The following is a 56,982-nucleotide window of genomic DNA, read 5'->3' on the forward strand; positions in this document are numbered from 1 at the left end:
GGCGCTGTGGTCCCACTCTGACCCATCCCGAACTCAGTCGTGAAACGCAGCTGCGGCGAAGATAGTGAGGGGGTTGCCCCTTGTCAAAATAGCTCGATGCCAGGTCTCTACTTAAGCCCTCAGCACTACTCTTAGGAGTAACGCTGGGGGTTTTGTATTGAGGGTATGTTGGGTAAGTTGAGTGTTATAAGTTAATGCGTGAGATTTTCTCCTTTGTTGTTGATCTGTCAGACTCTAGGGCAACTCATGATCTCGGTTATAAGCTAGGACAAAGTTGTCCTAGCGGAACAATATTGCTACTCTTTGGAGATTTAGGCAGCGGAAAGACAACATTGGTACAAGGGCTGGGGGCTGGTCTTGGAATTATTGAGCCGATTAGTAGTCCCACATTTACCCTGATCAACGAGTACTTGGAGGGGCGTGTTCCTCTTTACCATGTAGACCTATACCGGCTGGAAATGAGTCAAGTAGATTCGTTGGAACTGGAGGAGAGTTATTGTGGGGGGGAAGCGCTTCCTGGTGTACTAGCGGTTGAGTGGGCAGAGCGTATGGGTAAACGTCCTCAGTCGGCTATATCCCTTAGGCTTGAGCATGTTTCTACAGGTGGACGGCAAGCTACGCTGATGGCTTGTGGGGATGCCCAGGTGGCTCTATTAAAAAAGGTGATTGGTGATGGCTTACTGGTTGATGAAGTCTGAACCCAATGTTTATAGCATTGAAGATTTGGAGCGCGACGGCGCCGAGATTTGGGATGGGGTGCGAAACTATCAGGCTCGTAATTTTCTTGCCAGTATGGCTTTAGGCGATAGGGCTTTTTTCTATCATTCAAACACCAAGCCACCAGGAATCGTAGGCTTGATGGAAGTTGTGGAAATTAATGTAGTTGATCCTACCCAGTTTGATCTGGCAAGCAAGTATCATGATCCAAAATCGTCTAAAGAGAAACCACGCTGGCATACTGTGACGGTAGGTCATTTGGAAACGTTCAAAACTGCTATTTCCTTGGAGGAACTTCGGAAGATGTTTTCTCCTGAAGAACTGTGGGTGGTACGGCCAGGGAATCGTTTGTCTGTGATGTCAGTCGATGATACGGTGGCTGAAAAGTTATTATGTAAACTTCGATCTGCTTAGTTGTCTAAGCCGCTTATGCAGAAATAATTGCACTTTACTTAAAATTTTTCACTATGCATCTTCCTGAAGATTTAGAATCGCCTGTGCAGATTAACATCGTGCCGATGATTGATGTGGTTTTTGCGGTGTTGGCGTTCTTTATCCTCTCTAGTTTGTTTTTGAGCCGCAACGAGGGGTTGCCGGTGGTACTGCCGGGGGCAGAAACGGCGGAAACTCAAGACCAACGTCAAGTCGTGGTGTCTGTAAACGCGGCTGGTGAACTGTTTGTGGGCGATCGCATGGTAGCAAACGACCAGCTTTTGGAGGCTATTCAAACATTAGGTACGCTAACAGATGGCGGCCTTGTGGTGATTCGAGCAGACCAGTCAGTCAGTCATGGGCAGGTAGTGGCGGTAATGGATCAGCTACGGACTTTGCCTGGTGTACAGCTAGCGATCGCAACTGAAGGCAACCAGGCTCAGGAAGCTGAAGCGTCACAGCAATAGTTGACCCTTTTAGCGCTGGATTACAAAACAACTAGATTCAATAATTTGTGGATCGTGGTCAGCACTAGGCCTAAAATGTAGCTGAAGCTGAAGAAATGGATTTCGGGCTCTGAAAATGGTGCTACAACTTATGGCTCTGCCAGTGTGGTTGGTATCGCTAGTGCAGCTAGTGCTAGTTCCCTTCTGCTTTGTTGTGGCTTGGGCAATAGTAGGTCTCACCCTCTGGAATCTGGTGTTAACTGTGCGAGATGGGGTAAACCGGGCGACAGTAATGCATAAAATTCCTTGTGCAGAGTGCCGCTACTTTACCAACGATCATCGCCTGAAGTGCCCTATCCATCCCAAAATTGCTCTGTCAGAATCTGCTATTGACTGCACTGACTTTGAGGCTTCAGAGTGAGGTAGAACCCATGAAGGCTAATAAAAAAGCCAGCCCTATCGGCGAGTAACCGAGTTTAGGGCTGACGAGGGTGAATAGATATGGCTGCCCTGTAGTATGCCCGGCAGGTTATCTGTTCTCTGGTTAATCGGCTCGTCAAAACATAATTTTTAGATTTTCTTCAAAATTACCTTTGGGCTGTTGGCACGATGCGGGCAATCGCCTCTTTGATAAACGCTTTCATGACAGCATCACGCTGGTTGAGGCGAAACTGTTGCTCGACAACTGCACCCATGCCGTTGTCGCCCCAGCTTTGATTGTGGCGAAAGTACTCTATAAAGCTTTTGCCGGCAATGCGGGTCAGGTAGGCACCGCTGGCACCTTTAAGCGCTCGCCCGGCAACTACAGTGGCTAAATTGGTTTGCAATCCCAGGGCCAATAGGTCTACAGTCCCCTTGACTAGCCCTAGTCCGGTGAGTGTTTTAGCTACTGACAGGGCCAGAGCTTTGCCTTCCTCCAGGCTGACCTCGCAGCTGTAGACTTGGCTGAGTTCAACGACCATTTGGGCATTGATGGCGGCTGTAGCTAAAAAGTCAAGGCCGGGCAGGGGGGTAATAGCGATCGCCCCCGCCCCAATCCATTGGTAGCGGTCGACAATGGCCTCGGCCTGGATCTGTCGTTGGTCATTGATCATCTGCCGAGCTGTCTCTCCGAGCTGTTGGGTCTGTAGCAACAGGTTATCGGCAATCAGGGTCTCGCCTTCTTGACGGAGTAGGTCAGCGAGGCGTGTTTGTAGGGGTAAGAGGTTAGGCTGCATTTGGAGCCAACCCCCGCTGACTTGGGGTAAAGGTTGGGGTAAGGCTGCTACGGCAATGACATCATTGGAGCTAAGGGGTGGCACAACACGCGATCGCAGACGATCTAGCAGTGCTTCTAAGTCGGCTTCAACGTAGCGATCGGCTTTGTTGAGCACTACCAATACCCGCTTGCCTATATCTATCAGCGTTTTCAAGACGGTATATTCTGCTTGCCGCAGGTCGTCGTCAAGAACAAATATAACCAGATCGGCTTCGGCCGCAGTTTTGCGAGCTTCTGCTTCCCGCTCTGTGCCAGCGATGCCGACTTCTGCGATACCGGGTGTATCGATAATTTGAATGTTTCTAAAACTGTTGGGTATAGTCCAAGCATAGGCGTGCTGAACCTGTGTTGTGCCCATGGCCGCGCCTACTTCACCGACGGACTGCCCTAAAAGCCCGTTGATCAGCGCTGTTTTTCCCGCTGACCCCACGCCAAATACGGCAATGGTTAGGGGCCGGGTGTTTAGATGTGACTGTAGATTCAACGCTTTTTGCTGTAGTGCCTGGCGGGCTACATGGTCTTGAATTTGTTCAACCTGGCGCTGCACTGCAAGTAGGTTGACCGTTGCTGCCTCTTCAGCATGACGAGGCGCTTGAAGATGACGGCGGCGGCGAGGACGTAAAAAAGGCCACAGTCGGTAGATAACAGTTCCTAGCGACGCCAGGCCAAGAACTATAACTAGGCCCGGAGTTGCCTGAGCCAGTAGGGGTGATACCAGGGCTAACAAGGTGTAGAGGCGCAGCAACGAGTCGGCGAGCAACAGCAACGCGCCTAAGCCAACCAGTAGCCCCAGCGGAAAAAGTACCCATTGCCACCGTCCCATAGCTATCCTGTTCAACCAATGGCAGTGGATGAAGAATAGCGTAAAACCACAGTTTAAAGCCTCCTATGATAAGGACTTTAACGGCCTTACCATGCAGTCACCACCACTGTGCACAGAGCAACGTCAACCTGTGCTTGAGGCTTGGAAATATTGCTCTAGAGCGGGTTATGGGAGAACCGATTGCTACGGTTGGGGCGATCGCCACCATCGTTGTCGGTGCGAGGACGGGCCTTATTGACGCGCAGCTCACGACCCAGCCACTCGGCCCCATCTAGCTCGGAGATCGCCTGGTCTTCTTTGGCCTCGTCTGCCATGTCGACAAATGCAAAGCCGCGCTTTCGACCGGTTTCGCGATCGATAGGGAGACTAATGCGGGTGACCTCACCGTATTCGGCGAAAATACTTTTGATGTCGTCCTCAGAAGCCTGAAAGGACAAGTTCCCAATGTAGATAGTCACGAGTCTCTCCGAACCAAAATGCCAAGGTGGTAGGTATTGCACCAGTAGGCTAGGAAGCCAGACGCTTTATCCTTGGGCCTTAAGGCGCAATATTTTCTGCCATGATAGCCGATCAGTTGGTATAGAGCAGTAGCCCACCTCACACCTAGGTGGTTTCTTACAACTCGCCCCTAGAACAGTTCTTACTGCTCTAGGGGCGAGTGCCACTAGTCTTACCGGATGTCGCTGTATTATGGCCTGTGCCTGGTTTGGAGCGTTAGTGAGGACGCTGACTAAGAGTCAAAGTCAATCCTATCGGGCAAGACTGAATAGCGCTGGAGCACACAGGGCTTGGCAAAGCTTTAACTAACCTGCTGATCGCTAGGCACTAAGCTATGTCGAACAAAGTCTGCTGTTTCTAAGCAGAAATTCTTGGTTCCTCGAACAACATGTAACGCTGGTGACACTCCAGGGATGCGGTCTAATCTACCTGGGTTGAGGTTGCTGACACTGCTTAAGGGCCAACCCAAGTTTGGCGCAGCCGCCAGGGTAATTAAGTCTGGGTGACGGTAGCGAATCTCGTTCATGTACCCATCAAAATACATAGGGCCATAGTCGGGGTGATTCATCGGGCGATCGAAGGATGCCTCCATAAATTCTACGAGTTTGGGAATGGCGCGGCCTTGGCAGGTCCAAAAATGGGTTTCGCGAATGTTTTGTCGAACTTTAACTTTGGAAAAAAAGCGATCGGGCGTAGGGGTGAGGGTTGTCTTTTTGCCGTGAGCCATATCGTTGGAATAGGGCTGACAGCCAAAGTAGGCAAAATCCCAGCTGCGCTCGGTGAGTTCGTCTAAGATAGCTGACTCTTGTCGGATCAAGCGTTGACTAAGCACGCAGTCTTCTTGAAACAGTAGGAGCCGTTCAACATTGTCATCAGCAGCTTGACGAAGCAGTTCGTAGTTGCTCATGACGCAGCCCCTCACACTGGCCTTAGGAAACTGCCCCGCGTCATCGAACCTTAAGCCCTGGAACCACTGCACTTTGTCTTCTATGCCCAGTCGTTTGACCTGGCGCTGAATGCTTCTAAACCGTCGCTTTCGCTCCGGCAGATAAACGATCGCAATGCGGTCAAAATAATCAGTGAACTTCATGGACTTATTCTAATGAGACAACACAAATAAACGGCGATGGCACCCCAGGGTATTCATCTAGCTTTTATCAAAAGTAAGAACGGGTCTAGGGCGGTGTGCTCATTTCTAAAACCATGAGTGCATGCATCAAGTAGGAACATCCTACTTAAAGTGATACTACAGTCGTAATAAATAGATAGACACCTACCTTTGGGTTGAGATAATAGGTTCCGCAAAACAACCTTGTTGGCTGGCTTGAGTCGTTTTTTGCAATCATAAAATTGGCTTAGTGAAATACTAAACTTCAACTGCTTATGATGAGCTCTGAACACCCAAACAAGGTACTCAGTACTTAGAGAAAGATAAGAACTTGGGGAATAATATAGAGACTTAGAAAAAGTAAATCACTTAGCATGGCGACGCCTCAGGACGCGCGACTTGCTAGGAAATAGATTGCAGATAAAATGCATCTGAAAAAGACGTAAGCAGTGCTGATGTGATCGCTTGATCACAATGGCGAATTCAGAGGCTAGTAAGCTTGCATTGAGGCATACCCAATTTTTGTGTCTTAGCACAAAAACATGGTTAATTGAGTATTGTTAGGCACGAAAATTGTTGCTATGTCCAGTGATTTCAGCGGTTTCAGGTTGAGTCACTGGCTTTGTGAAATGCGTGCGTGTGCTTGAGGTTGAGACGGGCTTGAAGATAGGTTGTTCCCGTTGGGTGACGCCTGTAGGCAATAGATCAACTGGCACGAAAACGACTGAATCCCCAGACCGCAATTTGAGGATAGGCGTCTCAAATGCGGTTTGGGGATTCAGCTAATGCGCCAAAGCTGCCGTATGCTGCCCCTGGTTAGGCCGCTTGTCTGAGTACCCAGTGCACCAGAGTGCGAACCCCAAAGCCTGTGCCGCCAGGGTTGTTGTAGCCGCTTTCTTTCTCAGTCCAGACGGGGCCGGCTACGTCGAGGTGAACCCAAGGCGTGGAGGTGACAAACTGCTTAAGGAAGAGAGCGGCTGTGATCGATCCGCCGGGGCGGGGGCCGGTGTTTTTCATGTCGGCCACGATGGACTTAAGTCCGTCGAAGTATTTTTCTTCCATGGGCAGACGCCAGAACTTTTCGCCAGCGGCTTCGGCGGCAGCGGCGATCGCCCCCGCTAGCTCGTCATTTTCGCTAAACAGTCCGCCAATATCGTCGCCTAGGGCAATGATGCAGGCTCCGGTGAGGGTGGCCAAGTCAACGATCGCATCGACGCCCAGCTTTTCGGCAAACACCAGGGCATCGGCCAGGGTAAGGCGGCCTTCAGCGTCGGTGTTGTTGACTTCAATAGTTTTGCCGTTAGAGGCGGTGAGAATGTCGCCGGGGCGCATCGCTCGACCACTGATCATATTTTCGGCGGCGGCGCTGATGAAGTGGACTTCGGTGTTGGGCTTGAGCTGAGCGATCGCCTTGGCTGCCCCGAGCATAGCGGCAGCGCCGCCCATGTCAACTTTCATCATTTCGATGCCGCTGCCCGCACCCTTGATATTGAGACCGCCAGAGTCAAAGGTGAGGCCCTTGCCGACAATAGCCAGCTTGCGAGTCGGTGTACCGGCAGGTTTGTAGGTGAGGTGAATAAACTTGGCCGGTAGGTCGGAGGCCCTGGCTACCCCCAGATAGGCACCCATGCCCAGCGCTTCGCAGTCGGCTTGCTCTAGAATCTCTAGCTCTAGGCCATGGGCTGTGGCAATATCTTGGGCGGCTTGGGCTAAGGCTTCTGGGGTAACCACGTTAGCCGGAGCTGACACCAGTTCGCGGGCCAAAATAACGCCGTCACAAATCGCTTGAGCGGTTTGAAGACTACTTTCTTGCCCAGCTAAATCGAGCAGGTGAACCTGTTCAACAGGGGCTTTGCCGTTCTTTTTGCCGTTTTTATCCTCCGACTTGAAGCGGTTGTCTTGGTGCAGGGCTAGGCTGACGCCTTCGGCCAGGGCCTGGGCGGTGAGGGCCGGATCGTTCTGCACCATGGGCATGCTCAGGCCGAGGGAGACCGATTTTTCTTTTTTGGCGAGGCGGGCGGCGGCGGCGGCGGCGCGGCGCAACGTCTCGGCAGTCATAGCGTTGCTAGCCCCTAGACCAACTAGCCCTAGCTTGCGAAAACTGCCCCCACTGCCGACTCGGGTGATGGCCGTAGCGCCGTCTTTGCCGGTGAATTCGACGTCGTCGATGAGGTCTTGCAGTAGACCAGAGACGCGGCTGTTGAGTTTGGCCAGGGTGTCGGTTAGGGGCAGGGCGTCTTCGCTGAGGCCAATGATGAGGGCGTCGCCAGACCAGTCTAGAACGGGGGTGTTAGAGGCGTGAAATTTCATTCAACCTTGGGGCTAGTATGCTCTGTTTACTATAAACCTTAGGCCGCCTCTGGCGGGGACGGGGTGAGTGAAGTCATCAATCCTGGATTGGCTAGGTAAGATATAACGGCATGGGTCAGCCAGGGAGAGATTTTACTTCGGCTTTCCCGCTGCGCCACGGGCTAATTTTTCGACTACAACCCTTATCTAGAGTGCATGGGTGTGCCATGGTGAAACGGTTAAAGGCGAAGCTGCCCCTGGTGGCGATTGCGGGGCTTGGTGCCCTGTCTCTGGGGATGGCCACTGCCCTGGTGAATACGGTGTCATCAACGGGTGACTCCGCAACGATATTGGAAGAATCGCTGCTGCCGGGCCTAGGGCGATCGCCAGCTTTGGATACCGATGACCCAGTACTCGCTCTAGCCCTACAGCTTGCAGACCAACGCCAAGCGGCGCTGGTGGCCTTGACCGATGGGGGAGATTCGCTCAGCCAGAGTCGAGCCCGCTATCTGCTGGCGCTAGATTTGATCAATCAAGATCGCGGCGGCAGCGCGATTCCCCTGCTAGAGGGACTGGAGGCGAATTACCCGGCGATGGCCCCCTACGTGGCACTGGCGCTGGCTCAGGCCCAGCGGGCGGCAGGGCAGGCCGAGGCCGCCCAGCAAACCCAGCAGCGCCTGCTGCAAGAGTATGCAGAAAATGGCGCGATCGCCCCGTTGCTCTTTGAGCTGGGCCAGCAAGACCCGGCCTACTGGGACCGTTTGGTGCAGCAATTCCCCAACCACCCCAAGGCGGTGGAGGTGGCCCACCAGCGGCTGACCGCCGACCCCAACCGGGCCGACACCCTGCCGCTGCTGATGATTATGGCGCGAGCGGGGCTGCACCACCCTAGTGCGGGGGCGGCTCTGCTGCGGCTCAAGACAGAATTTGCTAGCCAGCTCAGCCCGGAAGATTGGCAGACCGTGGGCTTTGGCTTTTGGCGGATTGATAGCTATGGCGATGCGGCGGTAGCTTATGCCCAGGCCCCGCCGTCGCCCCGCAACCTGTACCGGGCGGCGCGGGGAGCCCAGGTGAGCGGCAAGCGCGATCGCGCGATCGCCCTTTACAACCGGCTCGATCAGCAGTTCCCCGACGCGTCTGAAACCGTCACAGGGTTGATGCGCCTAGCCCAGAGCGTGCCCGATGAAGCAGCACTCGGGGTGCTCGACCAGGTGGTCAACCGCTTCCCGGATCGGGCGGCGGAGGCGCTGCTGGAGCGGGCCAAAATTCTCGATAAGTTAAACAGTGTTGAATCGGCCCAGGGCACCCGCGAGCTAATTCTTAAGGAATACAGAGACTCCGATGCGGCGGCCAACATTCGCCTGCAAAATGCCCGCAATGCCGCCGAGCAGGGTGACCTGACCATGGCTCTCAGCTGGGGTAGCGACGTGCTCAAGTACAGCCCCGATAGCGACTTGGCTGCCGATGCCGGGTACTGGGTGGGTAAGTGGGGCCACCAGCTGGGCCAGAGCGATGTTGCCCAGAGTGCCCTAGAAAGCGTGATTGCCCGCCACCCTGAGTCGTACTATGCCTGGCGGTCGGCGGTGGCCTTAGGCTGGAACGTGGGAGACTTTCAATCGGTGCGATCGCAGACTCCAGCGGTGGCTCCGCCCGCTCACCGTACGCCATTGCCCACGGGCTCTGACACGCTGCAAGAGCTTTACCTGCTAGGGCAAGACCAGCGAGCCTGGGAGCAGTGGCAGATGGAGTTCGCCAACTACCAAGACCCAACGCCGGAAGAACAGTTTGTCGATGGGCTGATGCGCCTTGGAACTAACGACAACATCAACGGCATTTACCAGGTATCGAGCCTTAGCCTGGCCGAAGATCCTAAAGAAATTGAGGTGGTGCACGATCTCAAGCAGCGCCCCGACTTTTGGCATGGCGTTTATCCGATGCCTTACAAAGGTTTGATTACTACCTGGGCGGCAGAGCGTCAGCTAAATCCTTTGCTGGTGGCCGCACTCATGCGCCAGGAATCGCGGTTTGAGGCCAAAATTCGCTCGGGGGTCGGGGCGGCGGGCCTGATGCAGGTGATGCCTGCCACCGCCGAATGGATCAAGGGCCGGGCGGGGTTAGAGAGTTATGACCTCAATAACCCTGAGGACAACGTCAAGCTGGGCACCTGGTACCTCGACTACACCCACTCGGAGTACGACAATCACTCGCTCTTTGCGGTGGCCAGCTACAATGCCGGGCCGGGCGCTGTATCGGGTTGGATCAAAAAGGGTGGCTTTTTGGATGCCGACGATTTTGCCGAGAAAATTCCTTATCCCGAGACGAAGGGCTATGTGCAATCGGTGTTTGGCGGCTACTGGAACTATCTGCGGCTCTACGACCCGGCGATCGCCGCCCAGGTCGAAACCCTGCAAAAGCGCCATCGCGGTTTTAGGGGCTAGGTCTGAACGCTAAGGCAGGTTTGAGAGGTTGGCGCATGGTGAGCATGTCACAGGCTAAGTCTGTTGGTTTAGGGTTAACCCTAGGACTATTAAGCGCCATGCTCCCTGCTGCCGAGGCCTTAGCAGCCCTGTGCCCAGCGCAGCTGACAACTCAGCTAGACAGCGCCTTTAGTCAATCTCCCTTAAACACGGCCTACACGGGAATGGTGCTGCAAACCCAGGGGCAAAATCGCCGCACGCTCTACAACCGCAACGGCGATCACCTCTTTACGCCAGCGTCTAATATCAAACTGCTGACCACAGCGGCGGCGGCTCACCAACTCGGGGGCTACTATCGCCTGCGCACCTCCGTGTATGGCACTCCTGACACCGGGGAAAGCACGGCGCTGCGAGTAGTAGGCCGGGGTGATCCTAGCCTGACCACGGCGCAGATTGACGCTCTGGTGCAACAGTTGACCCAGTCTGGGGTGAATCAGGTCAGCCGCCTCACCATTGACGACTCGTATTTTCCAGGGTTTGCCACTAACCCGACCTGGGAGTGGGAAGACGCTCAGTTTGCCTACGCGGTTCCGGTTAACAGTCTAATTCTCAACCGCAATGCGATCGCGCTACAACTGTCCCCCACCCAGGTGGGCAGTCCGCTGGCGGTGGTGTGGCCCCGACCCTTACCCACTGGCCCGCTGCCGGTGGCAAATGATTCCACAACCGTGGCGGCTGGAGCACCCACTACACCCTTAGCTCTTTGGCGCAGGGGAGATGCACCCACGGTGCGGGTAACGGGGCAGCTGACCCAGGGGAGCAATCCTCAAACCCTAAACCTAGCGGTGCTAAACCCCGCCCAGCAGTTTGCAGCGGCGATGGAGCAAGCCCTGCGGCGGCAGTCGGTAACGGTGGGGGAAACAGTAATTGTGCAAACCTCAGCCCCGATCGCAGACCCAGAATTGGCGGCGGTAGAGTCTCCCTCCGTCAGGGAACTGATGGTCTTGGCCAACCGCGATAGCGATAACCTCTACGCTGAAGCTCTATTCAAAACCTTGGGAGTAACGGCAGGAGGTACGGTCACTGAGGCCAGTCGGGCGGGGGGCGAGGCAGTCAAAACGGCACTGGCAGAAATCGGAGTGGATGCATCAGCCCTGCGGCTGGTGGATGGCTCTGGGCTGTCGCGACACAACCTGGTGTCACCGATCGCGCTGGTCGAGACCCTACAGGTGATGACCACCCATCCCCAAGGAGCCGTGTTTCGCGATTCGCTGGCGATCGCAGGCCAGAGCGGTACCCTGAGCAATCGGCTGCGGGGCACAGCGCTAGAGGGGCGTTTGCAGGGCAAATCGGGGGCGCTGACCGGCAACGTAGCGCTGTCGGGCTACGTGCAGCCGCTCAACTACGAGCCCCTAGTGTTTAGCATCATGATCAACCACTCGAACCAGCATGCCAGCGTCCTGCGAGAGAAAATTGACCAACTGCTGCTGTTGGTGTCGCAGCTGAGAGCAGACTGTTAACCCCTGACGGCAGTCGGTTGAGCGATCGCCCAGAGAAAGGTAGCTGTGCTTTGGATCCTATGCCTTAGTGGGGATAGCAGGGGCTAAAGATTGGTGTGAAAATATTAAAAATATTAGTCTAGGGTTGAGTAAACGCGCTGGTGGGTGGGCCTGGGCAGGCTGGCAAAGGCTTTCGTCTATTTTCATCGCAGACCTTTTATTCCAAACTTTCATTTCAAAAACGAGCGAGCGAGCGCGAGGGTAGTCAGTATGGTGACGGCGAACGAGGCGGCTATGGCTACAGAATCAGTGCGCTTGCAGGCTGTGCCCAGCTTTCAGCAATTACAGCAGACGCTGCGCGATCGCTGGTGTTCAACCGATGAATTTGACACCCAAGAGCGGCATGTGGTGGTGGTGCCCTCGCTCAGCCTCGATCAGGAGGAGCTGCAAAAGATTGAGGGGGTAAACCACTACGAAGAGCGGCTGCTGTTTTCGCTGATTCGGCTGCGCAACCCAAATACGCACCTGGTCTATGTCACCTCGCAGCCGTTGCACCCCAGCATTGTCGATTACTATCTAGAGCTACTGCCGGGCATTCCCAGTTCCCACGCGCGCGATCGCCTCACCCTGCTGTCGGCCTACGACAGCTCAGGCAAGCCCCTCAGCCAAAAATTGCTGGAGCGCCCCCGACTGCTTAACCGCATTCGTAAGGCGATCGATCCCGATCGCGCTTACATGATCTGCTACAACTCCACCGCCTGGGAGCGCGATTTGTCCCTGACGCTGGGAGTACCCCTGCTGGCCCTCGACCCCGATCTACTGCACTGGGGCACCAAGAGCGGCAGCCGCGAAATCTTTAAACGCTGCGGCATTCCCCACCCCATCGGCAGTGAGCTGGTGTTTGACGAAGCGTCTCTGGCCCAGGTCACCGCCGAGGTGTGGGAGCAAGACCCCAACCTCAAGCGCATGGTGATCAAGCTCAACGAGGGCTTTTCGGGGGAAGGCAACGCGATTCTAGATCTGCGGAAACTGTCGGCTGTGGCTCCGGGAAGTGCGGGGCATAGCGATCGCGTTCAGGCTTTGACCGAAGCCTTTCACACCTTGAGTTTTCAGAGTGATATCGAAACCTGGGAGCACTTTTCGGCCAAAATTCCGGTGCTGGGGGCGATCGCCGAAGCCTTTGTCGAAGGTGACCACAAAGAATCTCCCAGTGTGCAGGGCCGCATTACCCCCCTGGGCGAGGTCGAAATTCTCTCTACCCACGACCAAGAACTGGGCGGTCCCGACGGGCAAATCTTTCTCGGCTGCTCCTTCCCAGCTCGACCCGACTATCGCCTTGAGATTCAAGATATGGGCCAGCGCATCGGCGAAGAACTAGCCCGACAAGGTGCCCTAGAGCGCTACGGCGTCGACTTTATTGCCGTCGCCAAGGGTGACCCCAAAGCCCCCCAGTGGGATCTCCAGGCGATTGAGATCAACCTGCGTAAAGGCGGCACTACCCATCCCCTCATGGCCATGAAAATGCTGACTGAGGGCCGCTTTCACCAAGCTGACGGGCTGTTTTACACCAAGCAAGAGCAGGTGCGCTACTACCGCGCCTCCGACAACCTGCAAAAGTCCCACTACCGAGGGCTGCTGCCCAGCGATCTGATGGATATCATCGTCACCAAACAGCTGCACTTCAACTCCATTAGCGGAGTGGGAGCGACCTTTCACCTGATGGGCTGCCTGTCGGAGTATGGCAAGGTAGGCCTCACTTGCATTGGCACCAGCCCCAACCACGCCCGCGAGATCTATGATCAGGTGGTAGCCGCCCTAGATGAATCTACAACGTGACCAATGTCGTCAAACGGTTGAACCCGCTTCCACTTGGCGATGGACTGCGACTGTTGACAAAACACGGGCTTCAATATTTCTGCCTTGACTTAAATTATGCAGCCAGTTTTGCTGGATGCCAAAGGATAGTGGCATCCTAGGAAAGGGCTTGATTTGCGTTTGATGCCTTGGGCTTGTGTCGATATAAGTGCGTCATAATCTCCACAAAAAGCTTCTCACCTTTAAATATTCTTAATATCATCAGTTGTATAACCAACAATTGCTCGTAGCTGTAGGAGTTTGTCGTGATCGACTGGGTACTCTAGGCTCTGTCAGTAGGCGTACTGACTTAACACTATGGCTTAACAAAATATAGAAGTTCTTGATGTCCAGGTTGTCTTCTGTTAACTTGTCGCAATTTTGTTCTAAAGCTCAGAGCAGTTTAGGGTGGCTGAGTGTAACGGCAAAATTGTTATAAAGATTTCTTTGGCTCAATTAGTATGTTGCCCATCAGTGGCATAATCTGGAAATTTAATTTGTCATTAGGGTCGTTAAAACGCGGTAAGGAGAAGATGCAGTCATGGCAAAAGTTCTAGTCATTGAAGATACTCAGGATCTTCGAGAAGGCATTGTCCAGACTTTAAGCTGCCTCGGTTTTGAAGCAATTGGAGCGGAGAATGGTAAGACTGGAATTCAAATGGCAAAAATGCATTTTCCTGATCTAATCGTGTGCGACATTATGATGCCCGAGGTCGATGGCTATGAAGTCTATAAAATCCTGCATCAAGATCCGGAAATGATGGTTATTCCATTTATTTTCTTGTCGGCTAAGACTGACCGATCGGATATTCGTAAGGGAATGAACCTGGGCGCTGATGACTACCTTGCTAAGCCATTCACAACGGCTGAATTGGCAGAGGCAATTACAAGTCGGCTGCACAAAAAAAATGCGATTGTTGATCCTTATATCGCAGAGATGAAGAGTGCAACGGATCAAATTAGTGCCTTAGCGTATCAGGATGCACTAACTAAGCTGCCCAACCGTATTCTGCTATATCAAAAATTTCAGCAAGCTCTATTAATAGCACAACGTCGTCAACACATGATGGCAGTTTTGTGTATAAACCTACACCAATTTAAGGCCGTCAACGATACGTTTGGATATTCAACAGGAGATTTGCTGCTTCAAGCTGTAGCCGAGCGGCTGGCCGAAATTTCAGGCCAGGAGAATATATTAGCTCGAATCAATGCTGATGTGTTTAGCATGATTTTAGTCAATGTTTTAGATAAGAACTCTGTTGAGGATCAGGTCAAGGCTATTTTAAGTAGTCTTGCGAATCCCTACTGGCTCAACGACTATAAGATTTTGGTGCAGGCCAACATTGGCATTGCTCTCTATCCTGATGATCAAAGCAACTTCGGTAAATTGCTAAGCCATGCCGAGATGGCTATGGGTTTTGCTAAGCAGTCTCGAAAAGAAAGCTATCATTTTTATCAGGTGGAGATGGGGGCCAAGACGGAGCAAAATAGTTTAATAGAGAAAGGATTAAATGTTGCTCTAGAGAATTCTGAATTCCAGATTCTTTATCAGCCTAAAATTAATTTGATTACTGGACGCATCATGGGAGCCGAAGCTTTGCTGCGATGGCATCATCCTGAGTTAGGGCTGGTTGACCCAAATGTCTTTATTCCGATCGCAGAAAAAACGGGCCACATTATTGAAATTGGTAATTGGGTTTTAGAAGCGGTTTGTGCTCAGACTAAGATATGGCAAGATCTTCACCCAATCCCTCTTAAAGTATCTGTAAACCTATCAGCATTTCAACTGAGGCAAGAAGGTCTAGTGCAAACTGTTACGCAGATCTTAAATCAAACTCAGCTCGACCCCAACTGCTTAGAACTAGAGCTCACTGAAACCAGTTTGATGGAGGATATAGAATCTGCGATCGCCATACTAGAAGAATTAAAAGCCATAGGCATTAAGATATCCCTCGACGATTTTGGTACAGGTTATTCATCTTTGAATTACCTCAAACGTTTACCGCTTGATATTTTGAAAATTGATCGCTCTTTTATTAATGATATTTTTCATGCTCCCCAAAATGCAACGATTGTCACGACAATAATTGCGATGGCCCGGGGCTTAAAGTTACGAGTTATCGCTGAAGGTGTAGAGACTCAAGAACAGTTTAATTTTCTGCGAGAGCAAGGTTGTCAGGCTATTCAAGGTTACTTATTTAGTCCAGCCGTTCCGGCAGAACAATTTGAAACTTTCTTGGCCGAAGATAAGCGTTTATAACAGGCTAAAGTATCATTAGCAACATTCATGTTGACTTGCAATTCACAACAAGAACAAAATTAGATGAGAATTGCCCCCCTTCCAGACAACGAAGTAGAACGACTAAAGATTTTGCATAGCTTGAGTATTCTGGATACGGCTCCTGAAGAGATTTTTGATGATTTAGCCCGCTTAGCTTCCCAAATTTGCAACACTCCGATCGCTCTTGTTAGCTTAGTTGATGCCGATCGCCAGTGGTTTAAATCTAGCGTTGGGCTATCGGTGCCTGAGACTTCTCGTGATATAGCCTTTTGCTCTCATGCCATTCTGCAACCAGATTTATTTTTAGTACCAGACGCATCCACTGATCAACGATTTTCTGATAATCCCTTAGTTACTAGTGAGCCACATATTCGGTTTTATGCGGGTGCTCCGTTAATCACTTCCGAGGGCGCTGCGATCGGTACCCTTTGCGTTCTGGATCAAGAACCGCGAAAGTTGAGTGCTGAGCAGTCCGAGAGCTTGAAAATTATTAGCCGCCAAGTTGCAAAGCAAATTGAACAACGACGTGATCTGGCAAGCTTAGCTCAAATTAGCTTGGATATACATCAGGTTGGAGAAAAATTACGCCTTACCCAAGAACGATTTGAGTTGGCGATTCTTGGCTCTAGCGGAGGAATCTGGGACTGGAATATGAAGACGAAAGAGGTCTTCTTCTCACCCCGTTGGAAAAGCATTTTGGGCTATGAAGATCACGAAATTCCCAATCATTTGGAAGAATGGATTCAGCGACTACATCCTGAAGATCTTCAACGCGCCCAAAATGCCCTCGCCGCTTATCTGAAGCGGAAGATTCCGACCTATGATCTGGAATATCGCCTCCGGCATAAAGATGGAACCTACCGGTGGATTTTATCCCGCTCAGTTGCCCTTTGGGATGACCAAGGCAAACCTTACCGAATGGCCGGTTCTCACATCGATATCACAGATCGCAGACAGGCGGAGGAGATCGTTGAAAAATCACTTCAGAAAGAACGAGAACTAAGTGAATTAAAAACTCGTTTTATCTCTATGGCCTCCCATGAGTTCCGTACCCCTTTGACTAGTATTGTTCTCTACGCCGAGCTCCTAAAGAACTACAGTCATATCTGGGACAAAAAAGAGAAGGATGACGCTTTTCAGCGAATTTATGATGCGGTTCAGACTATGACTGAACTCATGGATGGAGTTTTGGCAGTTGGTCATATTGAAGAAGGCAAGCAAGCTTTTAATCCTGCTTTACTTAATTTTCCACATCTAATTCAAGATGTAATAGAACAAATAAAGCTCATTTCTCAAACCCAATGCAATATCTTTCTTGATGCTTCTCCAGAACGTCTTAATGTTATTTTAGACGAAAGAATTATTCGGCAAGTTTTGACTAATTTAGTCTTTAACGCAGTTAAGTATTCTCCTAGTGAAGGAGATATAAAAATTTCATGCCGCTATCAAGAAGGCACTCTGGCTCTGCAAATTCAGGATCAGGGTATTGGTATTCCTGACGAGAACCAAGAGAACATATTTGAGCCATTCTATCGAGCAAAAAATGTTGATTGTATCGCGGGCACTGGGTTGGGCTTAGCAATTGTGAAGCAGGGAGTCCATGCTCACCGAGGCACCATTGCTGTGGAGAGCGAGATTGGCAAGGGGACAACATTTACCATCGCGTTACCCTGTGATACTGCGAATTCACAGCAACCTTAGGCTTAATAAGCCGAAGCCTCTATCCTGTCGTGGCTCAATTTGAGTTGCATGGTCGGAATCACGTGGTTAATGCAGTTTTATCGGCTGAAAGTATCTCCAACCCAAGCTGAAATTCATTAGTTGAGACGTGATCCTTCTATCAAAGTGGAGTATCCAAGCCCTGATAGTTTTCTAGGGAGGTAACGCTTTACCACCTTGCAGGACTTGGATGCAAGATTGCCCACGGCAAATTTTGGTTTGTTGCCAACTCAGCTAATTTGTATAGCCAAGACTGTCCTACGACTGCCCCTCACCCACGATCGCCCGCATGCTCTCTAGTGTTGCCGGAATGCTGCGAGGATCCATAAACATCACCTTGCTGCTGTCGCTACTGCCGATCTTCAGGCCCATCTCCATATAGTGCTGGGCAATGATAAATTGCAGCGCCTCGCGAGTACCGGGGTCGGCAGCGAGGGTTTTGGCGATTACCTGCATGGCCTCAGCGGTGCCCTGGGCCTGAAGCAACTGCTCCTGGCGCAGAGCCTGGGCTCGCAGCACGATGGTTTTTTGCTGTGCTTCGGCATCTAAAAGCGCCGCTTTTTGGCGAGCTTCGGCATCTAAAACCGACGACTCCGCTCGCCCTTTGGCCGAGTTCACTGCTGATTCGCGCTCCCCTTCAGAGGTCAGCACGGCGGCGCGCTTTTTGCGCTCGGCGGCCATTTGCAATTCCATGGAATCCTGCACGGCCTTGGAGGGCACAATATCGCGCAGCTCAACGCGGGTCACCTTGACCCCCCAGGGGTCGGTGGAAATATCCAGCTCGCGCAGCAGCAGTTCATTGATCTCAGAGCGGGCGGTAAAGGTTTGATCGAGTTCGAGCTGGCCCATCTCAGAGCGAATCTGGGTCAGCACTAGATTGACCATCGCCGATTGCAGGTTTTCGACCTTGTAGTAGGCCTTTTCCATATCGACAATGCGCCAGTACACCACCGCATCTACCGTGATTGAAACGTTGTCGCGGGTGATGCACTGCTGGGGCGGAATATCGAGCACGCGCTCGCGGATGGTTTGCTTAAACACCACCTTGTCAAGAAAGGGAACTAAAAAATTGAGGCCGGGGGTGAGCTTTTTGCCGTTGTATTTGCCCAGGGTTTCGACCAGGGCCTCGTCGCTTTGGTTGATAATTTTGACGGAGCCGGCGGCGATCGACCCGCCAAAAATCAGCACAATCAGAAAACTAAAAAAGCCGCCCATAGATGTAATTCCTCAAATGGTTTGCGGTAGTGATTGGCAACCCTGTGGTGCTCGTCCACCTAAGCTCTCAATGCGCTTTCAGGGATGACATAGAGTGTATTGCCCTTGCGCCTGACAACCACCACCGGCTGATTGGCCCCAACGGTGATAGTTTCGTCGTCGCAGCGAGCTTGCCAGGAGTTGCCTTCGTAGATAACTCGTCCGGTTTGGCCGGGGGCAATGGCGGTTAGTGTTCGGGCTTCGGTTGACTCTTGCAGACTATAGGGTGTGCGCTTGGGCACAAACCGCAGCAGCAGGAAGATAAACACGAGAGACAGCGTCACCCAAACCACAATTTGAAAGCTAAAGGAGGGCACCCCCAGGGCCACAAGGGCCACGATAAAAGCGCTCAAACCCAGGGTGGACTCCACAAACCCTGTGGGCAAAAATAACTCCATGAGGCAGAAGATGGCCCCTAGAATGGCCCAAAACATAGGGTAGTTCATAGCAGCTCATAAGAAAAGTCAAGCCTAAAAGAAAACGAGCCCAATTTAGGCCCCCGTCGAGATTGCTGATCCACGAAACCCAACCCAGGTTACCCTTCTGAATGTCTCGCTATCCTCTAGGATTAATCTATCTTTAGCCTCAGGCCTTTTGGGGGCTTAATTACGTTGTTTTAATAGATTAGATCTTTGCCTCTACCGCGTGCCTGTACCCGCCCGTAAACGCTATGAACCGTGTTGAGCGCCGCCCCTCCCGCTATAAACCTTACCTCTGGGTGATCGGCACTGATATTGAGACCCTGCCGGTCGATGAGCTAGTGGGTCAGCGCTATCGAATAGTGGGCCCGCGCATTTGGCTCGACACCCTGCCTGACCAGCGGCCCAGTGCTCCCGACACCTTTCCTGGGGAGGCGCTGCCTTATCTCAATGCGCACCCCCATCGGCTGCATTTGCCGGGACTATATGGCGTGCTAGAGCGTACTGGAGCACCGCCGATTTTGCTGTTAGAGAATGCCCCGATTCATTTCCAAGCAGGAGAGCTCTTGCCAGATCTGGCGGGCGGGCTGTTTAGCGCTTCACCCCTGCGGCAGGCCAATTGGCTGTGGCAGCTTTGGGAACTGTGGGGAACGTTGGGCAAACTGGGCTTGGCTAGGAGCTTATTCGTGCCTGGCAATCTGCGGGTAGATGGCTGGCGGCTGCGGCTAGTGGAGCTGCAATCTGACGAGAACCCGACCACCCTGGCGGATTTAGTGGAGCTGTGGCGATCGCTTCTGTCTCCTCTGCATCTGTCTGTGTCAGAGCCGCTGCGATCGCTGGTCAACCGCATCGACGCCGATGCCGTCGACCTCGACACCATAGCGCTTGAACTTAACCAAATTCTGCTGCGCCAGGCGGCTCTAGTGCCTACCCGAATTGCCCTGTCTGGAGCCACGGCTCAGGGGCCAACCCAGCCCCGCAACGAAGATGCCTGCTGGCCTCTGGGCACCCAGAGCGAAGCCGCCCCGATGCAGGTGGCGATGGTGTGCGATGGGGTAGGGGGCCACGATGGCGGCGAAGTGGCTAGCCGGCTGGCGGTGCAGGCGTTGCAAATTCAGCTGCAAGCGTTGCTGGCCGAAACTCAAAACGAGCTGCGGGGACTGCCACCTCAGGTCGTCGTTCAGCAGCTTGAGGCGGTGATTCGCATTGTCAACGAGCTGATCAGTTTTCAAAATGACAACCACAGCTGGGCCGGTCGCCAGCGCATGGGCACCACCTTGGTGATGGCGGTGGTCATTCCCCAGCGGGTGCAGACCGACGACGGCTGGGGACGGGTGAATGAAGTCTACCTGGCCCATGTCGGCGACAGCCGCGCCTACTGGATTACCCCCGACTACTGCCACCCGCTCACGGTAGACGATGACATCGCCGGCCGCGAGGTGATCGCCTGTCGCCAAACCTGGCCCCACGCTCTAGAGCGCAGCGATGCCGGAGCGCTCACCCAAGCCCTGGGCACTCGCAGCGGCGACCATCTCCAGCCCCACATTCAGCGGTTTGTGTTCGACGAAACGGGAATTTTGCTGCTCTGCTCCGATGGCCTCAGCGACAACTACCGCATCGAAGACGCCTGGGCCAACTACATCGGCCTAATTATTAAAGACATTGTCACCCTCGACTCAGCGGTGGCCTCGTGGATTGAGCTGGCCAACCAGAAGAACGGCCACGACAATACCGCCGTTGTGCTGATGCAGCATAAGCTTCTGGTTCCTGCACAGACGGGGCAAGACATTCCTGTTGGAGCTGGTGCCCAACGGGAATCAGCCATCCCCGCTGGGGCCAAGCTCTACGGTGAAAACCTGCCCCAGGACGAGTTTGTGCCCACTCCGGCGGAACGCAAACCGCCGCGCGGCGTGCCCCGCCGGGTGCTGGCGGTGTCGGGTTCTGCCCTGCTGGTGGGGCTGCTGGGCTGGTGGCTGCTGGCCAACCAATCGCCGGAGCCGCCGGAGCCGCAGAGGACGCCACCCGTGGCTCCAGCGCCTTAGGGGGAGTGGGTGGGTAGATGGGTGGATGGGTAGGTGGGTTAGGCGTGGCTATGGGGAGTTTGACGGATACCTTTACGAACTCGTGGGCGGATGCGGCTCAGTCGGCACTGCTGAGGCCGGTGCAGACCTGGCTGATGGAGCATCCGCTGATGGGCTGGCTGGCGGGGCATCCGCTGTGGCTGCTGGTGCTGGTCGTGGTGGGTCTGCTGCTGTTTGCGGGGTTGTGGAGTGCGATCGCCCGTCTTACCGAGGGCTTTTGGCTCTCCCTAGTGAAGCTGCCGTTTCGGCTGAGCGGCTGGATTTTTGGGGCAGTGTCGGGGCTACTGGTACGGCAGTGGGCCAAGCCCGCAAAATTAGAAGCTGGGGAAAATCGGCTGAGCGAGATCATGGGCCGTTTGGAGACGCTGCAAACGGAGCAGGAGAGTTTGCTGGAGGAGATGAAGGGGTTGTTGGGCAAGAGGGGCGAAAGGTAGGAATGTTTTTGTTTTTGTCAAAGCTGCTGCCGCTGCTGATCTATCCGCTGGGGTTGGCCTGTGTACTGCTAGTGGTGGCACTGATCTGCCTTAAGCGGCGGCCTCGGTGGGCGGCGGGGGCGATCGCCCTGGCCCTAGCCCTACTGCTAATCAGCAGCAATAGCTGGGTATCGACGGCGATGATCCGCTCGCTGGAGTGGCGCTACCAGGACACGGTAAATTTGCCCGAAGCGGAGGCGATCGTGGTGCTGGGGGGCGCAATTAAGCCTCAGTTTCCGCCGCGACCCTGGATTGATGTGGCTGAAGAGGGCGATCGCGTGCTGCACGGGGCGCGGCTCTACCTAGAGGGCAAAGCACCGCTGCTGGTGTTTAGCGGCGGGCGCATTACCTGGGGCCAGGAGCAGAGTCGTTCTGAGGCAGCCGATATGGCTGAGCTAGCCGAGGCGTTGGGGGTGCCCCCCAGCGCCATGCTAATTGAGCCCGACTCACTCAACACCTTTGAGAATGCCGCCTACACCCAGGTGTTGCTGGCTAATCTCGGCATTGAGCGCATTTTGCTGGTGACCTCCGCAATGCACATGCCCCGTTCCCTGGCGATTTTCAAAAAGCAGGGGTTTGAGGCCACCCCGGCGCCGACCGATTTTCATGTGGCCCAAGACCCTGCTGACCCAGGGCTAACTACCTGGCAGGGCCAAGCTCTCAGACTGGTGCCCCAGACTGAGAACCTGCACTACCTCACCCGCGCCCTCAAGGAATACATCGGCATTGGCATCTATCGTTTGAAAGGCTGGCTTTAGGCGCAAAGATAAACCTTAGACAATCTGAGACAATGGCCCTGGCATGATTTTGCAAGGTTGGGGTTAGTCATGGGCACGACAGAGCAGCAGGTAATCGGCGTTGATTTGGGTGGGTCTGCGATCAAGCTGGGGCGCTTTACCCAGACGGGGCATTGCCTGGCTGAATTTGCTGTGCCCACGCCCCAGCCCGCCACCCCAGAGTTGGTCATTGCGGCGATGGCCGATGCGATCGCATCCCTCGACCCTAACCGCGAAGCAGTCGCCATTGGCGTGGGCACCCCCGGCCCCGCCGATGCTACTGGCCGGATTGCCCGTGTCGCCATCAACCTAGCCGGGTGGCATGATGTGCCGATCGCCGATGCGCTAGAAGCGAAGACGGGGCGATCGGTCACGGTGGCCAACGACGCCAACTGTGCCGGCCTAGGGGAAGCCTGGCTGGGAGCCGGGCGCAACTTTAAGGACGTGCTAACGCTCACCTTGGGCACAGGGGTCGGCGGTGCGATCATTCTCGACGGCAAGCTGTTTGTGGGCCGCAACGGCACCGCTGGGGAACTGGGGCTAATTACCCTCAACCCTGAGGGGCCACCCTGCAACAGCGGCAATCAAGGATCGCTGGAGCAGCACTGCTCGGTGCAGGCGGTTCGGCGAGAGACGGGGTTGTCCCCGGCGGTGCTGTTTAACCGGGCTAAGGCGGGGAATGGGGATGCGATCGCCTTTTGGCAAACCTACGGTCGCTGGTTGGGTGCGGGCATCGCCAGCCTGGTTTATGTGCTGACTCCAGAGGTGGTGATTCTCGGTGGCGGCATTAGCGCGGCGGCAGAACTGTTTTTGCCGACGACCCTGGCGGAGCTAGAGACCCGCGTGTTGCTTAGCTCTCGCGAGGGGATGCAGGTACTGGTGGCGGAGTTGGGCAATCAAGCGGGCATTGCCGGAGCGGCTCGCCTAGCGTTTCAGCAATATGGCTAGCTGCATTTCCCTTTGCTACTGCAAGGGCTAAAGTCTAGCCCTTGGGGATCTTTTGCATCTAGCCAACGAGCGAGGTGCAAAAACGCTTAGTTGGCAACCATGGGAGGGGCAGCCGTGGCGTATGCCGGTTGCAATCCTCACTGGAAGAAATTTTATGGGAACGACTGATAGTCAATCTACTCGACACAGCCGTGCCGTTGGCTTGTTTTCGACTCGGCAGGAGGCTGAGCAAGCCCTGCACCAGCTAAGCGATTCAGGCTTTCACATGGACCGCGTTTCAGTGGTGGCCAAGTCTGGAGAAGGGTTGAGTGATCTAACCCCCAATGGAGACTTCGACCCCGATAAGACCAAGCCCGAGCAGGCTCAAGACGGTGCCGGTGCTGGCGCAACGGCCGGTGCCCTGACCGGTGGTGCTATTGGTCTAATTGGTAGCTTGGGTGTGTTGGCCATTCCTGGTGTCGGGCCAGTTGCGGGGGCTGGCATTTTACTCGCAAACACTCTGCTTGGTAGCGGTATTGGTGCCGTCAGCGGTGGTTTGCTCGGTGGACTCATCGGTTGGGGCGTACCCGAAGACCGTGCCAACTATTACAACGATCGCGTGTATAACAACGACGATTATCTGGTGCTGCTAGAGGGCACCGAGCAAGAGATTCAATCGGCTGAATCGGTGCTGACTCAAAACGGCATTCGTGATTGGGGCGTCTATGAAGCTACCGGATCTCCTGCCCATGCAGGCGGTCGCTAATACTAGTTGTTAAGTCAGAGCTTAACGTTGAGGGTGCAGCTAAGCTGTGCCCTCCTTTTCGTAGGTCTTTTCCGTTATTCGGTTGTGTGGTTAGGCGATTGAATAGACAACGCAGGTATCGAGCAAATAATGTATCAAAACAGATCCAGTTCGCGGGGTGGCAGAAGTTCGTCACGGTAGGATTCAAATATGGGGAAGTCAGGTGCCCCTTCGTAAGCCAAGATGACTTCTGACTACGTTGAAGTGACGGCAGCGGTTGATTGAGTCAGGCTGTGTAAAGCTTGCAAAATGAGGGTTTGAAGTGGAATATTAGATTGGGCCGCTTGTTGAATTAAGTCTTGTTCTAAGTCTAGTGGTAGGTCGATCATGATTTGCATGGAACACCTCCTTACGTTATGCAAAAAGAGTTTAAAGGCCTGAGGTTGCCAGTCTGTTCATTGCGTGTAAGGGGTAGATGGCAATTGCTGAGTCGGGTGAGATAGGTGGTTAAGGAGTTGTTGGGTTGACGAAGGGAACCCAACCTACGGTCGAGCGATCGCACTCTTTGCGGTTTCTAACCAACCTCGCCATTCACTTGTCGACCCTTCTCCATCGCCATATTTGCTGGAGTCTATTAGCGTTGGCAGCGATGATATTAAAACTTGGACGTTGAATAGGTTCTAGAGCCAGTGAAAGGAATAAATATTTTTTTAGTCAGCATAGCCTCTGAGCAAAAAAAACCAATTATTTTTTAACCGTTTTAATTGAATGTAACGAGGATCAATACTAGCCGGATCACTTGTATAAACAAAAAATGCTGCTTGATGGAGAATATTACTTCCTCTTTTATAATAATTGAAGTAGACTGATTGATAATTTTGACTAATATAGGCTGTGGCTTTTCCCAATAGTGCGGTTTCTATTATGTTGTCTTGTAGCACTACTTCTCGCTCTTGCTGATCGAGGATAGTGTTGTTTGAGAGCACGCGATTAACCACGCTTTGGCGAGCTGACGATGTTACCCAGAAATTAATTCTTGGACTCACGTTATAAGCAGCCCATAAAGCAACTAAGAGAATTGATATAATCAAGGCTCCTCTCAGCCTACCTCTATTGAACCTAACACCATAGAACAATCCAGAAATAATGGAAAAACACACAAACAAAATCAATAGTTGATTAAAAAAATAATTAAATAAAGACAGGAAAAGCAACAAGCAAAATAAAGCGACGAAGATTATCTTGAAGCTTAAGTTCGAAAAGCTAAATATTCGCATCAACAAGCCGGGGGATAATTTAACACTCACTCTCATTTCAATATAACGGAAGGCTAATCGCTGCCCAATGAGGGAGATTCAATATTGAACCTCCTTCAATAGAGTTAGTACGGCTTCGTCGCAAGGATTGAAGCCCAATTAGCTCAAAGACCATGAAGCCAAAAACGGCCACTGCACCTGAAATAATAAAAGCGGCACCTATCCAAGAGAGCGCATTGCTAAGCCAAGCCAGCAATAACATACTGCCGACTATCCAAATAATATTTCGATCTAGAATGATCGCAAGATACTCTCCGCATATATTCATGCTTGCTTGCCCCGTTTCATCCGCTTCAACTCTGAACTAGGCTAAGCCAGGTCATAACTTGATTAACTCCCCACTGAGCGCATCGGCGAATATGTCAGCGTCATGACCCACAGGCGAAGGGTTACAAGACCTTAGCGCTTTTGTAGGTTAAACCAAGCACCAGCGAAACCCAGCAGGCTGGCTGCTGTTGGATTCCGCTTTGCTTTACCCCTCCAGTGACATCCGTAGAGTCATGGCTCTAGGGCTAGGACCGTTGCTGGGCTTTGCAACAGCGTTGTCGCGATCGCAAACTCAATGCGATCGCTTCACAACACTATTGCCTTCGCTGCAACCAAATTGTCATTTGCTGCAACGCTATTGTCACCGGTCACAACGACGTTGTCATTTGCTGCAATAGCGTTGCGATCGCCCCCAGAGCCGTTTTCCATTGTCACAACTAGGTTTCTCTCTGAGCAAAGCTTCTACCAACTGGGCATTGTGAATCTAAGGCAAGACAGCACGAGGCTACGTGGTGCGTTTTGCCTTAGATTCACTAACCCACCTCAGCTGCCATGACCGATACGACTCGTCGCCTTGCACCCAAGCGCATTGCCCAAGATATTCAAGCCTTAGACAGTCTAAAAGTGATCGCCAACTATGTGCCCATGCGGCCAGAGGCATCGCATCAAACCTTGCAGCAGGCCTACCAGGCCATGCGGCAGAACCAGAAAGACGAAGTTGTGATGGAAGCGAGATTCAAGGCTACCCGCGATCGCGCCCGCGCGGCCGAGTGGGAATTTCACAACGCCGTTTTGGCCATGAAGCAGTCAGTTGTCGGACAATTTGGGCCAAACAGTGACGAGATTCAGGCCATCGGCTACATAAGAGCGTCTATGCGCAAGCGATCGTCCCGCAAAAAAACTTTGGCAACAGGCGAAGACCTATCTCAGTAGCCGTGGGGCAAGAACAGGTAAACTTTGAGCAATACAGTATCTCTGTAGCATGGGCAAAGCTTGCCCTCACCAGACATTGATTGCTCTCACCTCGCCCCAGGCATTGCCATGTTCACCTCGCCCGATGCCCGCCGCTATGCCCCTGCCACCGAGCGCAACCGCGAGCCGATCTTAGCCGTGCTCCAGCGGGTGCTGCCTCCCACCGGCACCGTGCTCGAAGTGTCGAGCGGCACCGGAGAGCACGCCGTATTTTTTGCTCCCCACCTCGCGCCTCGGCAGTGGTTGCCCTCAGACCTCGACCCCGGTGCCCGAGCCAGCATCGCCGCCTGGCGAGAGGCCGCTCCTGCCGCAAACCTGCACGCGCCCATCGCGCTGGATGCTGCTGCCCCCCTGTGGCCAGTCGAATCTGAGAACTTCAGCGATTTGCTCTCAGACCTGGATTTGCAGCAGCACCCAATTACCGCCCTGGTCAATATCAACATGATTCACATTGCTCCCTGGGCCGCTTGCTTGGGGCTGCTGGCGGCAGCAGGACGAATTTTATCGCCTGGTGGCATTTTGTATCTTTACGGGCCTTACAAGCAAAACGGACAGCATACCGCCCCCAGCAACGCTGCATTCGACGACAGTTTGCAGGCCCAAAACCCTGAGTGGGGCGTGCGCGATTTAGACGCGGTGGTGGCCGCTGCCAAAGTCCACGGGCTGGCGCTAGTCGAAACCATCGCCATGCCCGCCAACAATCTTTCAGTGGTGTTTAGGGCGATCGGTTAGCCCAGCGACCGCTTCGTTGGGGCGGTTTCGTTAGACTGTGGCTAACCTGCGTTCTGAGGTCGCCATGATTGTCAGCAGCCTTCAGTTTTTAACCAGCGATGCCACTTATCACGATCTAGCCCTGCGCTGCCAAGAGTATCTGCACTACCAGCAGCGGGGCTGGGCCGACCAGCGCGAGCTGGCCGAAGACATGCTGTTTAACCTGCTGGTGGAATATTTGGTCGAGGCCGGGGTGCCTCGCCCTGCCGCCGAGCAATTCTGCACCGATAGCGACAACCTGACCGAGCTGGCGATGCGAATCTCGTCCACCCTAGGCCCTGTGGTGGCTTAGTCTACAGTCCGGTTGTCTCCGCGCCGCAGATCAAAGCGCAAACTACTTCGCCGGGCTGCGGTCGGTATTGATTGGCCGTTAGGGCCGCGATCGCATCATTGCTCTAAACAATCTGCTGGCTGTGGAGAAAAAAGTACACCAGTCGGGCCAGGCTGAGACCAATAAACGACACCAAAATAACGGTGATCGAGACATTGACAATATTGCGGACGGCTTTCATGGGCGTAAACTAAAGCGCTATGGTTTAAATCAGTATTCTCCCCTGGCAAGGGGGCGCGGGGGCCAAATGCTCATGAATCGTCGCAGCTTTTTAGCGGGGGCCGGCGGGGTGACCCTGGCTACGCTGCTGGCAGGTTGCCAGCGCTCCAGTGCTGCCAACCTGCGGCTGGCCATGGTGGTCAACTCGGTGCCTGCTCAGCTGCTCAAGGCGTTTCAGCAGCTGCCGGAGCGGGGCAGCAGCGTGGCGGTGACGCCGCAAGAGTCGCTGCTAGGGCTATATAGCTTGCTGCAAGACTGGCACGGCGAGGCGGATGGAGCGGCACCGATGGCCGACTGGGTGAGTTTGGCCGACTATTGGCTGGCCCCCGCCATTCGCCAGGAACTGGTGCAGCCAATCGAGGTGGCGGCAATTCCCCACTGGGAAGACCTGAATCAGGTATGGCCAGAGCTGGTGCGCCGCGATCGCAGCGGCACCCCTAGCGCCAAGGGCAGCGTCTGGGCTGTGCCCTACCGCTGGAGTCACCTGGTGCTGCTCTACGACCCCGCTCGTTTACCCCGCCAGTCGGCTCAGCTCAAAACCTGGAGCGACCTGCTCCGGCCTGAACTGACGCGCCGCCTGGTGCTGCCCGACCATCCCCGACTGGTGCTGGGGCTAGCTCAAAAAGCCCTGGGGGCCTCGGCTAACGGTGCGGACCCGACCGCTGTTTCAGGCCTAGACGCCTTTTTAGCCAAGCTACACCAGCAGGTGCGAGCCTATGACTCTAATTACTATCTTGAGAGTTTGATTGTTGGCGACGCAACCGCTGTGGTGGGCTGGTCAGACGATGTACAGCCGCTGTTGCGCCAGTACCGGCATTTAGCCGTCGCGGTGCCCCCTGAGGGAACGCTGCTGAGCTCCCAACTCTGGGTCCGGCCCCAGGCGGTGCCCGCCCCTGCTCCTGTCGCTGTCGACTGGCTCAATTTTTGCCTGGGGGATGACTTTGCCACCCAGCTCGCCATCTTTGGCCACACTGCCTCGCCGTTGCTGTGGGGGGTTGACCCACAGCAACGGCCTGAGCCCCTGCAAACGCCACCGGAGATTGTCCTAACTCCGGCGATCGCCGACCAGAGCGAGTTTCTCCTTCCCCTCAAGGCCGAAGCTGAAGCCCGCTATGGTCGTCTGTGGCAAAGCTTACGCGCCTAGCTCAGCAGGCTGAATCTAACGATGAGCGTTGCCGTAGGCTCCGTCTTGAGCGTAACTAGCCTGAACCTACGGGGTTTGACTGGGTATGGCCTGAGCGGTTGGCTGGTAGCGGCGCGCCCCTTCAGCCAACAGGTTGCGCTGAAGCTGCACAATTAACCCCGAGTCTAGGTTAGCCGAGCAGGCATGCACGCCATTCTCAGCGGTTAAGGGCAGCCCCGGCTGATCGACAAAATCACAAGCGTAAAGCCCCACCATGCGCGAGTTGCGAGAATTGCCCTGGAAGAAGCGGAGGTTGTGGCCAACGTCTCGGGCCGCTGTGCCGAACTGGTTGAGCACAGCGTAGCGCTCGTTGTAGGTCAGCACTGACCAAATCTGGGGGTTAACCATCACGTCGATCACTGTCGTACCTGAGTCTTCAATTTGGTAAGAAATCCAAGATTCCACCAGGCGACGGCCGCCCAGGTGCGATGTTAGGGAGTCGCGATTCCACCACAAACTTGGCAGAGTCATGCTGGTGGGGGAGGCGCGGCGGCTATCGCTAGATAGCGAACTATCGACAATGCGATCGGTAAAGTCATCGCCGTCGGCTAAGGTCGCAGTCGGAAATACCAGTAGCTGACAAAACGTTTGGTTGAGTGCCGTCGATCGCCCCGGCCAATAGGCAGTGAGTAGCTCGTCTGGGCAGCAGGCCGCATCTAGAATAGCCATTTCCTCGTTTTCCTGAACGGCGCAGGCCGATGACGACTGGGCTGGGGAACGGTTGATACCCCCTAGCATCAGCACGACTGCGCCCGCGATCGCCAGCCCGAGCTGACGAGACACCCTCATCTTGGTCTGGGCCCTAGAGCCCCAGATCTGCCCCTTCACTGATACCGGTGGTGAATGGCCTGGTGCTCCGTCCATGGTTGTGCCCCCTTGGGGTTTTTCTAAAGAAAAATGAGTCGGCTGCGATGCACGTGCTGTAGGGCTAGCGGCTGATCAGCTACCTTCTCTACCATGGAGACGACGTGCTCTGGGCGCAACAGGTTCCCGTCGTTGCGACAGTGGCCCACCGCTCTGAGCCAGACTCCATGGCTATCTTTAGGATACTCCAGACCCACGGGTAAGGGTTGGTCTGGGCTAACCACCGCTAGCTCATGCAGGCGCTCTCGCAGGTTGATGAGTTGCATCTTTCCAGACTTAGTTTTCTTTTCCCAAGGCACTTCATCGAGGGCCAAGACGCTCTCAATCCAAGCCTCCCAGGCTGGCGATGCTGCGCCGACGTCTTCTAAACTTACGTGCAGGTAGTATTCGGCCTGGTCGAGGAGCTTAGTCGCAGAGGGCTCGTCTAGGGGCACCTCGACAATGTCGTATAGCGGAATTTCGGGCGGCAGCTGGGCCGCGAGCCGTTGCAGAAAGTCGGCGGGGGCGATCGCCCGCGTCAGTTCAAAATCCACTACTTCGCCGCTGCTAGTGGCCCCCAGCGGTAACGCGTTGGCGGGCGACAGGCGCGGCCCCGGATGAAAACCGCCGGTAAAGGCGATGGGTAACTCGGCCCGCCGCAGGGCGCGATCGAACAGGCGCACCATGTCTAGGTGGCCCAGCAGAGCCATCGACCCCAGCTTGCCCAAAGTTACCCGCAGTCGCTGCACCCGCTCAGAGCTGGGCTGGCTGTGGCCAAGAAAGGCAGGAATGGGGGGTGGCGGCACCACCACGTTGTGGCCAAAGTCGGGGCCGCAGACGCCGCAGTGGCTACAGCCCTCAAAGGAGCAGTCGGGGACTGTGGCCTCGTCTAGGGCACGGAGCAGGTCGTCTTTGAGCCAGGTTTTGTCGATGCCGGTATCGAGGTGATCCCAGGGCAGTGGGGCATCAAGGCTGGGGCGATTGCCCTCGGTATCCATCACGTTCCATTCGCCCTGATCGACCTTCCGGTACTTCCAGGTCAAATCGGCTTCGTCGATCGCCTGGGTCCAGGCTTTAAAGGCATTCTCCACGCTTTCCCACCAGCTGTCCATGCCGGCCCCCAGTTCCCAGGCGCGGCGCACCACGGCGGCTAGGCGGCGATCGCCCCGACCGACAAAGTCTTCCATCGCCGAGATGCGCACGTCGGTAAAGTTAACCTTGGCCCAGCGCAACGCCCGAAATTCTTCCCGCAGCAGCCGCTGCTTGCGACGAAATTCCTCCGTCGACACCGAGTGCCACTGGAAGGGGGTGTGAGGTTTTGGGGTGAAATTAGAAATGGTGATGTTGAAGGCTAGGGGTCGCCGTCCCGACTGGGTACAGGACTGGCGCAGCCAGCGCACGGTTTCGGCAATGCCCAGCACGTCGGCATCGGTTTCGCCCGGCAGGCCGATCATAAAGTAGAGTTTGACCCGACCCCAGCCCTGCTCGTGGGCGGTTTTGATGCCGCGCAGCAGCTCTTCGTTAGTCAACCCCTTATTGACAATGTCGCGCATGCGCTGTGTGCCCGCCTCAGGGGCAAAGGTCAACCCGGTAAGACGGGTGCCGCCAATGATGTTGGCAATGTTTTCATCAAAGCGGTCGACCCGCTGGCTGGGCAGCGACAGCGAAATATTTTCGTCTTTGAGGCGATTTTTGACCTCCACCCCCACTGCTGGCAGGGCCAGATAGTCAGAGCAGCTCAGCGACAACAGCGAAAACTCGTCATAGCCGGTCTTGCGCATGCCAGTCTCAATGGCATCGACTACGGCTTCGGGCTCCACATCTCGGGCTGGGCGCGTCAGCATGCCCGGTTGGCAGAAGCGGCAGCCCCGAGTGCAACCCCGCCGAATTTCCACCGTTAGGCGATCGTGGACCGTTTCAACGTAGGGCACCAGGCCCATGGCATAGGCAGGAATGGGGGTGGCTACCCGGCGCAGTACCCGTGTGGGTACGTCGGGCCGATTGGGATGCACCGAGCCATCGGCGGCCATATCGTAAAACTGGGGCACGTAGACCCCTGGCACCTGGGCCAGATCGAGCAGCAGGGACTCTCGGCTGAGGCCAGCGGCCTTGCCCTCTTCCATCACCAGGGCAATTTCGGGCAGCAGCTCTTCGCCGTCGCCCAGGGCCACAAAGTCAAAAAAGTCGGCGTAGGGTTCGGGGTTAGAGGTGGCGGTTTGGCCACCGGCAAAAATTAATGGCCAGGATCCTGCCTCAGGGGCAAAGGCTCTGGCTTGGTCGCGCTCCTGCCAGGTGAGCGGAATGCCTGACAGCGACAGCATTTCGAGAATATTAGTGGCCCCTAGCTCATAGCTGAGGCTAAAACCCAGAATGTCAAAGTCGGTCAGCGATCGCTGCGACTCGACCGCAAATAGAGGTGTCCGGGTTGCTTTGAGCTTGGCGGCTAGATCAGAGGCTGGTAGGTAGGCGCGATCGCACAGCTGCCGAGGCTGAGCATTCAAAATGCTGTAGAGAATGATGTGGCCTAGGTTGGAGGCCCCAACCTCATAGACCTCAGGGTAAGTTAGCACCCAACGCACGCTGGCCCCATCCCAAGGCTTGTGAGCCGCACCCAGCTCGTTACCCAGATAGCGACCCGGCCGGGAAATCCCGGCATTCACCAATGTATTAACTGATACAGACACAACCTAGCTGCCCCAAACGCTCGCGAGCATGACCACCATACTATAGCGAGGTGGTGGTGGGCTTGGCCGAGCCTAGAACTAAACGGCGACGGGCAGCTCGTCCACCATTTCAAAGGCGCGATCGAGCTGGGTAAGCTCAAACACGATGCGAATAGCCGGCGGCACAGAGCAGAGGCAGAGGCGCTTTTGGAGCTGACGAGCGTGCTTCAGCGCCGACACCAAGGAGATCAGCCCGGCGCTGTCGAGCGACTCGACCTGGCTCATGTCTACGAATAGGCCATCGGCCCGATCAGACTGAATTTTCTGCATTAAAGACGATTGAAAATCGTGGGCGTTAGACGCATTGAGAGAGCCCTGGGCTTGAAAAATAGCCATTTCCTTAGTCATAGTCTGCATACTCGATACACTCCAAGATTATGGATAATGTTAAAAACTATTAAAGCCAGTTTGACTACATCACGACGATAGTCGTAATTACACCGACTTGACTACGTCTAGGGGCATACTTGGTCATAACTTGATATAGATTCAGACCTCATTGACGAAGCGCCTCCGTGAATTTACCGAACATATCTCCAACGGTTGGATCATTTTGTGATTTGAATCACGAATTACCGTGGTAGAACGCACAACTTCTTTGGGGTGCCATCACTGGCTACAGCGCGGCTAAGCTCGACAATAGGCAGTAACGCAATCACGCTTAGGTAATGGTTCATGGCCCCCACCTTTTCCATTCGTCGACTGGTAGAAAAAGCACTCCATAGCGGGCTGCTGACTCCTGATATCGAGCAGGGCATTAACGCTGAACTGTCTCGCCTAGGGTATTTGCCCATTGGCGACTCCGAGGCCTTGGAGCTGCTCATGTACGAAATGGACGAAGGTCGCATTCGACTGGTTCCGGGAGCCGGAGCATGCGGTGAGGCGCAGCCGCAGCCAGTATATGGCTAGCTAAACTTGGTCGATTAACCACAGCTAAGACCTCCACCATCACCCAACTGCCCGCATTGTCAGGCCACCTCAGGATTTTCCCGGAGGGGGCTTTGGCATCTTTATGAAAGCTTTACAGAAACCGTCCGGATTATTACCTAGTCCAAGGGCTGCTTGGCTCTGAGGTTTGGCGATCGGCCCATAGCCACTGCACAAACTCGTTGACCGTTAAATGTCTATGGTCAGAATCTGGGGGGAGTGCGGAGGCTGAGGCAGCAGACTTAGCTGATAGGCTGGCCAGCAGCGGTATGACTTCGGTATCTAAGGCCGGTTGCAGCTGCTCTAGGGGCCATAACATATCGGGTACTGCTGGTTTGGGAGCCGTCAGACCTGTAGCATCGAAATCTGGCCCTAGGGCGATCATCTCGGTTTCGCTGACCAGCGCTAGAGGTCTGAGCCATCCCGTGGGGCGAGGTGCTAATACCTGAATGATTTCGGCATAAAGCCGGACTTGGCGGCACTCTAAGAATACGATTTGACCTGTAACCAGAGAGGTCATGGACAATTCAATAGGGAAACGAATAGGACAGCGAGTCTGTCAGATATTTCCTATGGTAGCTACCGCATCCGTCTGAAACAGCAAAGACCAAAAATTAGAAGAGCGAAAATCAAAAAAATGCCTGATAGGCTTGAATCTTGATAGTGAAGGCTGTCCTAACCTAGCCTTTACCTGTCATGGCTAGAATTACAGACAGGCTGGATGAGCAAGCTAACGACAGCCTCTATCACTGGCCTAAATGGTCAGACAACGGCTGTATCAAGCCTTCAAGGTCGTGCATTGGTTGGGTCAGACAGGAGTGAGATTTTTCCAAGCCTATCCCGAGTGTCATGCTAAAACCATCGTGAAGTTTTATGATGGGGACATTGATCTGGGCCTAGGGGTTTCTAAAGAATCTCTGCCTTGGAGCTTCGCCAGGAGGTATTGCTGTGTCAGTTGAAACCATCGAGCGGATTACGACATCTACGGTGCGCAAGCCTGCGCCCCGCTACCGGGTGTTGCTCCACAACGATGCCTTCAACTCAATGGAGCACGTGGTGGAATCACTGCTCAAGGTGGTGCCCAGCCTGACAATGCCTCAGGCGGTTGACATTATGATGCAGGCCCATACCGCTGGGGTAGCCCTAGTGATTACCTGTGCCCTTGAGCATGCTGAGTTTTACAGCGAAGGACTGTGCAATCTGGGCTTGACTAGCACCATTGAGCCAGATGAATAAATTGTCTGGGGTTAAGCTTCCCTGGGCTAAGCTGGCTAACTCTCCACCGTTGGTACGGGTGGTGGTCTTTTTGCTAGTTGTGGTGGTGCTCTGGTTGCCCTTTGCTCTACCGTTGTATGGCTTAGCGGGGCGCGGTTTGCTGCCGGGGGGCGATTTGTTGCCAACGGCACTGCTGTACGTTGTCTTTTTGCTGGTGCTGCCCCGCTGGGAACGGGAGGTGCGGGCTGAAATGCAGCCTTGGGCCAGAATCGGATTTGCGGGCCGCCGAGAATTAGGTCAGGGCATGGCCACAGGTGCTCTGATCGGAGCACTGAGCCTGGCACTACTGGCGGTAGTGCAGCTGGCTTTAGGCTGGGCCGTGCTGGACCCGAATGGTGCGCGGGGCGTCAGTCTGTTGCAAACAGCTCTGATTGGGGCGCTGGCGGCTACCGCTGTCGGTTGGTCGGAAGAGGTGCTATTTCGGGGCTGGCTGCTGCGGGAGCTGGAGCAGGGTTGGTCGTCGGGGGCAGCTTTAGGGGCAACTAGTCTAATTTTTGCGATCGCCCACTTTATCAAGCCCCTCGATGCGATTCTGGCCCTGCTGCCTCAGTTTGCGGGTCTATTGCTGTTGGGTCTCGTGCTAGGTTGGGCCCGCCGTATACCAGTAGGGCTCAACAAAACCGGGCTGGGCTACCCTGTCGGCCTCCACGCTGGGCTGGTGTGGGGCTATTACTTGCTAGAGGTGGGCAACTTGCTTCAGCCCACTGGCGTCGTTCCCGCTTGGGTGACTGGCCTAGACGGCAACCCCCTCGCCGGGCTGCTGGGGCTAACGCTGCTGTCAGGGTTGGGAGTGCTGGTATTTCGCTGGAGCCGTTCATCCCACTAGGGTTTGCCAGCGTTGGACATTAACTGCTCTTGGACACTACAAATCTTCTCGTTTTCTCCAGGGCGACGCTGACGGTAACTGCCGTCGGTCGCCAGATCCCAGGCCCGCCGGTTGTCTTCTAGGCACAGGTTAAGCACGGCCTTAAGCTCTGCTTGCAGGGCCGGGTCGATAACGGGCACCATCACCTCCACTCGGCGATCGAGGTTGCGCGGCATCCAGTCAGCGCTGCCTAGGAGCATAACTTCCTTTCCCCCCTGCTGGAAATACAAAATGCGAGAGTGCTCTAGGAACTGCCCCACAATGCTAATGACGCGAATCTTGTCGCTTACCCCTGGCACCCCTGGCCGCAGGCAGCAGATGCCCCGCACAATTAAATCGATTGAGACGCCTGCTTGGGAAGCCCGATAGAGTAGCGCAATTAAATCTGGGTCCACCAGAGAATTCATCTTGACGATGATGCGGCCCCCTTTTCCCTTTTTCTGGCAAGCTATTTCATTCTCGACCAGGCTGACCAATCGCTGGCGCAGAGCTATGGGGGCGACGAGCAGCTGGCGGTAGACCTGCTGGCGGGAATAGCCAGTTAAATAGTTAAACAAATCAGAGATGTCGGCCCCCACATCTTCTCGGGCGCTGAGCAAACCGAGGTCAGTGTAGACTCTGGCAGTTTTAGGATTGTAGTTGCCTGTGCCAACGTGATAGTACCGACGAATGTACTGTCCTTCACGGCGCACCACCAGCGTGACCTTGCAATGGGTTTTAAGCCCCACCAGGCCATAGACGACGTGCACTCCTGACTGTTCAAGCTTGCGGGCCCAGTTGATGTTGTTTTCTTCGTCAAAGCGGGCCTTGATCTCGACCAAAACTGTCACCTGTTTGCCGTTTTCTGCAGCAGAGATCAGGGAACTGACAATGGGAGAATCGCCGGAGGTTCGGTACAGCGTCATCTTGATGGCCAGCACCTGGGGGTCGTGGGCGGCCTGCGTGATAAATCGCTGTACCGTCGCTGAGAACGAGTGATAGGGATGGTGCAAAAGCTGCTCCTGTCGCCGCAACAGCGAGAACAGATCTTCGGCCGTCTCCAGGGTCGTGTCGTCGTCTTCTACCCCTGGCGGGCTGAGGCGTTCTAGGGCAGGAGGCACGGTGGCCGACCAGCTGGGGGCTTTAAGGCTAGGCAGGGGGAGGGCCATGAAGGTCATTAGGTCTCCTAGTCCCAGCAACCCGTCAATGTTGTACACATCGGTTTCGGCCAGGCCCAGTTCTTCTATCAGCATGGCTCGCACCGGGCCTGGGGTAGCCCGCTCAATCTCCAGGCGTACTGCTGACCCGCCCCGGCGACGCTTGCGCAGCTCTTGCTCGATCGCTAGCATCAGGTCGTCGGCTTCGTCTTCTTCAACGGCCAGATCGGCGTCGCGGGTAATGCGAAAGCAATAGTGTTCTTGCACCACCATGCCGGGGAAAAGCGCGGACAGATTAGCGGCAATCACCTGTTCAAGGGGTACCCCTAGCCAGCAATAGGTTTTGCTATCCAGTGCTTCCCCCTGCGGTTCTGCTAAGGGAATGAACCGGGGGAGCACCCGAGGCACTTTCACTCGGGCAAAGTGGGGCTGCTGGGTATGAGGGTCTTGCACCACGACCGCTAGGTTTAAGCTGAGGTTCGAAATGTAAGGGAATGGATGGCCCGGATCGACAGCCAGGGGGGTTAAAACTGGGAACACTTGCTCTTCAAAGTAGTCGCGGCAGTAGGTCTGCTGAGCCGCGGTCAGGTCGTCATAGTCGAGCAGCCAGATGCCCTGGTCGGTCATCTGCTGCCTGAGGTTGGTGCTGAAGGCTTGGTGCTGCTGCTCGACAATAGGTCGTAGGGCGGCGCTGACATCGTCGAGGTGTTCCTGGGGCGATCGCCCATCGGGCGATCGCCGGGTAACTTGGGCCTCGATCCGCTGCTTGAGCGCCGCTACCCGCACCATGAAATATTCGTCTAGGTTGGTGCTAAAAATCGCCAGAAATTTCAGCGCTTCTAGCAGCGGCGTGCGCTCGTCTAGAGCCTCGTGGAGCACCCGACGGTTAAATTCTATCCAGCTTAGCTCGCGGCTGATGTAATACTGAGGGTCGCTGAGATTGACCGCTGATTTTTCACTGCGACGCTCTACCGTGGCCATTGTTTTAAGACTCCCCTGAGAATGACTTTCGATTATCCAATTCAGGGTTTTCCTGTTCCAGGCCATCTGGCCTCTGGCCCCATGAATTGAGCCTGGTCTGGACTGTCCATAGACGCCTCTGGCTCTGGGTTACAACCCCCAAGCCGGTTTGTTAAGACCGAGTTAATCATACTAACGCGGCAACCGGCCGGAGGGGTCAACCCTCCGGCCGGTAACTAGGTGGTATTGATAGTCGCTAGGACGATTATTGTCGTTGCTTAAAGGCAGACAGCCACTCCCGCAGTTGGTCGGAGGCAACGTCGCGCCCACCCAGACCAAAGGCGATCGCGATTGCCACGGCGATCGCCCCCAGCAACAGCCCAAAGGCCAGGTTGACAATGTCGGGGGCCACTCCCATTTGCTGTAGGGCCATGGCTCCGACAAAGATCAAGATGGCGATGCGAGCCGCTTGGGCCAATACCCTTGCCTGTCCGGTGCCCATGGCGTTGACCAGGCGAAAGGCCAGATTGGCCAGGTAGAGGCCTACCGCGAATACCACTACGCCACTGAGCACCTGTGCCCCAATGCGCAAAATCGCCCGCACAATGTCGGTTAGACCAGCGAAATTGAGAATTTCGGTGGCGGTCACGGCCCCAAATAGCACGATCGCTACCAGGGTGATAATGCCAACGATCTCTGAGGGCGTGCGGCTTGGGGTCTGCACCGTAGTCATGGGACGGCCTTCGGCATCAAGCCCAGGCTGTACCGTGGCCCCTGTGGCTAGGTTTAAGTCTGGTAGCCCCAAGACGCCCAAGATGTTGTCAAAGCCAGCTCCCCGTAGCAAGCTCGTAACCAGGTCGGCCACAAAGCGCCCTACAAAGTAGGCCGCGGCGATCACAACCCCAGCCATAATCACTTGGGGAATTGCGGTCAAGACTTGCTCTAGCATCCCAATGGCGGGAGCCGAAATGGCCTCGATATCGAGTTCGGTGAGGGCGGCTACCACAGCGGGGATGAGCACCAGCACGTAGGCTAAGGTGCCAGCCAGACTGGAGAGAGAAACGCCCGACGTGCCGCTTTGCAGCCCCAGACGGCGACCGAGCTGGTCGGCTCCGGTGGCAATCAGCAGATTGGTCACTACGCCGCGCACAATCCGCGCAATCACCCAGCCAATGGCTAGGATAATTCCGGCGGTGACAATGCGAGGAATGGCCTGGAGGAAAGAATTAATTAACCCTTCCACTGGGGCCAGCAGCCCGGGCAGCTGCAGAGAACTCAAAATCAGCGGAATAGACAGCAACAGAATAAACCAGTACAGCACGTTGCCGATGGTTTCGTTCAGCACGATCGGGGAACTGCCGCCGGTCTGCTGGGCCAGGCGATCGTCGAGGTTAAAGCGACCCAGACCGTTGACAACGAACGTTCGCACCAGAGTCGCCAGCGCCCAGGCCGCCAGCAGCAGCAGCAGCGCGCCAATGATGCGGGGCAGGTAGAGAAAGATCTGGTCAAGAAAGTTATTGAGCGGAGCCGATACCCCAGCCAGGTTGAGGACATTGAGCGACGCTATAATGGCGAACAGAAAAATGACCCAGTACACCACGGTCGATACCCATTTCTCAACGGGTATGGGCTGATCGGACGGGCGACCCAGCGCCGAGTTGGCGATGCGGTTATCCAGGTCGGTGCGCTTCAGTAAATTGCGCACCACTAGGGCTGCTACCGTGGCCACAAGCCAGCCCAGCAGCAGCAACGCGATCGCCCCAATTAAGCTGGGTAAAAATCGTCCCAGTTGCGCAGAAGCCTCTTGCACAAAGCGGCTGGGAGACTCCACAGGGTTAGGCAGTGGTCCAGGGTTAGCAGGTTGGGCTCCAGGCTCGGTCACCTGGAGCAGTGTTAGAGATAAAAAATCAATCATGATCCTTGTAGTTGGGAGCATCCTGAAAGAGCACCGTGCAGGGGGCCGTTGCGCGATCTCGACTGTCGGCCATTCACTACAGGCAGATAAACTGATCAGCCGATCATGTCATCCCATGAACCAGCGCTTCAGCTTAGAAACGAGACCGCCCAGGGCAGGTACGATAGAAACTCCCCAAAAATACAAGTTTTTGAGGATTTTGGTACCTACACTCGGGCTGATTCTCTCAGGACTCCGTCAAGATGTCTACTCGCCATGTCTTTGAACACAGCATTTCCATCAGCGCTAGCGCTAGCCTGGTAGAGCAGTGCTTGACCCGCCGAGACTTGATGCACCGCTGGCTCAACCCGGCCCTGCGCTGCGACCCCATCGGTGACTGGAGCACCGATTTGGGTGCCAAAAGCCGCTTTGTGATTCAGGTGCCGCTATGGCAGCCCGCACTGATTAGTACGGTAGTTGAGCGTCAGCCAGGGCTAATCGTGTGGGCATTCGAAGGCTTTTTTAACGGTCGTGATCGCTGGGAATGTACTCCCGAACCAGCAGGAACCCGGCTGCTAAATCGGTTTGAGTTTGAGATTTCTAACCCCGTCGTACAGGCTGGGTTTAATTGGTTTGCCGCCAGCTTGACTCAGCGAGACATGGCTGCCCAACTGCGCCGCCTGAAACAGGTCGCTGAAACTCAAATCAATCAATGCTAATCGTGAGCATGGGCCACCGCCCATTAAAAAGGCCGTAGAGAGCGTCGTCTCTACGGCCTGGGCATAACATTTGGGGATGACTCCCTAAAACGTTTAGCCAGAGGTTGTTTGAGTCGCTAGCATCTGCTTGAGCTTCTCTAGTTCGCCAGCCCAGCGAGGATCTGGCTGAACTGAGGCACTGCTGCTCACCGCTGCCGCTGGAGTAGCCGCCTTGCGAGTACTTCCCTTGGCCGGCCGCTTGCCGCTGGGTTCGCCACTGGGACGAGGCTCCCCTTCACCCTCTGGCTTGGTGCGAGGTAGCGCCTTTTCAATTTTAATTGGCAGCTCTGCTAGCATCTGGCCATTCAGTTGCTCTACAATCTCGTCGGCCTTTTCGTCGGTTTTCACGGTTACGAATCCAAAGCCGCGGCATTTTCCGGTTTTTTTGTCGGCGATCAACTTGACAGAAACTAGGTCATCCGTAAAGCCAGCAAAGACATTTTCAAATTCCTGCCGCTCTAGATCTTTGGAAAGGTTACCAACGTAAAGGCGAATTGACATTTGAGATACCTCTGGTGTTCTAAAACAAAGGGCCAAAATCGAAAGCGATGACTTGCGACGTGAAGTGTGAATAGCAAGTCAACCACCACCTTTGACAACCCTATTCACGCAGGCGATTTCTATCAGGATTGCAGATTCTGCTCCAAAAAGCTCAATAAAGCCGCGTTAAAACGTCAAATCTAAATCCTGTATCAACTTTATGAATTATTCCTCAGTGCGATCGCCCCTAGGTTCTAATCTACTGCTAGGAATGATTCTAAAATCCTAAACCTCAGGCGGATAATGTTAACCGTCGCCCTGGAAAGAAACGACTCATCAAACTCCCTAAGTTTCTCAGAAGCTGCCTACCTTAATCATCTGCCCAAGGAAAGACCTAACCTATGTAGGCCATCAGCTAAATACCTTGGGTAATGAGATGCCAGCGCTCCATCCCTCTAAATTCTCTATTACGGTAACACGTTAGCTGACCTGCGACGGGCGCAACCGTGAACCAAAATTAACCCCTAAATAAAAACCAGCCGGCGAGGGCTGGTTCATTTGCTGTGTTGAGAGTAGGAGAACCCATTACCCTATAACCCCAAAGCCAACCCTTAATGGGCAACCCAGGAACCTAGGTATGTGTTTCTGTAAACTAACTTAACATTGAATGCACCATTTCCGCAACACAACTTCACGTTGTTTCGGCTAGCCCCCTCGAAAAATCGTCAAAATTCCAATCAGGCTGATAGCTACGCTCAGGAGCGTAGCCCAAATCGGGCCATAGGCTTGAAAGCGGTGACGGGGGTCGAGCTGCACTTGATGAATGTCGACCCACAATAAGCCGCCGCCATAGCGGCTCCAGCCACTAACCGTGACCGCCTTCCCAATCCATTGCCAGGGGTGGCAGCGAGGCTGAAATAATCCCTGGAGACTACCCAAAGGAACGGGGTTAACGAGTTTGACAAGCCCTGAGCCATCGTCGAGGTACAAATTTTGGCAGCCCCAGTTTTCTACCCCTGCGGAACCTCGCAGCTGGCCCCGGAGCGTTACAGGCTTTCCCTGCACCGGTAGGACTGAGCTACCGTGGAGCAGCTCAGCAATAGTGTCTGGGGCGGCGGTGCTGGTTTGTCTGTCCGGAGGGGGGCTACCCAGATCGGGAAATAGCGCATTGATGCGCAGCAGTAGGCCGAGGCCCAGGCCCAACCATAGCCCTCCCACGAGTACGCTGGGGTCTTGGTAGAGCCAGCTTAATCGTTGCCAACCCAGCCGATTGACAATGCCGCCTAAGAACCACAGCCCCATAGCGATTCCGCCCCCTATCAGCAGGCCCGCTAGTGGACCTTTTTGCAGCAGCAGCAGTGGGGGTGAAAAGCTGTTTGGGGTTGGAGACGCCAGCGGCAAGGCGACAGCGGTGGACTGCTGACGACGGGTTGCTTGCTGGCTGAGATCGAGTAGTCTTTCACCCAAAGGTAGGTGGGAGGCACTGACGCGCAGCCACTGACGGTAGGGATTGAGGCTGTCTATCGCCACTAGGGTAGCGATGGTGGTGGCGCGATTCTCGAAGCGATCGCCCTGGGAGTTGTCCTCTGTGCTCAGGTCTTGACCATCGCGCCCTACCTTTGCCAGCAGGCTGCCTGGGGTAATCGCCTGACGACTGCTGACGGGCATTAAAACTTCTAGGCTGGTGAGCAGGGGGTGGAGAGTGCCCCACCGCTCAAGGTCGGTTGCGATCGCCTCAGTCAACTGCAGCAGCCCATCCGCTAGGTGGTCGGGGTGTTGCGTAAGGGCAATGGCGCGGCGATCGCCCCAGCTACAGCACAACCGCGACAGCCATAGCACCAGCTGCCGCAGCAGCCAAAACAGGCCGTAAAAAATGCTGGAAATTACTCCTAAGATATTGCGTAGGAGGTGCTGGGTTAACCTATCACCAAGCTGAGCTAGGCGATGATAGGCGGTATGTAGCAGCAGCAGCAGCAGCCCTACCACTGAGAGAACCGAGCCGCTACCGTTCACCATCCGAGCTAGCTCATACCCGTACAGCGCCGTTATGGCTTCATCAGACCCCTGGTCTAAAATTCCTTGGCTGACAACGATGTGAGTATTGCGTGCCAACCAGCCGTAGCTAAAGCACAGGGGGGCTTGATCGGGAATAACCCGTAGCTCAGGTAGTGGCCAACCGCGCTGGCGGCACACCTGGCGCAACAGGCGCAGGGCTCCTGGGCTGTACCCCTGAAGCTGGCGCGTTGATAGAGTCTTTTGGCCATGCCAAAAAGCTAGGGCAAAATTCATAATCCACGGGCTGGCCAGAGCTAGCAGCACCAGCCCACCCACCACCCAAACGGTGTAGGTCTGATGCGCCCCCGGCAGGCTGAGCTGTACCGGCCACCGCACCCATCGCAGCAATCTATCCACTGTTCTAAGGACAAAATGGATGGCCCAATTTGTTACCCAGAGCAGGGCGATCGCCGTCAGCCCTTGCTGTAACCACAGCCCCAGCGGGTACTTTGGCAGAGCCTGGGGACGCCGCTGTTGGCCTGGGGTAGGCTTTGCACGCAAGACTGGCTCGGCACTAGATGTAGAAGCCGGAATCGTTGTATCGACGGATGCATCTGGAGGGCGATCGCTGTCGTCCTGATCTATGCCCGGGTGCTGGTTAAGCTGCTGAAAGTGAAAGAGGGATTGGTAGGTTGACTCTGGTTCCCTCGCTTCAGCGGCACTTAAATTAAGGTTTTCCGGCCTTGGCTGATCAAGTTTTTCTTGCTCAGGGCGGGGAGCGGTTGTTTTGGGGAATGCAGATTTTCGTGGGGACGGCGGTGGGGTCTGACTCGCAGTGGCTTCTAACGGCACAAAGCCGCTTAAATTGGCTTTAGAAGGGGCGGTTTGTTGAGGTACTGAAGGGGCCTCAACCTTGCCACTGTCGGGCAACTGGCTCAAAACCTGTTGAGCCCACTGCTGAGCCTCGGATGAAGAACTGGCGCTCAGAACTTGGCAACCCAATCGGGCTTGGTCAACCTGCTTCAGTCGCTGGTGTACCCTTACCTGACCCATTACAGCTTTGAGATAGTAGGGAGAACCCGGCGGCAATTGCCCCAGCCGCTGAAAAAGCGCCAGAGCTTGGTCATAGCTTTGAGCTTTGAAGGCAGACACCGCTTGCTGGTACACCTGCTGGGCTGAGGCACCAGAACGATTGCCAGGCTTAGAATCTGGAGATTTTGGGTCTATGGGCTGCGCCATACGCCGCTAGTTAAGGGTAGAAAAGCAAAGGAGAAGTTCAAGGATAACCAACTATTCCCATTCTGTTTCTTCCTCCTGCAAATGACCGTTTGTTAACAGTTGGCTAGATAAACCCTAGCAACGGGCAGCTGACTGTTAGTTTGCAGATTCCCTCAGGCGTCTTGAGTGGTTTCTAGCGGTTCTTCGGAGGATTCTATCGGGCGGTCTAAACCCAACAACGTTTCGACAAGTCCATAGAGCGCAATTTCGTCTGCTCCAGAAAGCTGGCGATCTTTGAGGTCGGTAAGTCCTTGGGCCAGTTCGGGGGCTCTGCTCTTATAGTCGCGATGAGCGGTGAGCATATCCTCAAAAATGGATTGCTCAATTTCAACTCGATTTTGACCGTCGTTGAGAGGAGTTTGATAGGCCACATCCTCCACGTCATACTTAACTAGCACCACCAACGCATTACTGGCGGCTTTAATAGCTTCCTGTAAGCGGCGCGTGTCAAGTTCAAGCCGATCAAAACTCACCTGGCCAGTAATTTTTAACTCCAGAATGGGGGCGATGCTGCTCTGATGTTTAGCAGCAGCGGCGATCGCGCAATCCAGGGCCATCTGGTTCAGTTCGTCTAGGCTTTCTTGGCCCTTGGCTACTAGCTCTACCCGTTCAATGGGGCGCTGAAAGTAATCTGTTTTAAGCTGCGCGTCGATGCCATTGGGCAACAGTTCTACTAAGTAAGCACCTCGGGGATAACGGCTTTCCTCGATATTATTGGCTTCTAAGGAGCCAGGATTGAACACCCATCCTTCGGCGGTGTAATTTTTGTGGATGTGCCCCAAGGCCAAATAATCTACCCCAGCCTCTTTAAGCGGCAGCAGCTCGCTGTAGCGCAGCGCTCCAGCATAGCGAGAGATCTGCCCCTCTAGGCCATGGTGAAACATCAAAACCGTGTGGTCAGGACCAACGGGTAAATCTTTAATAGCGTCAGCTAACAGCTCAATGGCGCGGGGAGCAGTGGCCCCATACCAGTTAGAGCCAATCACCCGCACACCGCAGGGTAAATCAATATAGCCACCGGAGCGGGTACCGTCATTCCACGGGGTGAGCCACTCTTCGACATTAGCTCCGTCGTTAGGCTCCAGCAGCTTGAGCAGGTTCCACTCAGAGAGATACTTGAGCCAGCTAGTGCGAGTGCCATAGGGGCGGTTGTCGTGGTTGCCCTCAATGGCCACCACTGGAATGTTGGCATCCTTCAGCGTTTGAAGACAAACCTGGGCCTGGTTCAGGGTGGCGGGTTTAATGTTGCGGTGCTCAAAGAGATCTCCCGCGATCGCCACAAAATCTACTCCCTCCTCCACCGCGTATCGTTCCAACACGGTTTGCAGGGCGCGAAAAAAGTCCTTGGTACGCTCAGGAGTGTCGTAGCGGTCAAACCCCAGGTGAATGTCAGCAATATGAAGAAACTTGGCCATCAGGCTGTCCGCAGCGTTACTTTCTCAGCCTAGTCCCGATTTTGAATTTTGGAAGTTTGGTTTTGATCAGAATTTTCTGACCGGCAGCCTGACTGTCTGTGACCTCCCAGATTCCTAGACCGGGGATGACTCAGCCGCCAACTCTTCCAAACGTTCCTGCTGGTCTTGGCTGACGCATGACTGAACCAGGTCTTCAATATCCCCCTCTAAAACCGGGGTGAGGGTAAAGTTTTGGTTGAGGCGATGGTCGGTCACCCGGTTGTCTTTGTAGTTGTAAGTGCGAATTTTTTCCGATCGCGCCCCGCTGCCCACCTGCGACTTTCGCATCGAAGATACGGCCTCTTGCTGCTCTCGCATCTTTATATCAAAGAGTTTAGCCCGCAAAATCTGCATGGCCCGTTCGCGGTTTTTGAGCTGCGAACGCTCCTCAGTGCAAAACACCCGAATGCCCGTAGGCTTGTGGATCAGATCGACCGCCGTTTCTACTTTGTTGACGTTCTGACCACCAGCCCCACCCGATCTCGCCGTGGTGAGCTCAATATCCTTGGGATCGATCTGCACTTCCACTTCGTCCACCTCAGGCATAATTGCCACAGTGGCTGTAGACGTATGCACCCGCCCCCCGGCCTCTGTGACCGGCACCCGCTGAACGCGATGCACCCCCGCCTCAAACTTGAGCTGGCTGTAGACGCGATCGCCCGCAATTTCTAAAATTGCTTCCTTAAAACCGCCCATATCGGCGGCTGACTCGCTGAGCAACTTCACGCGCCAGCCCTGCGTTTCGGCATAGCGAGAATAGAGGCGCACCAGATCTCCAGCCCAGATGCTCGCCTCATCACCGCCAGTACCCGCACGAATCTCCAGCATGATGTTCTTGTCATCATTAGGATCGCGCGGCAGTAGTAGCACCTTAAGGCGAGCTTCTAGCTCCGCTAGCTTTGCATCTAGAGCCTCAACTTCTAGACCGGCCATCGCTTTCATCTCAGGATCGCTGTTAGCTTCCTTGTAGATTTCGCGCGCATCAGCCAGTTCCTCGCCGGTGGATTTCCACTCAGCGTAGGTTGTGACCGTGTCCTCCAGTGAAGATCTGGACTTGGCAATACGCTGAAACTCATCCGGATCCTTGGCTACATCAGGGTCAGCCATTCTCCGCGTCAGCTCTTGGAACGTTTGTTCTACAGAGTTGAGTTTTTCAATTAAGTACGCCTCAGCCATGATGCCCTCGTGTCCGCTGTTTAGCCAGAATGTCTTGCCCTACCACAGCAGAGCAAACTAGGCCTTGTCAGCAGCGTTGTCGTCGGTGGTAGTAGCCGATGTATCAGCCATACCATACTTGCGCAGAAAGCGCTCAACGCGGCCTTCCGTGTCAATAATTTTCTGGGTGCCGGTGTAGAAAGGGTGATTCCCAGACCATACGTCTACATGCAGTTCAGGCTTAGTAGAGCCCACGGTCATAATCTCTTTACCGTCGCAGAAGACCTTGGCCTCGGGGTACCAAGTGGGATGAATATCAGACTTTGCCATGACAGGGTTTGAAACAACGTCAATAGGATAAGACAGACTTAGCAGAGTAGAAGTAGCGATTTAACGGTAGTGGCAAAAACCCAAAAGTTGAGCTTTGCCAAACCGGGTTCAAATCACTAGATCCAATCTAGCGCTTGGAGAACTGAGGTGCCTTACGGGCCTTCTTCAGACCGTACTTGCGGCGCTCCTTAGCACGGGGATCGCGGGTTAAATACCCTTCCACCTTAAGGGGCTTGCGGTTTTCGGGGTCAAGCTCACACAGTGCCCGAGCCACACCAAGCCGAATTGCATCAGCTTGACCCGTCAGGCCACCACCCTTGACGTTGACTAAAATATCGTAGGCGTTTTCCAAACCCAGCACCTCGAGGGGAGCCTTAGTGGCATTGAGATAGGCTGGGTTGAACTGTAGGTAATCGTCACCAGGGCGCTTATTGATTACCAGCTGGCCACTTCCAGGCACTAGACGTACCCGCGCGATGGAGGTCTTGCGGCGACCGGTACCCCAGTACACAGCCCGCTCAGATTGATCGGTAGCCTGCATTATTTAGCTTCTCCAGGAATAGTGTTTACGGTGTGGATTACAGGATTCTGAGCCTGATGAGGATGCTCTGGCCCGGCATACACCTTAAGCTTGGTGAACTGCCTGCGACCCAAAGAATTCTTCGGCAACATACCCTTCACGGCCTGCTCAATAATCCGCGAAGGAATACGAGCCTGGAGCTTGTCGAAGGTCTCGACCTTCATGCCCCCAGGACGGCCCGAGTGGCGTCGATAGAGCTTCATGCTGGACTTACGACCCGTAACCACCACTTTTTCAGCGTTCACCACGACAACAAAGTCGCCAGTGTCCATGTGGGGGGTAAAGGTTGGCTTGTTTTTGCCGCGCAAAATAGTGGCAATTTCGGTTGCCAGCCGTCCCAGGCGCTGACCTTCAGCGTCGATTACGTGCCACTGCCTCTGAATAGAATCGGTGGGGGGAATGTAGGTCTTAGTAGTCATAGCGCTTGAGCTGCCTTTCTTGAATAAACCACACTAAATAAAACAAACTGGACAAACCTTAGGCCACCGCCGAACCCCAGAAAAAATGGGGCTGAGTATCAAACCAAACCTCTTGAGCAAAAGGATGGTCGTCGTAGCCAACCCGAAGCAGACACAACCCTTGAGCGGGGGCCGCATATTTGACCTGTTGGCGCTGACGTTGCTGCCACAACTCACCAAACTGCGTCGGAGTCATTTCGCCGCTGCCTACCTTGACCACCAGCCCCATAATCAGGCGCACCATGCCATACAAAAAACCCTTGGCCTGAAGCTCAACGGTAAGAAAGGTATCTTGGCGGCGACACTCAGCCACCTGTAGGTCTACCCAAGAATGGCTTTTGCCCGATCGCGCCCGGTGAAAGGCCGTCATATCATGATGACCCACCATGGCGTCAAGGGCCACCTGAATCTTTCCCTGGTCTAAATACTGACGGTAGTAGTGCCACACAAAAGGACGCACAAACAGATTGGGCCGTTGCCCTGTGTAGAGGGTATAGCGGTAACGCCGCCAGCAGGCTGAAAACTGGGCATGCCAGGTATTAGTCACTGCCGCCGAAGCGCGAATCAAAATATCCTCCGGCAGTCGAGCATTCAGCACGTCGGCCCAACGGTGCGCTGGGATAAAGTTAGGCGCATCGAAATGAGACACTTGAGCCGCTGCATGCACACCCGTATCAGTTCGTCCTGCACCGTTAAGACGCACCTCATAGCCCAAAACTGAACGCACGGCTGCTTCAATTTCGCCCTGTACCGTCCGGGCATTGGGCTGCCATTGCCAACCGTGGAGTTGTGTGCCCACGTACTGCACTACCAAAGCCACCCGCTGAGTTGACTGAGCAAACTCTGCGGGCTGGCTTTCCAGACTGCGCTGTATAGGTGATAACTTCTCCATCAATGCGGGCTAAGGGCTAATAAACAGGAACGCTAAGCTAGAGAGATTAGGTTAACTCAATGATGGCCATCTCAGAGTTATCACCTCGGCGACGAACGGTTTTGACGATGCGGGTGTAGCCACCATTGCGACTGCCGTAGCGCTCGCTTGCTTGGCTAAATAGAGCATGTACTAGCTGTTTGTCGTAGATGTAACCCATGGCCTGCCGACGGGCCGGTAGAGACCCATTTTTGGCTAGGGTAATCATACGGTCGGCTTCTTCACGCACGGCTCTAGCCCGAGCTTTAGTCGTGGTAATTCGACCGTGGCGAATTAGCTCTGTAGTCAGGGAACGCAACAGAGCTTTACGCTGGTCTGCGGGTTTCCCAAGTTGATGAACGCGACACTGGTGACGCATGGTGCTGAACTCAGATGAACAACAAAATTAAAGAACAAATGACCAAGGAAAAAAATTAGAACAGCTTAGCGTATTAGGCTGCTTAGTTCTAAGGCTATCCCTGGGATCAGGCCGTCTTAGAAGCCTTCTCAAGGGGGAGGGTGATACCCAAACGCTCCTGAAGAGCCTCAATCACCTCTTCGGCAGATTTCTGACCAAAGTTTTTGATTTCCAAGAGATCTTCTTGACTGAAGTCTAGTAGGTCAGCCACAGAATTAATTTGGGCTCGCTTGAGGCAGTTGTAGGCCCGCACCGAAAGCCTTAATTCCTCAATAGGAATTTGATTGTTGGGATCTTCTTCTTTGACCTCTTCGTCAAACTTAGGCTCTAGGGTGACATCCTTTAGGGGCATAAACAGACCCACTAGGATATCGGCAGCCTGGCTCATTGCTTGTTGAGGCGTGATGCTGCCGTTCGTCCAGATATCCATGATCAGTTGGTCGCGCTGCATGGATCCGGAAACTACAACCTCTTCGACGGTGTAGTTAACCTTTTTGACGGGCATAAATACCGAGTCAATCTGGATAAAGTCTAGCGCTGTAGCATCGTCTTTGCTCCGTGCTACGGCTCGATATCCCTGACCTCGCTCAACCCTAAACTCCATCTCAAGCGTATGACCGTCGGCTACTGTCGCCACATACTGCTCGGGGTTGACCACTTCTACTTCAGACGGCAGTTCAAAGTGGCCCGCAGTCACGCGAGCAGGCCCCTGAACCAGAAGCCGACCGATTTGAGGCTGGCTAGTGTAGCTCCTTAAGGCGATCTCCTTCATGTTGAGAAGAATGTCGAGAACATCTTCTCTCACCCCAACAATGGTTGAGAACTCGTGGGTCGCCCCAGCAATTCTCACGGCTGTAATTGCAATGCCTTCTAAGTTGGATAGCAATACCCGCCGTAGTGCATTGCCTACGGTAGTACCCTGACTACGTTCTAGAGGCTCGATTACAAATCGACCGTACTGACTTTGGTCGTTTTCAACGACAGACTCTACGCAATCAACATGAAACTGTGCCACAATCCTGCCTCCCTTAAACCTCGCGATACCCTGCCCGCCAACTGCGCCACTGACACTGTAGTCAGTACCTAAACCCGACGACGCTTGGGTGGTCGACAACCGTTGTGGGGGATAGGAGTAACATCTCTGATGAGAGTAATTTCTAAACCTGCTCCCTGTAAGGCACGAATAGCGGTTTCGCGACCGGCCCCAGGGCCGCTCACCATGACTTCAAGCTGACGCATTCCTTGATCCATTGCGCGTCGGGCAGCGCTATCGGCTGCTGTTTGAGCCGCAAAAGGAGTACCTTTTTTTGCTCCCTTGAATCCACTAGAACCTGCTGAAGCCCAGGAAATTGCTTCCCCTGACTGGTCAGTAATAGTCACAATGGTGTTGTTGAATGTTGAACGTATGTGAGCGACACCGCTCGGTACGTTCTTCTTACTCTTGCGAGGTCCAGTCTTTCGAGTTGGTTTGGCCATAGCGTTGTCACTAAATTTAATTCAAGGAAACTTAAGTTAATGCGATCATCGGTGGGCTACTAGCGTTAGCAAACACCAGTAAACAGTCAGAAAAACTCGCTATAAAGCTTAGCGAGCCCTCTGCTCTAAATCCCATGGTGACCGGAGGCTAAGAATGCGAAGCAGTTCTACTTGCGAGGCGCTTTCTTTTTGCCAGCTACCGTGCGGCGGGTGCCGCCCCGGCGGGTGCGAGAGTTGGTTCGAGTGCGCTGCCCACGCACCGGTAGGCCGGCACGATGACGCCGACCGCGGTAGGAACCAATGTCCATCAATCGCTTGATGTTCATGTTTTCCAACCGTCGTAGATCGCCCTCTACTTGATAGTCGCTTTCGACGGAATCCCGTAGCTTTGCTACGTCGGAATCGGTCAAGTCCTTGACCCGTATATCGGGACTAACCCCGGTTTTAGCGAGAATTTCCTTAGAACGGGTGAGGCCAATACCGTAGATATAGGTCAAGCCAATTTCAACTCGTTTGTCGCGTGGCAAATCCACGCCTGCTATCCGTGCCACCTTTAACTATCTCCCCCAGTGTGTGGTTTCAACCATGCAGCCTAGCTGCGGCTACTCAGTTTGCTATGTTGAGCCGCTGCTCAAACTGTTAAAAGCTTTATACAAAAACTTAAACAGAATTTAGATTCAGTTGCTTTAAGTCAATATACTCAGCACCATCCAGCTATCAAAGCGATACTCACACTGTTGCGAATATCCTGCCAGACCTTCATTACCCCTGTCGTTGCTTATGCTTAGGGTTAGAACAAATCACCATGACCCGGCCACGGCGGCGGATCACACGACACTTATCACACATCTTGCGCACAGACGCACGGACTTTCATGTCCAACTCGCACTTTACTACAGAATTGCTATGCTAGCAAACTGATGCCAACCCGTCAAATAAAAAATTGTCCTTAGGGCTATGCCCAGAGCAAAAAGAGGTCGTCCACTGGACGACCTCTTTTTGCTCTGAATTGATTAGAGAGTTGGCGAAAGCATGTGGGTCTGACCCTAGGCTCCGCGTTTGAGGGCAGATTCTACCTGCTTCAGTTCTTGCTCGACGCGAGTCTTAAGCTTCTCGGGTAGGGGGCGATTGGGGTAGCTGCTGTAGTGACCTGCGATCGCGTTTAGGGCTGTGCGCATCGTGGTAAATGAGCTGAGGTTAGCTACAGAAGTATCTCGGCGATAGCGAGAGGCAAAGTCGCTAATGACGGCCTTGGCCTCAGCTTGGGCCTCTACCTTAGCGGGGTCATCGTCAGGTAGGTTGATCGAGGTTCTGAGGCTATCTACCAGCATCAGTGTGTCTTGGCGATAGTCACCACTGAGCCTGCCGCTGACGCCTGCGCCGCACCCTGTGAGGCCAACAACGGCCACGAGTACCAAGGCCAAGAGACGAGAAATTAAAGATTTCATAGGATTCTTTGAAAGAGGTTAGGTCAAACGACAGGCCAGGGGGAATAGGCACTAAATCCCGTGCTAAAGCTGCGCTGGTGTCATTTTGGTGCTTTCATTCTATAGCGCACCGTGGTCATAGTATTCTCTGGTTGATTGAGGGCGCTCTGCCTCAGGCCGGATAGATGCGCAGCCGTCGGTTAGGTTCTTCGCCGCAGCTGAGGGATTTGAGCCGATAATGTTCGGCTAGCTCGTGCTGCATTTTGCGGATGTGGGCTGAGCGGGGCAACAGTTCAACAGGCTGGCCTTTAGGAATCACAATCTGCTCAACTGCTAGACGAGCTTCTTCTAAGGCTTCTAGCTCATCGTCACCGCCGCTGTGACTAAACAGTTCTAGATCGATCGCAGCTGGATTGTCATCCATATCCAGCAGGCGCTGGAGGGCGCGGGTGATCTGGGGAATGCTGTTGGACTTGACCAAGTGGACAGGAATTTGACGCCCCTGGGCCATGTGCTTGAGCTTGGCTTGGGCCTTAGCATGCGATCGCAGCGCTATCACTGCATCAGCGTTGTCCAAATCCTTGGTGATCACTACAGGCATGTGCAGGGTCTGAATCACCCGCTCAATCTGATAACGGCTGAGGCCATAGGGATAGAGGCGCATGGCATCTTCCCCATTAGGGCCGATGATGTCGTCATCGGGAATTGTCTCTAGCAGGTGGGCGAACATGGGGTCAGTGGTCGGTTCTTGGCTGTAGACCTTACCCAAGGGCCGAACGTTGTTGCTATTGCCTGTAGTGCGTTGGGCGATCGCGGCATTAGTCGGCGGCACCATTTGCCCTGCTGCGCGCCAGCCCATACCCGACCGCGACGGCTTGGCGACCTCTCGGCCTGAGCCCGGCAGTTCGTGGGTAATGATTACCTTCTGATTCTCATCTACAGTGCGAATTTGTAGCCCCGGCTGTCGCCCCCGCAGCAGGTTATCAATCGTGACGGTGACATCTTCATGGATGGCCCAGCGCTGCCGCTCTAGCATTTCTACGGCGATGTCAAAAGTAGGGGGAGCCTTACGCTCTAGCACGCTTTTTTGGCTGCCGCGACGGCGGGCTTCTTCATCCCCTAGAGTGACCGATTGAATGCCGCCAATCAAGTCTGAAAGCGTGGGGTTTTTAATCAGATTTTCGAGCTGGTTGCCGTGGGCGGTACCCACTAGCTGCACCCCGCGCTCAGCGATGGTGCGGGCCGCCAAGGCCTCTAGCTCGGTGCCAATCTCATCGATAACAATTACTTCAGGCATGTGGTTTTCCACCGCCTCGATCATCACCCGGTGTTGTTCTTCGGGGCGAGCTACCTGCATGCGCCGTGCCCGACCGATGGCAGGGTGAGGAATATCGCCATCGCCCGCAATTTCGTTGGAGGTGTCGATGATTACCACCCGCTTTTGCAGGTCGTCGGCCAGCACTCGAGCAATTTCACGTAGAGCTGTGGTTTTACCTACGCCGGGCCGCCCCAGCATCAGAATGGACCGACCTGTTTCCACTAGGTCTCGGATCATACCAATGGTGCCAAAAATCGCTCGCCCCACGCGGCAGGTGAGGCCAATCACTTCCCCAGAGCGATTGCGAATAGCGCTGATGCGGTGCAAGGTCTTCTCAATGCCAGCTCGGTTATCGCCGCCAAAGATGCCCACTCGCTTAATGCAATGGTCTAGGTCGGCATGGGTAACGGGCTCTTCAGACAGATACTCAACGCTGCCAAAAAACCTTGCTTCGGGCAAGCGACCCAGGTCTAAAACGACCTCAATCAGGCTCTGGCGTTGGGGGTGGTGCAGAAGCTGAGCGCGGATAGACGGGGGCAGAATGCTGAGAATTTGCTCTAGGTCATCAATGGGCATGTCTTGGGCAGGGGCAGACTGGTTTTGGGCTGTCCCTTCAGATTCAGTGGGTAAGAAGTCCACGGCAGGGTTATTAATGGCAGAAATGTTGTTGGCGGGGGCGTTGCTGCTCGATCCGTCACTCATCGAGCGATCGTCGCTATAGCTAACCATAACGTGTTGGTAAAAAATGTCTGTGGGATTTGAGTGGGCCTACCAGCTGCCGGGCCAGGGCTAGACTTTGGCCCAAGACACTACTGTCTAGCTGCTGCCAAGGGGCAACGATTGGTTTGGAAAGGCCGTCACTGGCTGAAGTGCTTTGACCGATGGCGGACTGGTCAAGGGAGTCATTCCCCAGCCAGGGTTGAAGCTCTTGGTCAAGGGCGTCAAGCAGCGGCAATACTTGCGATCGCCCGTAGCTACCGTAGGCAATGCCCGAAATAGTTTTGGGGGCTAAGGCTATATCACTATCGACCATCCCAACCTGCTGGGAAGAAGGCCAGGCATTGGGTTGAGACGCATCAGGCTGAAGTAGAAATGCTGTATTGACCAAACCGAGATTGAGCAACTTATTTACAGTGTAGCCATTGGTACCGCCAGCGGGTTGCACATAGCCCGGCAGCCCTGCGTCAAGAATCTTTTGGGCCAGGCGAATAGCGGCGTGGGTTGTGCCTTTACCCAGGTCACCGCTCATGGGTCGACCATCCGTTTGCCAGATCAGGGGCACCTCTAACGGCGCCATCAGGTTATAGAGATGCAATAGATACGGCACCACTTGGTCGTGGTCTGGACAACTAATGGAGACTAGCTTAAGGTGGGGTCGCCAAGCCTGCAGCCGCTGCCAGAGCTGCGCGAACTGAGCGTGATGCCCAGTTTGGGTGTGAATTTCTACGGCGTCAATTTGGGCCAGTTGCTCACTAGAGAAGGTTTCTGGCCGGGCCAGATAAGATTGGGCTTCAATATTGCCAACTGGGCAAACGGTGATGCAGCGACCGCAGCCGTAGCAGAGGTCCGCAGCCACTCCCCCTTGAGTAGGGGCCTGAAACTGAATGGCGGCAGTGGGACAGATGAGTTCGCAGGGGCGATCGCACTCGGGTGGGCAGTGCGCCGCATTGAAGTGAGCCTTGCGAAAATGGGGGTCTTCACTGTCATTAAGGCTCACCATTAACCAGGGCAATCCCGGAATCAGATGGTTGTAATTCTCTGAAGATGCTTCGCCGTTGTCCAAATGCTTTGCCAAGCGCACAGCATCCGCCAACCCCTGGCGGGCAGCGGCCACCACTGCTCCATCGGCGGCGACGTCGATGCAATCTACTCCCGCTAAGGCATATAGCATCACTAACCGCCGCACCGTCGGCATGTCCTGGTAGCTGGCACCGCAAATTAGCTTTACCCACTGCCCCAACTGTAGCGATCGGTGGGGAAACGGCAGGGGGCTTTCTGAGTAAAGAGACCCCAATACAGCTCCAGAGGCGGTTTCAATGTCCATGGGGGCGTAGATTTTAGCGGGGGTAACCCAGCTCTTTGAGGGCCAGCCTCGGAGTTTAGACTGGCCTCGGGTCTATATCAGATTGGCCAAGGGCTCCCAGCTAAAGGAGCGATCGCCCCCCATTTCTACTACCACCTTTACCCGGGGCTCAAGGGTTGGCAGGCTAACCAAATAGGCCAACTCTTGGCGCGATAAAATATGTCCCTCAATCAGCCATAGCACCATGCCCTTAGCCTTAGCCGACATGGTGTCTAGACGATAGGTGAGTATAGGGGGAACAAAATAGGTATAGCCTACCGCCGGACCGCTGCCCAAGGTTTTCTTACCCAAGTGGGGCGGGCGCACCCCATGAATAGCGGTGAGATAAGACGACACATCCCCTAAGCCACGGGCAGTGATGTTCATCGTTTCGTAACCGGTGGCCTTCAACCGGCGCTCGTAGCGACCTTCAAACCCTCCCTCTAGGGGCATACGCACGGCGATCGCACCGTTGCTCTCCAGATCCTTGATAAAGGGCTTACCCGTTGTCAGCAGCGCCATAATTAACCCTCGGCCGTTGGCTATCTATCAGGTGTCATTGTACTGTGTTCAAGCGGAGAGTAAACCCAGCCAGCTAGAGCGTTTGTCTTGCCCACCATCTGCGTGCGGGTGTGACAGCAGCAAATTTTCAATCTTTCTGAGAATGGGTGTAGACATCTGCTGACAAGAGCTGTAGTATGGTAAATCGCCGACAAAAAAGGATACTGAGTAGTCCAGCGGGTTACCCAAGTCCTGGCATTTGACTGTTCTGATGCCCTAGCACCAAGGTGTTTGCGGTTCTGGCTCTAAGGCCAGCTGTAGTCAGAGTTAAGTCAAGCTTTCTTTTGAATAGTGACCGGCTTAGGCTGGCAGCGCTTACCCCGGTGAGCTTTTTGGTCTGGGGTGTTCAAAAGTCGATGTCGTTGATGCGCAAAGCTCTCCTTTTGGGGAGTCCTGCGCATTTCGTAATGTGTTAGTAGGGAGACAGGACTGTGGCAGTCGGTATTCTCGGCAAAAAGCTGGGCATGACCCAAGTATTCGATGAGGCAGGCAATGCTATCCCCGTCACGGTGGTGCAGGCCGGTCCTTGTGTTGTTACTCAGATTAAAACCTCAGATACCGATGGCTATGCAGCTATCCAGCTAGGGTTTGACGAAGTGACCGAAAAGAAGCTTAACAAACCTG

Annotated in this window: 53 protein-coding genes and 1 pseudogene (1 of these 54 only partly in view); 23 read left to right on the top strand and 31 right to left on the bottom strand. The window is 54.4% G+C overall.

From position 1 onward, the window contains the following. Positions 1–194 precede the first annotated feature (194 nt). From tsaE to H6F57_RS17735, 4 genes are all read left to right on the top strand, one after another. Positions 195–698, top strand: coding sequence for a tRNA (adenosine(37)-N6)-threonylcarbamoyltransferase complex ATPase subunit type 1 TsaE (tsaE, locus tag H6F57_RS17720; protein WP_190626072.1), 504 nt, complete (start codon positions 195–197; stop codon positions 696–698). Further along, positions 673–1,131: an EVE domain-containing protein gene (locus tag H6F57_RS17725; RefSeq protein ID WP_190626073.1), complete on the top strand. Its 459-nt coding sequence runs from the start codon at positions 673–675 to the stop codon at positions 1,129–1,131. The genes tsaE and H6F57_RS17725 overlap by 26 nt, the downstream gene beginning before the upstream one ends. Positions 1,132–1,184: 53 nt before the next feature. After that, positions 1,185–1,616 carry a biopolymer transporter ExbD gene (locus H6F57_RS17730; protein WP_190626074.1) on the top strand — a complete coding sequence of 144 codons (432 nt, stop codon included), beginning with the start codon at positions 1,185–1,187 and terminating at the stop codon, positions 1,614–1,616. A 115-nt stretch (positions 1,617–1,731) separates the two neighbouring features. After that, positions 1,732–2,016 (top strand): hypothetical protein, encoded by a 285-nt coding sequence (locus tag H6F57_RS17735; protein ID WP_190626075.1) that lies wholly within the window; start codon positions 1,732–1,734, stop codon positions 2,014–2,016. A gap of 166 nt (positions 2,017–2,182) precedes the next feature. Here the strand turns inward: H6F57_RS17735 and H6F57_RS17740 are convergent, their stop codons facing one another. The 4 genes from H6F57_RS17740 to H6F57_RS17755 all read right to left on the bottom strand — a co-directional run bounded on the left by H6F57_RS17740 (position 2,183) and on the right by H6F57_RS17755 (position 7,592). Then, on the bottom strand, positions 2,183–3,676 hold the full coding sequence (locus H6F57_RS17740) for a GTP-binding protein (protein WP_190626076.1): 1,494 nt from the start codon (positions 3,674–3,676) through the stop codon (positions 2,183–2,185). 155 nt (positions 3,677–3,831) lie between these two features. Then, the gene (locus H6F57_RS17745) at positions 3,832–4,134 is read right to left on the bottom strand and encodes an RNA-binding protein (RefSeq protein ID WP_190626077.1); all 303 of its coding nucleotides are present in this window, start codon (positions 4,132–4,134) and stop codon (positions 3,832–3,834) included. Between the two features lie 341 nt (positions 4,135–4,475). Continuing rightward, complete coding sequence (locus H6F57_RS17750; RefSeq protein ID WP_190626078.1) at positions 4,476–5,264, bottom strand: hypothetical protein; 789 nt, start codon at positions 5,262–5,264, stop codon at positions 4,476–4,478. An 834-nt stretch (positions 5,265–6,098) separates the two neighbouring features. Then, positions 6,099–7,592: a leucyl aminopeptidase gene (locus tag H6F57_RS17755; RefSeq protein ID WP_190626079.1), complete on the bottom strand. Its 1,494-nt coding sequence runs from the start codon at positions 7,590–7,592 to the stop codon at positions 6,099–6,101. 206 nt (positions 7,593–7,798) lie between these two features. Here H6F57_RS17755 and H6F57_RS17760 point away from each other — a divergent pair, with 206 nt between their 5' ends. The 5 genes from H6F57_RS17760 (at position 7,799) to H6F57_RS17780 (ending at position 17,323) form a co-directional block, all read left to right on the top strand. After that, on the top strand, positions 7,799–10,009 hold the full coding sequence (locus tag H6F57_RS17760) for a transglycosylase SLT domain-containing protein (protein WP_190626080.1): 2,211 nt from the start codon (positions 7,799–7,801) through the stop codon (positions 10,007–10,009). Positions 10,010–10,044: 35 nt separating this feature from the next. Then, on the top strand, positions 10,045–11,508 hold the full coding sequence (gene dacB / locus H6F57_RS17765) for a D-alanyl-D-alanine carboxypeptidase/D-alanyl-D-alanine-endopeptidase (RefSeq protein ID WP_190626081.1): 1,464 nt from the start codon (positions 10,045–10,047) through the stop codon (positions 11,506–11,508). Between the two features lie 273 nt (positions 11,509–11,781). Further along, positions 11,782–13,323, top strand: coding sequence for a peptide ligase PGM1-related protein (locus tag H6F57_RS17770; RefSeq protein WP_190626311.1), 1,542 nt, complete (start codon positions 11,782–11,784; stop codon positions 13,321–13,323). Positions 13,324–13,882: 559 nt separating this feature from the next. After that, complete coding sequence (locus H6F57_RS17775; RefSeq protein ID WP_190626082.1) at positions 13,883–15,601, top strand: EAL domain-containing protein; 1,719 nt, start codon at positions 13,883–13,885, stop codon at positions 15,599–15,601. Between the two features lie 63 nt (positions 15,602–15,664). Continuing rightward, positions 15,665–17,323 carry an ATP-binding protein gene (locus H6F57_RS17780; protein WP_190626083.1) on the top strand — a complete coding sequence of 553 codons (1,659 nt, stop codon included), beginning with the start codon at positions 15,665–15,667 and terminating at the stop codon, positions 17,321–17,323. A gap of 276 nt (positions 17,324–17,599) precedes the next feature. Here H6F57_RS17780 and H6F57_RS17785 read toward each other — a convergent pair whose 3' ends face one another. Together H6F57_RS17785 and H6F57_RS17790 are read right to left on the bottom strand one after the other, a co-directional pair. Further along, positions 17,600–18,556: an SPFH domain-containing protein gene (locus H6F57_RS17785; protein ID WP_190626084.1), complete on the bottom strand. Its 957-nt coding sequence runs from the start codon at positions 18,554–18,556 to the stop codon at positions 17,600–17,602. 59 nt (positions 18,557–18,615) lie between these two features. Then, positions 18,616–19,041 carry an NfeD family protein gene (locus H6F57_RS17790; RefSeq protein WP_190626085.1) on the bottom strand — a complete coding sequence of 142 codons (426 nt, stop codon included), beginning with the start codon at positions 19,039–19,041 and terminating at the stop codon, positions 18,616–18,618. A 224-nt stretch (positions 19,042–19,265) separates the two neighbouring features. Here H6F57_RS17790 and H6F57_RS17795 point away from each other — a divergent pair, with 224 nt between their 5' ends. From H6F57_RS17795 to H6F57_RS17815, 5 genes are all read left to right on the top strand, one after another. Beyond that, complete coding sequence (locus H6F57_RS17795) at positions 19,266–21,056, top strand: protein phosphatase 2C domain-containing protein (protein WP_190626086.1); 1,791 nt, start codon at positions 19,266–19,268, stop codon at positions 21,054–21,056. A gap of 50 nt (positions 21,057–21,106) precedes the next feature. Next, positions 21,107–21,529, top strand: coding sequence for a hypothetical protein (locus H6F57_RS17800; RefSeq protein WP_190626087.1), 423 nt, complete (start codon positions 21,107–21,109; stop codon positions 21,527–21,529). A 2-nt stretch (positions 21,530–21,531) separates the two neighbouring features. After that, positions 21,532–22,326, top strand: coding sequence for a YdcF family protein (locus tag H6F57_RS17805; protein WP_190626088.1), 795 nt, complete (start codon positions 21,532–21,534; stop codon positions 22,324–22,326). 69 nt (positions 22,327–22,395) lie between these two features. Next, positions 22,396–23,292, top strand: coding sequence for an ROK family protein (locus H6F57_RS17810; RefSeq protein ID WP_190626089.1), 897 nt, complete (start codon positions 22,396–22,398; stop codon positions 23,290–23,292). Positions 23,293–23,446: 154 nt separating this feature from the next. Continuing rightward, positions 23,447–24,037, top strand: coding sequence for a general stress protein (locus H6F57_RS17815; protein ID WP_190626090.1), 591 nt, complete (start codon positions 23,447–23,449; stop codon positions 24,035–24,037). Between the two features lie 134 nt (positions 24,038–24,171). Here the strand turns inward: H6F57_RS17815 and H6F57_RS28405 are convergent. Both H6F57_RS28405 and H6F57_RS17825 read right to left on the bottom strand, forming a co-directional pair. Next, positions 24,172–24,414, bottom strand: a pseudogene (locus H6F57_RS28405) (hypothetical protein). Positions 24,415–24,726: 312 nt separating this feature from the next. Beyond that, positions 24,727–25,107, bottom strand: a complete 381-nt coding sequence (locus tag H6F57_RS17825; RefSeq protein ID WP_190626091.1) for a hypothetical protein — start codon at positions 25,105–25,107, stop codon at positions 24,727–24,729. A 1,044-nt stretch (positions 25,108–26,151) separates the two neighbouring features. On the opposite strand from H6F57_RS17825, the gene H6F57_RS17830 reads away from it, so the two are divergent. The 4 genes from H6F57_RS17830 to H6F57_RS17845 all read left to right on the top strand — a co-directional run bounded on the left by H6F57_RS17830 (position 26,152) and on the right by H6F57_RS17845 (position 29,036). Beyond that, entirely contained in the window at positions 26,152–26,532 is a 381-nt protein-coding gene (locus H6F57_RS17830; RefSeq protein WP_190626092.1) for a hypothetical protein, read from the top strand. A 108-nt stretch (positions 26,533–26,640) separates the two neighbouring features. Then, complete coding sequence (locus tag H6F57_RS17835) at positions 26,641–27,303, top strand: DUF938 domain-containing protein (protein ID WP_190626093.1); 663 nt, start codon at positions 26,641–26,643, stop codon at positions 27,301–27,303. A 37-nt stretch (positions 27,304–27,340) separates the two neighbouring features. Then, positions 27,341–27,634: a hypothetical protein gene (locus tag H6F57_RS17840; RefSeq protein WP_190626094.1), complete on the top strand. Its 294-nt coding sequence runs from the start codon at positions 27,341–27,343 to the stop codon at positions 27,632–27,634. A gap of 292 nt (positions 27,635–27,926) precedes the next feature. Then, a complete protein-coding gene (locus H6F57_RS17845; protein ID WP_190626095.1) occupies positions 27,927–29,036 on the top strand; it encodes a substrate-binding domain-containing protein in 1,110 nt (369 codons plus the stop codon). A gap of 66 nt (positions 29,037–29,102) precedes the next feature. Here H6F57_RS17845 and H6F57_RS17850 read toward each other — a convergent pair whose 3' ends face one another. From H6F57_RS17850 to H6F57_RS17860, 3 genes are all read right to left on the bottom strand, one after another. Further along, entirely contained in the window at positions 29,103–29,864 is a 762-nt protein-coding gene (locus tag H6F57_RS17850; protein ID WP_190626096.1) for a hypothetical protein, read from the bottom strand. Positions 29,865–29,962: 98 nt separating this feature from the next. Continuing rightward, on the bottom strand, positions 29,963–32,602 hold the full coding sequence (locus tag H6F57_RS17855; protein WP_190626097.1) for a TIGR03960 family B12-binding radical SAM protein: 2,640 nt from the start codon (positions 32,600–32,602) through the stop codon (positions 29,963–29,965). Positions 32,603–32,680: 78 nt separating this feature from the next. Then, positions 32,681–32,998 (bottom strand): STAS domain-containing protein, encoded by a 318-nt coding sequence (locus H6F57_RS17860; protein WP_190626098.1) that lies wholly within the window; start codon positions 32,996–32,998, stop codon positions 32,681–32,683. Between the two features lie 318 nt (positions 32,999–33,316). Here H6F57_RS17860 and H6F57_RS17865 point away from each other — a divergent pair, with 318 nt between their 5' ends. Continuing rightward, positions 33,317–33,550 carry a hypothetical protein gene (locus tag H6F57_RS17865; protein WP_190626099.1) on the top strand — a complete coding sequence of 78 codons (234 nt, stop codon included), beginning with the start codon at positions 33,317–33,319 and terminating at the stop codon, positions 33,548–33,550. A gap of 133 nt (positions 33,551–33,683) precedes the next feature. Here H6F57_RS17865 and H6F57_RS17870 read toward each other — a convergent pair whose 3' ends face one another. Then, positions 33,684–34,088 (bottom strand): hypothetical protein, encoded by a 405-nt coding sequence (locus H6F57_RS17870; RefSeq protein ID WP_190626100.1) that lies wholly within the window; start codon positions 34,086–34,088, stop codon positions 33,684–33,686. Between the two features lie 428 nt (positions 34,089–34,516). Between H6F57_RS17870 and clpS the strand changes: the two genes are divergently transcribed. Beyond that, on the top strand, positions 34,517–34,804 hold the full coding sequence (gene clpS / locus H6F57_RS17875; RefSeq protein WP_190626101.1) for an ATP-dependent Clp protease adapter ClpS: 288 nt from the start codon (positions 34,517–34,519) through the stop codon (positions 34,802–34,804). Next, entirely contained in the window at positions 34,797–35,669 is an 873-nt protein-coding gene (locus H6F57_RS17880; protein WP_190626102.1) for a CPBP family intramembrane glutamic endopeptidase, read from the top strand. Before clpS ends, H6F57_RS17880 begins: the two co-directional genes overlap by 8 nt. Here the strand turns inward: H6F57_RS17880 and ppk1 are convergent. Together ppk1 and H6F57_RS17890 are read right to left on the bottom strand one after the other, a co-directional pair. Then, entirely contained in the window at positions 35,666–37,825 is a 2,160-nt protein-coding gene (gene ppk1, locus H6F57_RS17885) for a polyphosphate kinase 1 (RefSeq protein WP_190626103.1), read from the bottom strand. The two genes, H6F57_RS17880 and ppk1, sit on opposite strands and share 4 nt — an antisense overlap. A gap of 244 nt (positions 37,826–38,069) precedes the next feature. Next, positions 38,070–39,719, bottom strand: a complete 1,650-nt coding sequence (locus tag H6F57_RS17890; protein ID WP_190626104.1) for a mechanosensitive ion channel — start codon at positions 39,717–39,719, stop codon at positions 38,070–38,072. A gap of 242 nt (positions 39,720–39,961) precedes the next feature. On the opposite strand from H6F57_RS17890, the gene H6F57_RS17895 reads away from it, so the two are divergent. Beyond that, positions 39,962–40,417 (top strand): SRPBCC family protein, encoded by a 456-nt coding sequence (locus H6F57_RS17895; protein WP_190626105.1) that lies wholly within the window; start codon positions 39,962–39,964, stop codon positions 40,415–40,417. Positions 40,418–40,510: 93 nt separating this feature from the next. Here the strand turns inward: H6F57_RS17895 and H6F57_RS17900 are convergent, their stop codons facing one another. The 17 genes from H6F57_RS17900 to H6F57_RS17980 form a co-directional block, all read right to left on the bottom strand. Beyond that, positions 40,511–40,957, bottom strand: a complete 447-nt coding sequence (locus tag H6F57_RS17900) for an RNA-binding protein (protein WP_190626106.1) — start codon at positions 40,955–40,957, stop codon at positions 40,511–40,513. A 684-nt stretch (positions 40,958–41,641) separates the two neighbouring features. Further along, positions 41,642–44,170, bottom strand: a complete 2,529-nt coding sequence (locus H6F57_RS17905; RefSeq protein ID WP_190626107.1) for a M48 family metalloprotease — start codon at positions 44,168–44,170, stop codon at positions 41,642–41,644. Between the two features lie 152 nt (positions 44,171–44,322). Next, entirely contained in the window at positions 44,323–45,624 is a 1,302-nt protein-coding gene (locus tag H6F57_RS17910; protein ID WP_190626108.1) for a DNA repair exonuclease, read from the bottom strand. A gap of 114 nt (positions 45,625–45,738) precedes the next feature. Continuing rightward, positions 45,739–46,839: a peptide chain release factor 1 gene (gene prfA, locus H6F57_RS17915; protein ID WP_190626109.1), complete on the bottom strand. Its 1,101-nt coding sequence runs from the start codon at positions 46,837–46,839 to the stop codon at positions 45,739–45,741. Positions 46,840–46,896: 57 nt separating this feature from the next. Then, positions 46,897–47,148, bottom strand: a complete 252-nt coding sequence (gene rpmE, locus H6F57_RS17920; protein WP_190626110.1) for a 50S ribosomal protein L31 — start codon at positions 47,146–47,148, stop codon at positions 46,897–46,899. Positions 47,149–47,275: 127 nt separating this feature from the next. After that, entirely contained in the window at positions 47,276–47,689 is a 414-nt protein-coding gene (rpsI, locus tag H6F57_RS17925) for a 30S ribosomal protein S9 (RefSeq protein WP_190626111.1), read from the bottom strand. Then, positions 47,689–48,147 (bottom strand): 50S ribosomal protein L13, encoded by a 459-nt coding sequence (gene rplM / locus H6F57_RS17930; RefSeq protein ID WP_190626112.1) that lies wholly within the window; start codon positions 48,145–48,147, stop codon positions 47,689–47,691. The genes rpsI and rplM overlap by 1 nt, the downstream gene beginning before the upstream one ends. A 58-nt stretch (positions 48,148–48,205) precedes the next feature. Further along, positions 48,206–49,078, bottom strand: coding sequence for a tRNA pseudouridine(38-40) synthase TruA (truA, locus tag H6F57_RS17935; RefSeq protein WP_190626113.1), 873 nt, complete (start codon positions 49,076–49,078; stop codon positions 48,206–48,208). Between the two features lie 46 nt (positions 49,079–49,124). Continuing rightward, a complete protein-coding gene (gene rplQ, locus H6F57_RS17940; RefSeq protein WP_190626114.1) occupies positions 49,125–49,475 on the bottom strand; it encodes a 50S ribosomal protein L17 in 351 nt (116 codons plus the stop codon). Positions 49,476–49,581: 106 nt separating this feature from the next. Further along, complete coding sequence (locus tag H6F57_RS17945) at positions 49,582–50,529, bottom strand: DNA-directed RNA polymerase subunit alpha (RefSeq protein WP_190626115.1); 948 nt, start codon at positions 50,527–50,529, stop codon at positions 49,582–49,584. A gap of 68 nt (positions 50,530–50,597) precedes the next feature. Beyond that, complete coding sequence (gene rpsK / locus H6F57_RS17950; RefSeq protein WP_190626116.1) at positions 50,598–50,990, bottom strand: 30S ribosomal protein S11; 393 nt, start codon at positions 50,988–50,990, stop codon at positions 50,598–50,600. Between the two features lie 167 nt (positions 50,991–51,157). After that, complete coding sequence (rpsM, locus tag H6F57_RS17955; protein ID WP_190626117.1) at positions 51,158–51,541, bottom strand: 30S ribosomal protein S13; 384 nt, start codon at positions 51,539–51,541, stop codon at positions 51,158–51,160. 211 nt (positions 51,542–51,752) lie between these two features. Continuing rightward, a complete protein-coding gene (gene rpmJ / locus H6F57_RS17960) occupies positions 51,753–51,866 on the bottom strand; it encodes a 50S ribosomal protein L36 (protein ID WP_071527191.1) in 114 nt (37 codons plus the stop codon). Positions 51,867–52,036: 170 nt separating this feature from the next. Continuing rightward, positions 52,037–52,438 carry a photosystem II protein Psb27 gene (psb27, locus tag H6F57_RS17965; RefSeq protein ID WP_190626118.1) on the bottom strand — a complete coding sequence of 134 codons (402 nt, stop codon included), beginning with the start codon at positions 52,436–52,438 and terminating at the stop codon, positions 52,037–52,039. A gap of 151 nt (positions 52,439–52,589) precedes the next feature. Next, positions 52,590–54,311, bottom strand: a complete 1,722-nt coding sequence (locus tag H6F57_RS17970; RefSeq protein ID WP_190626312.1) for a R3H domain-containing nucleic acid-binding protein — start codon at positions 54,309–54,311, stop codon at positions 52,590–52,592. A gap of 145 nt (positions 54,312–54,456) precedes the next feature. Next, positions 54,457–55,779, bottom strand: coding sequence for an LdpA C-terminal domain-containing domain (locus tag H6F57_RS17975; RefSeq protein ID WP_190626119.1), 1,323 nt, complete (start codon positions 55,777–55,779; stop codon positions 54,457–54,459). A 72-nt stretch (positions 55,780–55,851) separates the two neighbouring features. Further along, the gene (locus H6F57_RS17980) at positions 55,852–56,319 is read right to left on the bottom strand and encodes an NAD(P)H-quinone oxidoreductase subunit N (protein WP_190626120.1); all 468 of its coding nucleotides are present in this window, start codon (positions 56,317–56,319) and stop codon (positions 55,852–55,854) included. A 470-nt stretch (positions 56,320–56,789) separates the two neighbouring features. Between H6F57_RS17980 and rplC the strand changes: the two genes are divergently transcribed. Beyond that, on the top strand, positions 56,790–56,982 hold the start of the coding sequence (rplC, locus tag H6F57_RS17985; protein ID WP_190626121.1) for a 50S ribosomal protein L3. It continues 443 nt past the right edge of the window; the window shows 193 of its 636 coding nt (coding positions 1–193); it begins with the start codon at positions 56,790–56,792; its stop codon lies beyond the right edge, outside the window.

The organism is Leptolyngbya sp. FACHB-60 (genome assembly GCF_014695775.1).
Taxonomy (GTDB): domain Bacteria; phylum Cyanobacteriota; class Cyanobacteriia; order Phormidesmidales; family Phormidesmidaceae; genus Nodosilinea.

Excerpts from the sequence above, each read along its gene's own strand:
- H6F57_RS17845 (WP_190626095.1), top strand. The coding sequence starts at position 27,927 with ATGAATCGTCGCAGCTTTTTAGCGGGGGCCGGCGGGGTGACCCTGGCT.
- H6F57_RS17795 (WP_190626086.1), top strand. The coding sequence starts at position 19,266 with ATGAACCGTGTTGAGCGCCGCCCCTCCCGCTATAAACCTTACCTCTGG.
- H6F57_RS17980 (WP_190626120.1), bottom strand. The coding sequence starts at position 56,319 with ATGGCGCTGCTGACAACGGGTAAGCCCTTTATCAAGGATCTGGAGAGC.
- rpmE (WP_190626110.1), bottom strand. The coding sequence starts at position 47,148 with ATGGCAAAGTCTGATATTCATCCCACTTGGTACCCCGAGGCCAAGGTC.
- prfA (WP_190626109.1), bottom strand. The coding sequence starts at position 46,839 with ATGGCTGAGGCGTACTTAATTGAAAAACTCAACTCTGTAGAACAAACG.
- H6F57_RS17910 (WP_190626108.1), bottom strand. The coding sequence starts at position 45,624 with ATGGCCAAGTTTCTTCATATTGCTGACATTCACCTGGGGTTTGACCGC.
- H6F57_RS17805 (WP_190626088.1), top strand. The coding sequence starts at position 21,532 with ATGTTTTTGTTTTTGTCAAAGCTGCTGCCGCTGCTGATCTATCCGCTG.
- H6F57_RS17755 (WP_190626079.1), bottom strand. The coding sequence starts at position 7,592 with ATGAAATTTCACGCCTCTAACACCCCCGTTCTAGACTGGTCTGGCGAC.
- H6F57_RS17900 (WP_190626106.1), bottom strand. The coding sequence starts at position 40,957 with ATGTCAATTCGCCTTTACGTTGGTAACCTTTCCAAAGATCTAGAGCGG.
- H6F57_RS17865 (WP_190626099.1), top strand. The coding sequence starts at position 33,317 with ATGGCCCCCACCTTTTCCATTCGTCGACTGGTAGAAAAAGCACTCCAT.
- rpmJ (WP_071527191.1), bottom strand. The coding sequence starts at position 51,866 with ATGAAAGTCCGTGCGTCTGTGCGCAAGATGTGTGATAAGTGTCGTGTG.
- H6F57_RS17810 (WP_190626089.1), top strand. The coding sequence starts at position 22,396 with ATGGGCACGACAGAGCAGCAGGTAATCGGCGTTGATTTGGGTGGGTCT.
- H6F57_RS17785 (WP_190626084.1), bottom strand. The coding sequence starts at position 18,556 with ATGGGCGGCTTTTTTAGTTTTCTGATTGTGCTGATTTTTGGCGGGTCG.
- H6F57_RS17850 (WP_190626096.1), bottom strand. The coding sequence starts at position 29,864 with ATGAGGGTGTCTCGTCAGCTCGGGCTGGCGATCGCGGGCGCAGTCGTG.
- H6F57_RS17870 (WP_190626100.1), bottom strand. The coding sequence starts at position 34,088 with ATGACCTCTCTGGTTACAGGTCAAATCGTATTCTTAGAGTGCCGCCAA.
- H6F57_RS17815 (WP_190626090.1), top strand. The coding sequence starts at position 23,447 with ATGGGAACGACTGATAGTCAATCTACTCGACACAGCCGTGCCGTTGGC.
- H6F57_RS17725 (WP_190626073.1), top strand. The coding sequence starts at position 673 with ATGGCTTACTGGTTGATGAAGTCTGAACCCAATGTTTATAGCATTGAA.
- H6F57_RS17830 (WP_190626092.1), top strand. The coding sequence starts at position 26,152 with ATGACCGATACGACTCGTCGCCTTGCACCCAAGCGCATTGCCCAAGAT.
- tsaE (WP_190626072.1), top strand. The coding sequence starts at position 195 with ATGCGTGAGATTTTCTCCTTTGTTGTTGATCTGTCAGACTCTAGGGCA.
- H6F57_RS17975 (WP_190626119.1), bottom strand. The coding sequence starts at position 55,779 with ATGGACATTGAAACCGCCTCTGGAGCTGTATTGGGGTCTCTTTACTCA.
- psb27 (WP_190626118.1), bottom strand. The coding sequence starts at position 52,438 with ATGAAATCTTTAATTTCTCGTCTCTTGGCCTTGGTACTCGTGGCCGTT.
- rpsK (WP_190626116.1), bottom strand. The coding sequence starts at position 50,990 with ATGGCCAAACCAACTCGAAAGACTGGACCTCGCAAGAGTAAGAAGAAC.
- H6F57_RS17775 (WP_190626082.1), top strand. The coding sequence starts at position 13,883 with ATGGCAAAAGTTCTAGTCATTGAAGATACTCAGGATCTTCGAGAAGGC.
- H6F57_RS17895 (WP_190626105.1), top strand. The coding sequence starts at position 39,962 with ATGTCTACTCGCCATGTCTTTGAACACAGCATTTCCATCAGCGCTAGC.
- truA (WP_190626113.1), bottom strand. The coding sequence starts at position 49,078 with ATGGAGAAGTTATCACCTATACAGCGCAGTCTGGAAAGCCAGCCCGCA.
- H6F57_RS17740 (WP_190626076.1), bottom strand. The coding sequence starts at position 3,676 with ATGGGACGGTGGCAATGGGTACTTTTTCCGCTGGGGCTACTGGTTGGC.
- ppk1 (WP_190626103.1), bottom strand. The coding sequence starts at position 37,825 with ATGGCCACGGTAGAGCGTCGCAGTGAAAAATCAGCGGTCAATCTCAGC.
- H6F57_RS17790 (WP_190626085.1), bottom strand. The coding sequence starts at position 19,041 with ATGAACTACCCTATGTTTTGGGCCATTCTAGGGGCCATCTTCTGCCTC.
- H6F57_RS17735 (WP_190626075.1), top strand. The coding sequence starts at position 1,732 with ATGGTGCTACAACTTATGGCTCTGCCAGTGTGGTTGGTATCGCTAGTG.
- H6F57_RS17905 (WP_190626107.1), bottom strand. The coding sequence starts at position 44,170 with ATGGCGCAGCCCATAGACCCAAAATCTCCAGATTCTAAGCCTGGCAAT.
- dacB (WP_190626081.1), top strand. The coding sequence starts at position 10,045 with ATGGTGAGCATGTCACAGGCTAAGTCTGTTGGTTTAGGGTTAACCCTA.
- rpsI (WP_190626111.1), bottom strand. The coding sequence starts at position 47,689 with ATGCAGGCTACCGATCAATCTGAGCGGGCTGTGTACTGGGGTACCGGT.
- H6F57_RS17860 (WP_190626098.1), bottom strand. The coding sequence starts at position 32,998 with ATGCAGACTATGACTAAGGAAATGGCTATTTTTCAAGCCCAGGGCTCT.
- H6F57_RS17890 (WP_190626104.1), bottom strand. The coding sequence starts at position 39,719 with ATGATTGATTTTTTATCTCTAACACTGCTCCAGGTGACCGAGCCTGGA.
- H6F57_RS17880 (WP_190626102.1), top strand. The coding sequence starts at position 34,797 with ATGAATAAATTGTCTGGGGTTAAGCTTCCCTGGGCTAAGCTGGCTAAC.
- H6F57_RS17760 (WP_190626080.1), top strand. The coding sequence starts at position 7,799 with ATGGTGAAACGGTTAAAGGCGAAGCTGCCCCTGGTGGCGATTGCGGGG.
- H6F57_RS17970 (WP_190626312.1), bottom strand. The coding sequence starts at position 54,311 with ATGCCCATTGATGACCTAGAGCAAATTCTCAGCATTCTGCCCCCGTCT.
- H6F57_RS17800 (WP_190626087.1), top strand. The coding sequence starts at position 21,107 with ATGGGGAGTTTGACGGATACCTTTACGAACTCGTGGGCGGATGCGGCT.
- H6F57_RS17750 (WP_190626078.1), bottom strand. The coding sequence starts at position 5,264 with ATGAAGTTCACTGATTATTTTGACCGCATTGCGATCGTTTATCTGCCG.
- H6F57_RS17780 (WP_190626083.1), top strand. The coding sequence starts at position 15,665 with ATGAGAATTGCCCCCCTTCCAGACAACGAAGTAGAACGACTAAAGATT.
- H6F57_RS17770 (WP_190626311.1), top strand. The coding sequence starts at position 11,782 with ATGGCTACAGAATCAGTGCGCTTGCAGGCTGTGCCCAGCTTTCAGCAA.
- H6F57_RS17835 (WP_190626093.1), top strand. The coding sequence starts at position 26,641 with ATGTTCACCTCGCCCGATGCCCGCCGCTATGCCCCTGCCACCGAGCGC.
- rplQ (WP_190626114.1), bottom strand. The coding sequence starts at position 49,475 with ATGCGTCACCAGTGTCGCGTTCATCAACTTGGGAAACCCGCAGACCAG.
- H6F57_RS17730 (WP_190626074.1), top strand. The coding sequence starts at position 1,185 with ATGCATCTTCCTGAAGATTTAGAATCGCCTGTGCAGATTAACATCGTG.
- rplM (WP_190626112.1), bottom strand. The coding sequence starts at position 48,147 with ATGACTACTAAGACCTACATTCCCCCCACCGATTCTATTCAGAGGCAG.